Annotated in this window: 62 protein-coding genes, 1 CRISPR repeat array and 1 riboswitch (1 of these 64 only partly in view); of the genes, 27 read left to right on the top strand and 35 right to left on the bottom strand. The window is 44.8% G+C overall.

All coding sequences use genetic code 11. The annotated features are described in order from the left end of the window. The 3 genes in view from NDI42_RS03405 to cas5d are tightly spaced (at most 33 nt apart) and all read left to right on the top strand, a layout consistent with a single transcriptional unit that may run on beyond the window. On the top strand, window positions 1-600 hold the 3' portion of the coding sequence (locus NDI42_RS03405) for a hypothetical protein (protein ID WP_190451344.1). It extends 9 nt beyond the left edge of the window; the window shows 600 of its 609 coding nt (coding positions 10-609); the start codon falls outside the window, past its left edge; the stop codon is at window positions 598-600. Window positions 601-633: 33 nt separating this feature from the next. Beyond that, window positions 634-1674, top strand: coding sequence for a type I-D CRISPR-associated protein Cas7/Csc2 (gene cas7d, locus NDI42_RS03400; protein WP_190451342.1), 1041 nt, complete (start codon window positions 634-636; stop codon window positions 1672-1674). Window positions 1675-1679: 5 nt separating this feature from the next. Beyond that, window positions 1680-2399 carry a type I-D CRISPR-associated protein Cas5/Csc1 gene (cas5d, locus tag NDI42_RS03395; protein ID WP_190451340.1) on the top strand — a complete coding sequence of 240 codons (720 nt, stop codon included), beginning with the start codon at window positions 1680-1682 and terminating at the stop codon, window positions 2397-2399. On the opposite strand, the gene NDI42_RS03390 is transcribed toward cas5d, so the two are convergent. Further along, on the bottom strand, window positions 2400-2807 hold the full coding sequence (locus NDI42_RS03390; protein WP_190451337.1) for a hypothetical protein: 408 nt from the start codon (window positions 2805-2807) through the stop codon (window positions 2400-2402). It abuts the gene before it with no gap. 45 nt (window positions 2808-2852) lie between these two features. On the opposite strand from NDI42_RS03390, the gene cas6 reads away from it, so the two are divergent. From cas6 to cas2, 4 genes are all read left to right on the top strand, one after another. Continuing rightward, on the top strand, window positions 2853-3677 hold the full coding sequence (gene cas6 / locus NDI42_RS03385) for a CRISPR-associated endoribonuclease Cas6 (protein WP_190451336.1): 825 nt from the start codon (window positions 2853-2855) through the stop codon (window positions 3675-3677). A 13-nt stretch (window positions 3678-3690) separates the two neighbouring features. After that, window positions 3691-4284 carry a CRISPR-associated protein Cas4 gene (gene cas4 / locus NDI42_RS03380; protein ID WP_190418533.1) on the top strand — a complete coding sequence of 198 codons (594 nt, stop codon included), beginning with the start codon at window positions 3691-3693 and terminating at the stop codon, window positions 4282-4284. Window positions 4285-4298: 14 nt separating this feature from the next. Then, window positions 4299-5303: a type I-D CRISPR-associated endonuclease Cas1d gene (gene cas1d, locus NDI42_RS03375; protein ID WP_190418534.1), complete on the top strand. Its 1005-nt coding sequence runs from the start codon at window positions 4299-4301 to the stop codon at window positions 5301-5303. A 206-nt stretch (window positions 5304-5509) separates the two neighbouring features. Next, window positions 5510-5782, top strand: coding sequence for a CRISPR-associated endonuclease Cas2 (gene cas2, locus NDI42_RS03370; RefSeq protein WP_190418536.1), 273 nt, complete (start codon window positions 5510-5512; stop codon window positions 5780-5782). 259 nt (window positions 5783-6041) lie between these two features. Continuing rightward, window positions 6042-7726: direct repeats of the CRISPR family, unit length 37 nt; unit sequence GTCGGAAAACTCTATAATCCCTATCAGGGATTGAAAC. Between the two features lie 197 nt (window positions 7727-7923). On the opposite strand, the gene glmS is transcribed toward cas2, so the two are convergent. Then, window positions 7924-9822: a glutamine--fructose-6-phosphate transaminase (isomerizing) gene (gene glmS / locus NDI42_RS03365; RefSeq protein WP_190451333.1), complete on the bottom strand. Its 1899-nt coding sequence runs from the start codon at window positions 9820-9822 to the stop codon at window positions 7924-7926. 295 nt (window positions 9823-10117) lie between these two features. Beyond that, a complete protein-coding gene (psaC, locus tag NDI42_RS03360; RefSeq protein WP_190418540.1) occupies window positions 10118-10366 on the bottom strand; it encodes a photosystem I iron-sulfur center protein PsaC in 249 nt (82 codons plus the stop codon). 346 nt (window positions 10367-10712) lie between these two features. Between psaC and NDI42_RS03355 the strand changes: the two genes are divergently transcribed. From NDI42_RS03355 to NDI42_RS03345, 3 genes are all read left to right on the top strand, one after another. Further along, window positions 10713-10874, top strand: a complete 162-nt coding sequence (locus NDI42_RS03355) for a hypothetical protein (protein WP_190451332.1) — start codon at window positions 10713-10715, stop codon at window positions 10872-10874. A 26-nt stretch (window positions 10875-10900) separates the two neighbouring features. Continuing rightward, complete coding sequence (locus tag NDI42_RS03350; RefSeq protein WP_190451330.1) at window positions 10901-11401, top strand: Hsp20/alpha crystallin family protein; 501 nt, start codon at window positions 10901-10903, stop codon at window positions 11399-11401. 183 nt (window positions 11402-11584) lie between these two features. After that, on the top strand, window positions 11585-11842 hold the full coding sequence (locus NDI42_RS03345; protein ID WP_190451463.1) for a CRR7 family NDH-1 assembly protein: 258 nt from the start codon (window positions 11585-11587) through the stop codon (window positions 11840-11842). Window positions 11843-11864: 22 nt separating this feature from the next. On the opposite strand, the gene NDI42_RS03340 is transcribed toward NDI42_RS03345, so the two are convergent. Continuing rightward, window positions 11865-12416 (bottom strand): DUF2854 domain-containing protein, encoded by a 552-nt coding sequence (locus tag NDI42_RS03340; RefSeq protein ID WP_190451328.1) that lies wholly within the window; start codon window positions 12414-12416, stop codon window positions 11865-11867. Window positions 12417-12837: 421 nt separating this feature from the next. Between NDI42_RS03340 and NDI42_RS03335 the strand changes: the two genes are divergently transcribed. Both NDI42_RS03335 and NDI42_RS03330 read left to right on the top strand, forming a co-directional pair. Continuing rightward, window positions 12838-13098, top strand: a complete 261-nt coding sequence (locus NDI42_RS03335) for a hypothetical protein (RefSeq protein WP_190418550.1) — start codon at window positions 12838-12840, stop codon at window positions 13096-13098. Between the two features lie 45 nt (window positions 13099-13143). After that, window positions 13144-13320, top strand: a complete 177-nt coding sequence (locus tag NDI42_RS03330; RefSeq protein WP_190418552.1) for a hypothetical protein — start codon at window positions 13144-13146, stop codon at window positions 13318-13320. Window positions 13321-13385: 65 nt separating this feature from the next. Here the strand turns inward: NDI42_RS03330 and NDI42_RS03325 are convergent, their stop codons facing one another. The 5 genes from NDI42_RS03325 to NDI42_RS03305 form a co-directional block, all read right to left on the bottom strand. Further along, window positions 13386-13784: a response regulator gene (locus tag NDI42_RS03325; RefSeq protein ID WP_190451326.1), complete on the bottom strand. Its 399-nt coding sequence runs from the start codon at window positions 13782-13784 to the stop codon at window positions 13386-13388. 160 nt (window positions 13785-13944) lie between these two features. Then, window positions 13945-14094 carry a hypothetical protein gene (locus NDI42_RS03320; RefSeq protein ID WP_348231363.1) on the bottom strand — a complete coding sequence of 50 codons (150 nt, stop codon included), beginning with the start codon at window positions 14092-14094 and terminating at the stop codon, window positions 13945-13947. Window positions 14095-14343: 249 nt separating this feature from the next. After that, window positions 14344-14526, bottom strand: coding sequence for a hypothetical protein (locus tag NDI42_RS03315; RefSeq protein WP_190451324.1), 183 nt, complete (start codon window positions 14524-14526; stop codon window positions 14344-14346). A 153-nt stretch (window positions 14527-14679) separates the two neighbouring features. After that, window positions 14680-15192 (bottom strand): hypothetical protein, encoded by a 513-nt coding sequence (locus tag NDI42_RS03310; protein WP_190451321.1) that lies wholly within the window; start codon window positions 15190-15192, stop codon window positions 14680-14682. A gap of 118 nt (window positions 15193-15310) precedes the next feature. Beyond that, window positions 15311-18841 carry an nSTAND1 domain-containing NTPase gene (locus NDI42_RS03305; RefSeq protein ID WP_190451319.1) on the bottom strand — a complete coding sequence of 1177 codons (3531 nt, stop codon included), beginning with the start codon at window positions 18839-18841 and terminating at the stop codon, window positions 15311-15313. A 143-nt stretch (window positions 18842-18984) separates the two neighbouring features. On the opposite strand from NDI42_RS03305, the gene NDI42_RS03300 reads away from it, so the two are divergent. Further along, window positions 18985-19359, top strand: coding sequence for a CU044_2847 family protein (locus tag NDI42_RS03300; RefSeq protein WP_190451318.1), 375 nt, complete (start codon window positions 18985-18987; stop codon window positions 19357-19359). Between the two features lie 140 nt (window positions 19360-19499). Further along, window positions 19500-20954 carry a glycoside hydrolase family 13 protein gene (locus NDI42_RS03295; protein WP_190451316.1) on the top strand — a complete coding sequence of 485 codons (1455 nt, stop codon included), beginning with the start codon at window positions 19500-19502 and terminating at the stop codon, window positions 20952-20954. A gap of 280 nt (window positions 20955-21234) precedes the next feature. Here the strand turns inward: NDI42_RS03295 and NDI42_RS03290 are convergent, their stop codons facing one another. Then, the gene (locus NDI42_RS03290) at window positions 21235-22656 is read right to left on the bottom strand and encodes a DUF697 domain-containing protein (protein WP_190451458.1); all 1422 of its coding nucleotides are present in this window, start codon (window positions 22654-22656) and stop codon (window positions 21235-21237) included. 264 nt (window positions 22657-22920) lie between these two features. Between NDI42_RS03290 and NDI42_RS03285 the strand changes: the two genes are divergently transcribed. After that, window positions 22921-23184 (top strand): DUF3146 family protein, encoded by a 264-nt coding sequence (locus tag NDI42_RS03285; protein WP_190451314.1) that lies wholly within the window; start codon window positions 22921-22923, stop codon window positions 23182-23184. A 55-nt stretch (window positions 23185-23239) separates the two neighbouring features. Here NDI42_RS03285 and NDI42_RS03280 read toward each other — a convergent pair whose 3' ends face one another. The 3 genes from NDI42_RS03280 to ntcA form a co-directional block, all read right to left on the bottom strand. Continuing rightward, window positions 23240-23647 carry a pre-16S rRNA-processing nuclease YqgF gene (locus tag NDI42_RS03280; protein ID WP_190451312.1) on the bottom strand — a complete coding sequence of 136 codons (408 nt, stop codon included), beginning with the start codon at window positions 23645-23647 and terminating at the stop codon, window positions 23240-23242. A 40-nt stretch (window positions 23648-23687) separates the two neighbouring features. Further along, a complete protein-coding gene (locus tag NDI42_RS03275; protein ID WP_190451310.1) occupies window positions 23688-25298 on the bottom strand; it encodes a DUF3084 family protein in 1611 nt (536 codons plus the stop codon). Between the two features lie 108 nt (window positions 25299-25406). Next, on the bottom strand, window positions 25407-26078 hold the full coding sequence (gene ntcA / locus NDI42_RS03270; RefSeq protein ID WP_190418575.1) for a global nitrogen regulator NtcA: 672 nt from the start codon (window positions 26076-26078) through the stop codon (window positions 25407-25409). Window positions 26079-26417: 339 nt separating this feature from the next. Here ntcA and fabI point away from each other — a divergent pair, with 339 nt between their 5' ends. Together fabI and hisB are read left to right on the top strand one after the other, a co-directional pair. Further along, the gene (fabI, locus tag NDI42_RS03265; protein WP_190418578.1) at window positions 26418-27194 is read left to right on the top strand and encodes an enoyl-ACP reductase FabI; all 777 of its coding nucleotides are present in this window, start codon (window positions 26418-26420) and stop codon (window positions 27192-27194) included. A 102-nt stretch (window positions 27195-27296) separates the two neighbouring features. Beyond that, complete coding sequence (gene hisB / locus NDI42_RS03260) at window positions 27297-27938, top strand: imidazoleglycerol-phosphate dehydratase HisB (RefSeq protein WP_190451309.1); 642 nt, start codon at window positions 27297-27299, stop codon at window positions 27936-27938. An 87-nt stretch (window positions 27939-28025) separates the two neighbouring features. Here hisB and NDI42_RS03255 read toward each other — a convergent pair whose 3' ends face one another. The 3 genes from NDI42_RS03255 to NDI42_RS28875 form a co-directional block, all read right to left on the bottom strand. Further along, a complete protein-coding gene (locus NDI42_RS03255; protein ID WP_190451306.1) occupies window positions 28026-29135 on the bottom strand; it encodes a WG repeat-containing protein in 1110 nt (369 codons plus the stop codon). A gap of 195 nt (window positions 29136-29330) precedes the next feature. Next, window positions 29331-29744, bottom strand: a complete 414-nt coding sequence (locus tag NDI42_RS03250; protein ID WP_190444122.1) for a hypothetical protein — start codon at window positions 29742-29744, stop codon at window positions 29331-29333. A gap of 305 nt (window positions 29745-30049) precedes the next feature. Continuing rightward, a complete protein-coding gene (locus tag NDI42_RS28875; protein ID WP_199310950.1) occupies window positions 30050-30190 on the bottom strand; it encodes a hypothetical protein in 141 nt (46 codons plus the stop codon). A gap of 183 nt (window positions 30191-30373) precedes the next feature. Continuing rightward, window positions 30374-30457, top strand: a riboswitch (Fluoride riboswitch). A gap of 125 nt (window positions 30458-30582) precedes the next feature. Here NDI42_RS28875 and NDI42_RS03240 point away from each other — a divergent pair. The 3 genes from NDI42_RS03240 (at window position 30583) to mgtE (ending at window position 32963) form a co-directional block, all read left to right on the top strand. Then, window positions 30583-30705, top strand: a complete 123-nt coding sequence (locus NDI42_RS03240) for a hypothetical protein (protein WP_277876792.1) — start codon at window positions 30583-30585, stop codon at window positions 30703-30705. Window positions 30706-30914: 209 nt separating this feature from the next. Then, the gene (gene crcB, locus NDI42_RS03235) at window positions 30915-31373 is read left to right on the top strand and encodes a fluoride efflux transporter CrcB (protein WP_190451456.1); all 459 of its coding nucleotides are present in this window, start codon (window positions 30915-30917) and stop codon (window positions 31371-31373) included. A 198-nt stretch (window positions 31374-31571) separates the two neighbouring features. Further along, window positions 31572-32963 carry a magnesium transporter gene (mgtE, locus tag NDI42_RS03230; RefSeq protein WP_190451304.1) on the top strand — a complete coding sequence of 464 codons (1392 nt, stop codon included), beginning with the start codon at window positions 31572-31574 and terminating at the stop codon, window positions 32961-32963. A gap of 215 nt (window positions 32964-33178) precedes the next feature. Here the strand turns inward: mgtE and NDI42_RS03225 are convergent, their stop codons facing one another. The 12 genes from NDI42_RS03225 to NDI42_RS03170 form a co-directional block, all read right to left on the bottom strand. Next, window positions 33179-33433 carry a hypothetical protein gene (locus NDI42_RS03225; RefSeq protein ID WP_190451302.1) on the bottom strand — a complete coding sequence of 85 codons (255 nt, stop codon included), beginning with the start codon at window positions 33431-33433 and terminating at the stop codon, window positions 33179-33181. A 289-nt stretch (window positions 33434-33722) separates the two neighbouring features. Continuing rightward, on the bottom strand, window positions 33723-34898 hold the full coding sequence (locus NDI42_RS03220; RefSeq protein WP_190451300.1) for a M20 family metallopeptidase: 1176 nt from the start codon (window positions 34896-34898) through the stop codon (window positions 33723-33725). A gap of 539 nt (window positions 34899-35437) precedes the next feature. Further along, window positions 35438-36115, bottom strand: a complete 678-nt coding sequence (locus NDI42_RS03215) for a Uma2 family endonuclease (protein ID WP_190451298.1) — start codon at window positions 36113-36115, stop codon at window positions 35438-35440. Between the two features lie 153 nt (window positions 36116-36268). After that, on the bottom strand, window positions 36269-36934 hold the full coding sequence (locus NDI42_RS03210) for a hypothetical protein (RefSeq protein ID WP_190451296.1): 666 nt from the start codon (window positions 36932-36934) through the stop codon (window positions 36269-36271). Between the two features lie 86 nt (window positions 36935-37020). Continuing rightward, window positions 37021-38685, bottom strand: a complete 1665-nt coding sequence (locus NDI42_RS03205) for a serine/threonine protein kinase (protein ID WP_190451294.1) — start codon at window positions 38683-38685, stop codon at window positions 37021-37023. Window positions 38686-38875: 190 nt separating this feature from the next. Next, a complete protein-coding gene (locus tag NDI42_RS03200) occupies window positions 38876-39091 on the bottom strand; it encodes a hypothetical protein (RefSeq protein WP_190420176.1) in 216 nt (71 codons plus the stop codon). Between the two features lie 671 nt (window positions 39092-39762). Continuing rightward, entirely contained in the window at window positions 39763-39921 is a 159-nt protein-coding gene (locus tag NDI42_RS03195) for a hypothetical protein (RefSeq protein WP_190451292.1), read from the bottom strand. A 19-nt stretch (window positions 39922-39940) separates the two neighbouring features. After that, a complete protein-coding gene (locus NDI42_RS03190) occupies window positions 39941-40174 on the bottom strand; it encodes a hypothetical protein (protein WP_190451290.1) in 234 nt (77 codons plus the stop codon). Window positions 40175-40437: 263 nt separating this feature from the next. Further along, a complete protein-coding gene (locus tag NDI42_RS03185; RefSeq protein WP_190451289.1) occupies window positions 40438-41157 on the bottom strand; it encodes a Crp/Fnr family transcriptional regulator in 720 nt (239 codons plus the stop codon). Between the two features lie 487 nt (window positions 41158-41644). Next, window positions 41645-43255: a peptide ligase PGM1-related protein gene (locus NDI42_RS03180; RefSeq protein WP_348231362.1), complete on the bottom strand. Its 1611-nt coding sequence runs from the start codon at window positions 43253-43255 to the stop codon at window positions 41645-41647. A 375-nt stretch (window positions 43256-43630) separates the two neighbouring features. Further along, complete coding sequence (locus tag NDI42_RS03175; protein ID WP_190451286.1) at window positions 43631-44149, bottom strand: hypothetical protein; 519 nt, start codon at window positions 44147-44149, stop codon at window positions 43631-43633. A gap of 426 nt (window positions 44150-44575) precedes the next feature. After that, the gene (locus NDI42_RS03170; protein ID WP_190451284.1) at window positions 44576-45886 is read right to left on the bottom strand and encodes an aminopeptidase P N-terminal domain-containing protein; all 1311 of its coding nucleotides are present in this window, start codon (window positions 45884-45886) and stop codon (window positions 44576-44578) included. Between the two features lie 308 nt (window positions 45887-46194). Here NDI42_RS03170 and NDI42_RS03165 point away from each other — a divergent pair, with 308 nt between their 5' ends. Both NDI42_RS03165 and NDI42_RS03160 read left to right on the top strand, forming a co-directional pair. Next, window positions 46195-46737 (top strand): carboxymuconolactone decarboxylase family protein, encoded by a 543-nt coding sequence (locus tag NDI42_RS03165; RefSeq protein WP_190451282.1) that lies wholly within the window; start codon window positions 46195-46197, stop codon window positions 46735-46737. Window positions 46738-46766: 29 nt separating this feature from the next. Next, window positions 46767-48059 carry an adenylate/guanylate cyclase domain-containing protein gene (locus tag NDI42_RS03160; RefSeq protein WP_190451280.1) on the top strand — a complete coding sequence of 431 codons (1293 nt, stop codon included), beginning with the start codon at window positions 46767-46769 and terminating at the stop codon, window positions 48057-48059. A gap of 39 nt (window positions 48060-48098) precedes the next feature. Here NDI42_RS03160 and NDI42_RS03155 read toward each other — a convergent pair whose 3' ends face one another. The 7 genes from NDI42_RS03155 to NDI42_RS03125 all read right to left on the bottom strand — a co-directional run bounded on the left by NDI42_RS03155 (window position 48099) and on the right by NDI42_RS03125 (window position 53163). Further along, complete coding sequence (locus NDI42_RS03155) at window positions 48099-48875, bottom strand: MBL fold metallo-hydrolase (protein WP_190451277.1); 777 nt, start codon at window positions 48873-48875, stop codon at window positions 48099-48101. A gap of 82 nt (window positions 48876-48957) precedes the next feature. After that, window positions 48958-49545, bottom strand: a complete 588-nt coding sequence (locus NDI42_RS03150; protein ID WP_190451276.1) for an anthranilate synthase component II — start codon at window positions 49543-49545, stop codon at window positions 48958-48960. Between the two features lie 39 nt (window positions 49546-49584). After that, window positions 49585-50037 (bottom strand): diacylglycerol kinase family protein, encoded by a 453-nt coding sequence (locus NDI42_RS03145; protein ID WP_190451454.1) that lies wholly within the window; start codon window positions 50035-50037, stop codon window positions 49585-49587. A gap of 123 nt (window positions 50038-50160) precedes the next feature. Next, entirely contained in the window at window positions 50161-50709 is a 549-nt protein-coding gene (gene ybeY / locus NDI42_RS03140) for an rRNA maturation RNase YbeY (RefSeq protein WP_190451274.1), read from the bottom strand. A 17-nt stretch (window positions 50710-50726) separates the two neighbouring features. After that, window positions 50727-50939 carry a DUF3285 domain-containing protein gene (locus NDI42_RS03135; protein ID WP_190422872.1) on the bottom strand — a complete coding sequence of 71 codons (213 nt, stop codon included), beginning with the start codon at window positions 50937-50939 and terminating at the stop codon, window positions 50727-50729. Between the two features lie 228 nt (window positions 50940-51167). After that, window positions 51168-52278 (bottom strand): peptide chain release factor 2 gene (gene prfB, locus NDI42_RS03130; RefSeq protein ID WP_199301523.1). Its coding sequence is split into 2 segments (ribosomal slippage): window positions 51168-52202 and window positions 52204-52278, totalling 1110 coding nucleotides; the frame shifts between segments, so codons are not numbered across the junction. Between the two features lie 156 nt (window positions 52279-52434). Continuing rightward, window positions 52435-53163, bottom strand: a complete 729-nt coding sequence (locus NDI42_RS03125; protein WP_190451272.1) for a Bax inhibitor-1/YccA family protein — start codon at window positions 53161-53163, stop codon at window positions 52435-52437. Between the two features lie 402 nt (window positions 53164-53565). On the opposite strand from NDI42_RS03125, the gene NDI42_RS03120 reads away from it, so the two are divergent. The 5 genes from NDI42_RS03120 to NDI42_RS03100 form a co-directional block, all read left to right on the top strand. Then, window positions 53566-54351, top strand: coding sequence for an RNA polymerase sigma factor SigF (locus NDI42_RS03120; RefSeq protein WP_190451269.1), 786 nt, complete (start codon window positions 53566-53568; stop codon window positions 54349-54351). A gap of 380 nt (window positions 54352-54731) precedes the next feature. Continuing rightward, the gene (locus NDI42_RS03115) at window positions 54732-55241 is read left to right on the top strand and encodes a hypothetical protein (RefSeq protein ID WP_190451267.1); all 510 of its coding nucleotides are present in this window, start codon (window positions 54732-54734) and stop codon (window positions 55239-55241) included. Window positions 55242-55245: 4 nt separating this feature from the next. Beyond that, window positions 55246-55941, top strand: coding sequence for a hypothetical protein (locus NDI42_RS03110; protein WP_190451265.1), 696 nt, complete (start codon window positions 55246-55248; stop codon window positions 55939-55941). A 27-nt stretch (window positions 55942-55968) separates the two neighbouring features. Beyond that, entirely contained in the window at window positions 55969-56226 is a 258-nt protein-coding gene (locus NDI42_RS03105; protein WP_190451263.1) for a hypothetical protein, read from the top strand. Between the two features lie 53 nt (window positions 56227-56279). Beyond that, the coding region (locus NDI42_RS03100; RefSeq protein ID WP_190450560.1) for an IS1 family transposase at window positions 56280-56379 on the top strand (100 nt) is incomplete at its 3' end.

Below are 56379 nucleotides of genomic sequence, written 5' to 3'. Positions count from 1 at the left end.
TTAGCCCCAAATCAATCTTATACATTTAGTAAAATCTTTGAATTAAGGATTCTTGCCGATGATTTAGCCAATGAGTTTGGATATAGTTTGACTCGTAAACGCTTGGATTTGCCTCAATATCAGCATGAATTAGAAGATTTAGAGAACCTCAAAAACCGCATTGACGCAGTGCTTCCTTACGTTGATTTGTCCAGCGAAACCTCTCGACGTGAGGTTTTGATTTCACAGGTACTCTTGCAGTTAGTTCAATACACTAAAGCTCAATTGAGAATTGAGTATCCCATCAAAATTAATGAGCAATTGCAAGGTTACTTAGATTATCTTCTAAAAAGTAAAACGGAGTTGCTAGTAATTGAAGCAAAGCGCGAAGATTTAGACTACGGTTTTACACAACTTATAGCAGAAATGATTGCCCTCGATCAGTGGGATAAAACTCCTGAACAATCAGTTCTGCTCGGTGCGGTAACTACTGGGACTATTTGGCAATTCGGTCGTTTACACCGAGAAACAAAAGAAATCGAGCAGGGATTAAATCTTTATCGAGTTCCAGATGATTTAGATACACTAATGCGAATTCTTGTTCAGGTTCTTATTGCCTAGTTTTTCAACTACTCATCTTTAGGATAACTCATCATGTCTTTTCTCAAAACCGTTGATTCCAAGTTCTTCCACACTGAAATTCCCTACAAACCAATGGGGAAATATGCTCATTTCCTAACTGTGCGTATCACTGAATCCTATCCCCTCTTTCAAACTGATGGAGAATTGAACAAGGCACGGGTGAGAGCAGGAATTAAAGCAGAAAACCAAGCACCCATCAGTCGCCTCACAATGTTTAAGCGTAAGCAATCTACGCCAGAACGTTTAGTGGGACGAGAGTTATTACGAAACTATGGATTGATGACGGCTGAGGATTGCGAATATAACGTTAAGTTTGCGATGGATAATCCTGATTGTATTATTTACGGATTTGCAATCGGTGACTCTGGTTCTGAAAAGTCAAAAGTAGTAGTTGATACAGCATTTTCAATAACCGCTTTTGATGAATCTCACGAAACTTTTACCCTGAATGCTCCTTTTGAGAACGGTACGATGGCTTCTAAGGGCGAAGCTGGTTCTAAACCAGGAGAGGTGACTAGCCGCATCAATCAACAAGATCACATCAAGCCCCAGGTTTTCTTCCCCAGTATTGTGACTTTAAAAGATCCAACTGAAGCTGGTTTTTTGTACGTTCTCAACAACATTCTGAGAACTCGACACTATGGCGCTCAAACTACCCGTACAGGTAGAGTTCGCAATCAATTAATCGGTGTGGTATTTGCGGATGGCGAAATTATCAGTAACTTGCTGTGGACTCAAGCAATTTACGACAAACTGCAAGCCGATAATAAAATTAACTCCCGCGATCCACTGAATGAAGATGATGTGATTGCTGCTGCTACAAGTGCAATTGAAACCTTAATGTCTGAGGAATTTATTGTGCATACCGATTTCATTGGGACTCAGTTTACTGCTCTGTTAAATGAGGTGAAAACATTCACCGGGGGTGAAGCAGGCATTAAGGAGGTTTTGCAGAAAGCTGATGCGGAGGCTAAAGCCTATGCCAAAAAGCATATTAAACAGAAGCCTGAAGCTGATAAAGCAAAAGTAGGTAAAGCTGGTAAAGCGGGGTAATAGCAATGGCGATTATTTACCGCTGTCAATTAGAGTTGCACGATAGTATGTATTATGCGACTCGCGAGATAGGAAGACTCTATGAAACAGAGCCTGTAATTCATAATTATGCGCTTTGTTATGCGCTGGGGTTGGTGGATAGTGAAATCTATTCCACCACCGTTCCTGAAGAACACTCCTACCGCTATTTTTGCCCGGAACAAGTTCCGAAATATGAGGAGCATTTAACGCCGCTGAATCAACAAGGAATTTATGTAACGCCAGCGCGATCGCTATCTCACTCTTCTACTCTCAATACATGGAAGTATGCTAACAACAACTACCATGTAGAGATGGAAAAAACTCAGAAGAATATTCCTAGTTTTGGTAGAGCCAAAGAAATTGCCCCTGAAAGCCAATTTGAGTTTTTTATCATCTCTAGTAGTTCTCTCAAGCGACAGGACGGAAAATGGAAATTACCTAAGTGGATTCGCTTGGGTAAGTGGATGAGTAAGGCTGAGGTAAGCGTTCAGGAGTTCACAGATATTAAATTGAAAACCGGGGAATTCACTGTTGCTTACCCTCTCAATCCTTTGGATGTCATGTTTACTAATCAAGTAATTAGCTATGACGTGGTAAATATGCCTCCAGTTAGCTTAATTCAAAATGTACAAATACGAGGAGAATACTACCAATTTGATGACATCAAAATTCCAGCGCGGATGGAATATCGATTTAGTGGTTAATTACTGCCCAAAACCTTGACTCCGCTTTTTCTTCTTTCCTGTTAATTTAGCTGCTAATAATTCGGCGGCTATACCTTTCTTGTCCTGAATCATTAACATTTGGTTGCGCTGGCGCTGATAGGCTTCTACTTCGTCTTTTAGAGGATGATTGGGGTCAATTTTGAGATGAGTAATCGAGACTACATAGCGTTCCTTTTTCTCAGCTTCGTCTGCTAAGGCGCACGTAATCCCTCCCATATCGCCGGAATAATTAACCAACTCAACTGTAAATTTCTGATCGGGTGTAACCATTTCGCCTCGTTCTCTGAGTGTTTTTAGTAAAGGTTTCCTGGGCCGAACAATAATCGGTAAGCTTTCCTCTAGCTTCTTGGTTAACGCGATCGCTTCTTCATAATTATCAATCTGCATGACTGAAACTCCTAAGCCACACTTTTCTTAGTTTACCGAAAGTATATGCCTCACAGTTTAGTTCTTAATTTACTTCCTCTGTCGCCGATTTCTCCAAATTACTTGACAGGAAGACACTTACACGCTCTATTTCTCACGCTTGTTAGTTCTGTGGACTACGAACTGGGAGATTATCTCCATCAAGCTAGTGCAGACAAAGCTTTCACTCTTAGTCCCCTGCAAACACCCCGCAGACATCAACGACGGGATAATACCTTGCAATGGGAACACAAAACTGCAATATCTGCTGGTACGCCTTGTTGGTGGCGCGTTTCGCTACTTGATGATACTTTATTTGGCAAACTTACCCAACTTTGGCTGAATCTAAATCCTAATCATCCTTGGCATCTTGGCCCCGCTGATTTGCAGATTACAAGTATTCAGGGAACTACTCAATCTACTCAAGTTTGGGCGAATGCTAGTAGCTATGCTCAATTATACGAGAAAGCAAGTGAAAGCGATCGCGTCCTTTCTTTCTCTTTCTCTACGCCTACTGCTTTTCGTCAAGGACAATATGACACCACACTCCCTACCAGGGAATCTGTGTTTAATAGTCTCTTGTCTCGGTGGAATAAATACAGCGGAATCGAGATTACTGACCTTTCCCTTGAGTCAGTTTTTCCCAGTTTTGTTGATATTCATACGGAAATTTTAGCTGACTCTCGCAGTAAGTTTATCGGACTTGTGGGAGAAGTTAGCTATCGACTGATGGGAGAAGTTACTCCTTTGGCAATTAAACATTTTAATGTTTTGGCTGATTTTGCCCTTTATTGTGGGGTGGGAAGAAAGACCCCGATGGGTATGGGAATGATGCGACGATTACCTAAATAACTAATAACTGAAGATGAAAGATACTGAATATATCCCCATTGCTTCGCTTAACCAGTATAGCTATTGTCCTCATCGTTGTTGGCGAATGTTTTGTGCGGTGGAGTTTGTTGATAACCAATACACAATCGAAGGTACTAGCTTGCACGACCGCGTTCATAGTTTTTCAGTAGGAAATCGCGAAGATACTTGGCAAGTCCGAGCAATTTGGTTGAAGTCTGAGGAATACAAGTTGATTGGTAAATCTGACTTGGTTGAATTAGATTCAGGAGAATTGTATCCGGTTGAATACAAGCGGGGAAAAAAAGGTGAGTGGGACAACGATGAATTGCAAGTTGTAGCCCAAGCTTTGTGTCTGGAAGAGATGACGGGGAAAAAAGTGAGTTGTGGCTATGTTTATTATGCCCAATCTCATCAACGTCAGCTAGTAGAAATTACGCCAGAGTTAAAACAAAGCGCGATCGCTACCATCGAATCTGTACAAACCTTGCTACAAACTGGAATAATGCCAAAACCTTTGTACAGCAAACGTTGCAAAGGATGCAGTCTTTATTCGCAATGTTTACCGAAAGCGGCTGACAAAGTGGGGCGCTATCAAGAAGCTAGTTAATTTTGGAGAAAATAATGGGGACAGTTTACGTTACGCAGGATGATTCTTTTATCGGTAAAATCGATGAACGTCTGAAAGTTAAAGTTGAGAAAAATACTATTTTAGACGTGCCATTGATTAAAGTTGATGGCTTGGTGGTCATGGGACGAGCAACTGTCTCTCCTGATGCGATCGCGCAACTTATCGAACGCAAAATCCCTCTAACTTTTTTAACTATCAATGGTAAATATCTTGCCAGATTGGAGTCAGAAATGAGTAAAAATATCTTCGTTCGTTCTGCACAGTGGAAATCTGATGGAGAATCGCCAAAAGCAATTCACGTAGCTCAAGGTTTTGTCAGAGGTAAACTTAAAAATTACCGCACTGCTTTATTAGAAGCACAGCGGCGATATTCGGAACTAGATTTGGGTGCTAATATCGCTCAATTAAGGAATGCGATCGCATCCGTTGATAAAGCTACTTCAATTGATTCTATCAGAGGTCATGAAGGTGCTGGTAGTGCTGCTTATTTTGGGTGTTTTGATGGATTGATTCGCATTGACGATTTTAGCTTTGAAACCCGTAATCGTCGTCCCCCCACAGATCCGGTAAATTCGCTTTTGAGTTTGGGTTACTCTTTGTTACGTCACGATATCCAAGGCGCTTTAAATATTGTTGGCTTTGACCCTTATTTGGGATACTTGCATACAGAGCGTTATGGACGGCCATCTTTAGCTCTGGATTTAATGGAAGAGTTTCGACCTTTGATTGTAGATTCTGTGGTTTTGGGTGCAATCAATCTCCGGATACTAAAAATTTCAGATTTTGTGACGGAACCTGTTAGTAACGCCGTTTCTTTAACTAAGGAGGGATTACACACTTTTCTGCGTTTGTATCAAGAAAAGAAGCAAAAGAAGTTTACGCATCCGGTAATGCAAAAGCAATGTACCTATCAAGAATCAATGGAAATTCAAGCTCGTCTATTAGCAAAGTATCTCATGGGAGAGGTTGACAAATATACCCCGTTGATTTTGAAGTAAAAACGTCTAACGAGTAAACTCGCGGCTATGCAAACGAAGCCTTCTTTTGCATAGCCACAAGCTTCAGGTTGTGGGCGTATATTGGCAATGTAGAGGATGCTCCTAATGAGTCCGCGAATATAATTCCTGTGGTGTATTTGCGTACAAGATGCGAGAAATCGTGTCTCTACAAAAGTAAATTCAAAGTTGAAAATTACAAAATCAATATGTTTGTTGTAATTTCTTACGATATATCTGAGGACAGTCGGCGCACTAAGATTCATAAGATTCTCAAGTCTTATGGACAGTGGATGCAGTATTCTGTGTTTGAGTGCGACTTGACTACTACGCAGTATGCTAAATTGCGATCGCGTCTGGCGAAGATGATTAAGCCAGAGCAAGACAGCATTCGCTTTTATTTCCTCTGTGGTTGCTGTCAGCCGAAGATTGAGCGCATCGGTGGCGAAATTCCAATGGATACTACTGTGTTTTTTGCTTGATGCTTGCGTCAACCAGTAGGTGTTTTTTTGAGGGGTTCGATTTTTTTGGCTCAAACGTTTATCTCGTCTAGATTTGAATGCGATCGCTCCCTATCAGAGGTTGACGCAAGCAAGCCCTGTAACCGTTACTAGAAGCGGTTTTGAGGAAATTTTGAAAATTCAGCGTTTGACAAGCCGATCTCTGAAATGGTACATTGACTCTAGATTTACGCAAACCAACCTTGAAAACTACATATATCAAGGCTTTCATACCCCGGCGGTCGGAAAACTCTATAATCCCTATCAGGGATTGAAACGTTATGTAGGAAGTATTAGAACGGATGAGACTGGATTAGTCGGAAAACTCTATAATCCCTATCAGGGATTGAAACGCCATTTCTCGGAACTGAGCAGAATGCTTTGATAGTCGGAAAACTCTATAATCCCTATCAGGGATTGAAACGATAGAAGCAAATGCAGAACTTGATAGACTTAAGGTCGGAAAACTCTATAATCCCTATCAGGGATTGAAACTATTAAATATCGTGGGAATCATTAACACAGTTGCGTCGGAAAACTCTATAATCCCTATCAGGGATTGAAACCTATCTTCTTCCCTTCATACTATCATGCCACTACTGTCGGAAAACTCTATAATCCCTATCAGGGATTGAAACGTGAGCAGCAATCTTAGCGAGAACTGCGTCGCTGATGTGTCGGAAAACTCTATAATCCCTATCAGGGATTGAAACGCAGAGCTTCGCACCCAAGAAGAGATAGATGCAATAGTCGGAAAACTCTATAATCCCTATCAGGGATTGAAACGCCTCCAGTAATTCTGGGTCAATCAAATCAATTGGGTCGGAAAACTCTATAATCCCTATCAGGGATTGAAACGTATGCAAAACGCAAAAATTAATGTTGCCGATAATGTCGGAAAACTCTATAATCCCTATCAGGGATTGAAACTTTGGCCCACTGCCAGGCTTCCGACCCTGTCCACGTCGGAAAACTCTATAATCCCTATCAGGGATTGAAACCAGAAAGTCATATCGATATTTGATGCCAAATTTTGTCGGAAAACTCTATAATCCCTATCAGGGATTGAAACGCCAGTATGGTGTATTGGCAGGCTTAACTCAAGCCGTCGGAAAACTCTATAATCCCTATCAGGGATTGAAACCCAGCAGCAAGCCGCCGATAGCGCCCGCCAGCAGTCGGAAAACTCTATAATCCCTATCAGGGATTGAAACAAAGAACACATCCGCATGGTTGCTATGCTGCAAGTCGGAAAACTCTATAATCCCTATCAGGGATTGAAACACTCCCACCAGCAACGCCGAGGCGATTATTGCCGTCGGAAAACTCTATAATCCCTATCAGGGATTGAAACGCCAGCATATTGCCATCCTTAAACTCTCCAGCGAGTCGGAAAACTCTATAATCCCTATCAGGGATTGAAACGAGTGCGGAAAGTTGAATCGCATTCTGAGTTTCAGTGTCGGAAAACTCTATAATCCCTATCAGGGATTGAAACGATACCTGGCGCATCATTCCAAGATACGGGTCGGAGTCGGAAAACTCTATAATCCCTATCAGGGATTGAAACTATGGAAACTGCTAGAGCAAATAGCTTTGGATGTGTCGGAAAACTCTATAATCCCTATCAGGGATTGAAACAAACTCAATAGATGCTGTCACCTTGCCATCATCGGTCGGAAAACTCTATAATCCCTATCAGGGATTGAAACAAAAAGGTAAGTCCCTCAAGAATAATTCTTCTGTCGGAAAACTCTATAATCCTTATCAGGGATTGAAACATACAAGAAAAAAGATTTAGCTTTTCCCTTGAAAGTCGGAAAACTCTATAATCCCTATCAGGGATTGAAACATTAGCGAAACGCCAGATATTGACAAAGCTCATGACTGTCGGAAAACTCTATAATCCCTATCAGGGATTGAAACACGAGCAACTTAGCGATCGCTAAAATTGTGTAGCCGGAAAACTCTATAATAATTCCGGACTAGCCATTGAAACTTGATTTCAATTCACATCTTGGACTATTCTCAATAAGTTCCAAAGTCCGCCAGAGATTTTAAATAACTATCACCAAGTATTTTAAAAGGTGCGATCGCATTTTCAGCTAATCGCACCTTCTGGACTATTCCACTGTCACCGATTTTGCCAAATTCCTTGGCTGATCCACATCCAAACCGCGACGCGCTGCAATGTGATAAGCCAATAACTGCAACGGAATCACCGTCAAAATCGGCGAAAGCAACTCTTCCACAGCCGGAACAGGTAACAAATCGTCAAACGTTTCCGCCGCCTCCGGGTCATTCATCGGTGTCACACCAATCAAACGGGAATCCCGCGCCTTAGCTTCTTGGGCGTTTGAGAGAACCTTTTCGTACACATTACCCGGCATAGCGATCGCCACCACAGGAACTTTAGCATCCAACAGCGCAATCGGCCCGTGCTTCATCTCCCCAGCCGGATAACCTTCCGCGTGGATATAGCTAATTTCCTTCAGTTTCAGCGCCCCCTCCAAAGCAATTGGGAAATTAATCCCCCGTCCCAAAAAGATAAAATCCTTAGTTTCGGCAAAATCATGAGTCAGCTGCTCAATATACCGCTCCTGACTCTCTAAAATCAGCTCAATCTGCGCTGGTAACTGCCGCAAACCAACCAAAATCTCATCTAACCGAGTTGGCGTAATTGTCTGGCGGCGATAAGCTAAATCCAACGCCAGACAGTAAAACGCCATCAATTGAGACACAAAAGTTTTAGTCGCCGCCACCCCAATTTCCATCCCCGCATGGGTTTCGATAATTTGAGGCACCAAGTGACCTAAAGAACTTTCCGGACGGTTGCTAATCCCCAACAACCGCACCTGAAACTGGCTAGGCTTACCCTCGCGACGCTTTTTTTCCATCGCCAAAGCCGCCAACGTATCAGCCGTTTCCCCAGATTGGGTAACACCTATTGTTAGGGTATTGACAGTTAAAGGCGTTGGTGCATAGCGAAACTCAGAAGCATACTGCACCATAGTCGGAATCCCCGCCAGTTGTTCCAGCAGGTATTTCCCCACCAGCGCAGCGTGCCAACTGGTGCCACAGGCAAGAATTTGAACGTGTTCTAAGTCATCGTACAACGACGCAGGGATAGCCAAATTAATCGGCGACGTATCCTTATCTGGATGCCAATCAGCGTGCAGATAAGCCTCTAAACAAGCGCGTACCACCCCAGGTTGCTCGTAGATTTCCTTGAGCATGAAGTGCTTGAATCCCTGTTTTTCCACCTGCACGGGATTCCAGTTTAGAGTCCGGGGAGACTTTTTCAAGCGTTCGCCAGCAAAGTTGTAAACCTCAACTCCAAGTGGTGTCAGCCGCGCCAATTCCCCATTTTCCAGAGTTAGCACTGCACGAGTATGGGGAACCAATGCGGGTGTATCCGAAGCACAGAAAAATTCCCCTTGTCCGAAACCGATAGTTAAGGGAGCTTGTTGCCGTGCGACAATCAATTCATCCGGGTAGTCTGCCGATAAAACTGCGATCGCAAACGCTCCCTCCAGTTTATTAACAGCTTCTCTTACCGCCTCTAAGAAAAGAGTGGAGGAGTGGGTAAAGCCTGGTGTAGCGGAGTGGGATAAAAACTCAGCGATTAAGTGGGGAATCACCTCAGTATCAGTATCCGAACGAAACTTGTGTCCCCGCGCCTTCAGTTCCTCTCGCAAATCCCGATAATTTTCAATAATCCCGTTCTGCACCACCGCCACGCGCATCGCCGTATCCATATGAGGATGGGCGTTATATTCCTCAGGCTTACCATGAGTAGCCCAGCGAGTGTGTCCAATGCCAATATTCGCCGGGTTTACTTCCCGTTCTAGCTTCTCGCGCAAGTTGTAGAGTTTCCCCTTCGCCCGAACGCAGTGGATCTCACCTTCTGTCACTGTAGCGATTCCGGCAGAATCGTAGCCTCGATACTCCAATTTCTCCAACCCAGAGAGCAAAATTTCGGTAGCTGCTTGAGTGCCAATATAGCCGACGATTCCGCACATATATTACACCACTCCTGTTCTCACCTAATTTACAACGCTACTTGGCTATTCACCCAGCGTCAAGCCGCTTCAGGAGAGTCCTGGAAATGCCTACTGCAAGGCTTCGCCTCACTTAAGCACCCCTACGCCAACATTCAATTATGGCTTCTTTTGCGTTTTCACGCGAAGTAGAGCCTCGCTTATACTCATTCCCCACCAGAGACTGAGAATGGCTATGAATAAAAAAAAGAGAGAGCATAATTGCCCCCTCTGTACCTTGGAATTGGATGATAAAAAGTGTTTTCAAGCCAGCTTTTTAGTAGGCCAAGCCCATGCTGCGGGTGGTTTCAGCATTACTCAGGTAAACTCGGATGCTCAGAAAGTCTGTAGGACAGGCAGTTTCGCACCGCTTGCAACCTACACAGTCTTCTGTCCGAGGGGAGGAAGCAATCTGTTGAGCTTTGCAGCCATCCCAGGGAACCATTTCTAGGACATCCGTTGGGCAAGCGCGGACGCACTGGGTGCATCCAATGCAGGTGTCGTAGATTTTGACGCTATGAGACATTGAATAACGGCTCCTTTCCTAGTGTTCTCTAATGTCGAGGAGAAATCTTGGCTTAGTTTACCGCAGGCGCAGAGTCCCCTTCTGCAAAAGGCTACAGAACTTCAAACTCTGTAATAGATTGCCCCATGCGGCAACAATGCCCAGAAGCCTGGAAAATCCCCCTACATAAAGGCGGTTCCCCTCCCAGGCAAAGTATTATTGTCTGGAAAATTATAAAGAAGTGTAACTAAAGGCTCGCCTTTAGTCGCGATTCCACAATTGAGCTGGAAGACAAATTACATCTTGACGCTGACGCTGCACAACGTGACAGAAGCTCGCGAAGCACCGCCTTAGTTGTTTTTAGTTGATGCTCAGTGGTTATGTTCTGGAGAATGCGATCGCGATCGCCAATACGGAAAGATTCCCAAATTTATTTCGGTTTCCCTCACCGATTCAACCGCCCTGTTTTGGCATCATAAATTTGTGGGAACTAAAAGCTAATCCCATTGACAAAGTTCTTTCTTATTAGTCACTACAAATTGGAGGAACTATCCTATGGCTCTGATTCGTTGGCAACCATTTTCAGAAATTGAAACCCTGCGTCGTCAAATGGATCAAATGTTTGATGAAATTGCCGGAAGCGATCGCCAGTCTGGTAAAACCTGGCAACCTGCGATTGAACTGCAAGACACCGAAGACAATCTGATTTTGCGGGCAGAAATTCCAGGCGTAGAAGGCAAGGATCTGGATGTGCGCGTCACCCGCGAAGCGATCGCTATTCAAGGCGAACATCGCTTTGAGAAAAAGACCGAAGAAAAAGGCTTCTTCCGCTCCGAATTCCGCTATGGTAGTTTCCAGCGCGTGATTCCTCTGCCAGTGCCAATTCAGAACGATCAAGTCAAAGCCGACTTCAACAATGGCATCTTGACACTGACACTGCCCAAGGTAGCGGAAGCAAAGCGTACAGTCGTTAAACTCAACCTGGGTAATAACACCACCACAACTCCAGAATTAACCAGCCAGCCAGAGGCTGAAGGTGCGGCGGCGACCAACTAAGCTGTCCTAGCCCTAAATAACTAATAGCTTAATAAGCGTGAGTTAACCGCTGAGTTGTCTTAACCTCATTCCTAGACCGCTCAGCGGTTATTTTTTTGCTCCTTGACTCTGAAACCGCTATCAAAACCGCCAGTTTATGGCGATACACTTGAACAAGATGTCTCAAGTATAAAAAAACGCAAAATGCCTGACTCCATAATGTATCAAGAAGATGCCTTCGTCGTTCTAGAACCCAACCAACCAGAACAATTTCTCAGCGCCGCCGAACTATTAGAAAAACTCAAGGCAATTTTGGTAACTCGTCAGGATAACCTGCCGCGAGACTTGCAAAAATTTCCCTTAGTACAGGCTCAAGCTCAGTACCTAATGGACACATCTTGCGAATTAGATATGGAGCCAGGACAATTTTTACAGTGGTATGTAGTCCGCCTGGAAAAGTAAGCGACAAGTCTTAAACTTTCCCTTACACCTGCGGCGTAGCAATAAGCGCCACATCAACGCAGTTCTCGGCAGGTTGACTCAACTCAACCTGGATACCAGGGCCAAAAAAGCCCTTTATCTTCTCCCGCTTCTGTTGCCAAACCTCAAAAGGAATCAGCGGCGACTCAAATTCCAGCACTAAAGTATAAGCGCCATCAACCTCCTTTTCCTCTAATCCCTTCAGCACTGGTCTTTCCTCGTCTGTCGGACTCAACCCCAAGCTACTCAAAGAGCTATCCAAATGAGCATCTTGACCGTAGCGATAGCGAGTGACATCTTTGCGAATCTGGTTTTGAGTAACAGTTGCTTGCTGCTGGCGTAGTGCCATTACCTCTTTCGAGGTGGGTTTACTGAATGGTACAGGCTTAAGTTCTGCGGCTTTGAGCGCAAGACCTCCCAGCAGCACCGGAATACCATAGAAGAATCCCGCTAGATTCAATGTGGCGTTGCCCGTGGAGTAGGCATAAAATCCCACAATTGTCAAAACAAAACCCACACCTAAACCTAACGTTCCCAAAGAAGTTTGACGTAACATTTTTATTAGGATACCCGATTCACAATCTCTTCAGCTTTATTATCCTTGTCCAGGCGTAATATCTCGCTTGTGTGCGTAAGACTTTTATCAAATAATGGCGGTTTCAAAGAAAACCCGTATTATCAAATCAGGTTGTTGTCTGCTGCCGTCAATTCATAGTTGAGAGCATAGATTGACGCTCCCCTGGATTTACCCTGTGGGGATTCTTAAGAGCTAGGAAATCCTAACGCCTAACAGGTTAGGACAAAACTTGACACACCCCCTGGAAATCCAGCCTGTGCTTACTTTTAACTAAAATGTTAGCTGCACCGTTAAGGCCACCATTAACCAAGTGTCGTGTTTCCTCCCATGCTTAACAGACCTATGAACCAGCTTAAGCCTGTCTCCTACTCATAGGTATCTACCCTTCCCGCGAGGTTTTATGATTCAAGAAGATAATGAGCAAGCTACAAAAAAAAGTAGAGCCATCCTCGATCAGCTTAAAACCCTTAAGCAGGAGGACGAAACGCTTTATAACATACTGGCGGTAGATGTCTGGGCTTTAGCCAAAACGATGGATGAGTTTCAGCCTGGATTTTGGTCTGCTTTTATGAAAAATAGGGAAAAGGCGCTCAAGCGGTTTATTGCTGAGGTGATTAAAAATAAACCTGCCGATCCAAAGCGACCTCCCTTCCTTCGCTAGGATTATTGGGTAATGTTAAGTTAATGTTGAATTGTAATGCAGATAATGGACTCAGAAACTTTAAAACAATGGATTAGCCTGATTGAACTCAAGCGTGAGTCTCTGGTACGGCTTTTGGAAGAACCAAACCTGGGTACTCTCAGAATAGATGTTAATCAGGCGCTGGAAGAAATTGACGATTTAATTGACGAATTTAACCGTACCTTTCCTGAAGCAGGATAGGCCAATTAAAATTTGACGCCTTGCGGGGCTAATTCTAGCTGCAAGGTCGCCTACCTTCGCACCCCCTAGTGACTAACTGCCCGCTGCCCTAGCTGCTTGACTAAAGCAATCAGTTCTTGGGTAGCGGTATCTTTTTTGCAGAAAGCATCTATTCTGGCAGTTTGGCTCATTACTTCAATCTGCGGGTCTTCCACTGATGAATAAGCAATGATCTGTGCGTGCGGATCGATGTGTTTTATCTGTGTCGATGCGGATAGACCGTCTAACACGGGCATCTGTAAGTCGAGAATAATCACATCAGGATGGTAACGCTCGACCATTTCCACGGCTTCTTGACCGTTGCTTGCGAGTCCAACTAGCTCAATGTTCGCCTGACTTTGGAATGCTAGCTTGAGGCTAAAACGAGTAAGTTCATGGTCATCAACAACCAGGACACGCAGAAGGGGGTGCTGACAGGACAACATAAGGAACAACAATTGTATCTGACCGTTCTAGTGTAGGGGCAAAAGGTCTAAAAGTCCCTCTACCGTCCGAGCGAACTGCTGAAAGAAATACCCATTTTGTGTAGAAACAAGAAGCTGAAAAGCCCAAATATTAAATCTTTATAAAGAAGGAAAAGTTTTGTTATTTTAGGTATATAGAAATTAAGTAGCAAATCGGTTGAGGTTTGGCAAGTTGGATGCGATCGCGCCTTACTACCTCTGTTTTTCCTGCCTGCACTGCTGATAATAACCGAATACTTATCCTACTGTCAGTATCGGCTGTTACTACCACAAAAGGCGTATCCCTTTTGGCAATAATATATCTACCTTCTGTAAGAGAAGCCTTGCTGTATGCAAAGCGATCCCCGGAGTGGGTGTAGATTAGGCGAAGCAGTACAAAAACCCAACTCTAAACTAGGGTTAGAGTACAAAAACCTAACACCCAAAAGACTTTGTTGGGTTTTGCTTTTTCTCAGCTCAATTGAGAATCATTCTTAAATGATTGTTTGTGAGGGCAATATCTAATAATTTTTCGTTAAATTCAGTTACTAACAAGAATATCGCTCTCTTGCTTGTAGATATCAGATGGGGTCAAGAGTGCGATCGCGCTCTTGATTGGGTAGAGAGTGCGATCGCGCTCTTGATTGGGTAGAGAATGCGATCGCGCTCTTGATTGGGTAGAGAGTACAATCGCGCTCTTAATTGGGTTAGAGAGTGCGATCACTATATCTAAGCAATTTCCTGTCTTAATCCAATTACTAACAAAAATACTGCCCAGTCCTTACTGACTGCTGCACAGCTTGGTTAGCAAGTAAAGGCAGGAGAGGAGCGAGCAAGCTACGAAAATAATGGGTAAATCCGTTTTCGCAAAAATCCTTCATGCGAAAACGTCTCTACTCAATGCTTGTTTTAAACTTTCGTAAGAAGTCACGTCTATTACAGCATCCCTGAAAGTACAGAATGCACATGGATTAAGGCTTGAACATGTAAAAAAACTAGAAGAAATAGCCCTTAATGAGTTGGAAAATCTTTCAATCGTTTCTGCCATCAAAGCATTTTTAATTTCTTCCTTTACTGTTTCCTCTTTAAGATGTGTAAAATTAAGAATCTCTGGTTTCTCTAGGACTTCGCGACTCATAATCTCTCGAAAATTTTCATAGGTCTCCCCGCTTGAAGCATTCTTAAGCGCTCGAATGAAACTTGATTCACAATCTTTACTATCCACCTCATTTTTTTCAGGTAATTGATTTGTTAACTCGGAAACCTTTTTATAAATTTCCTCAAAAGAAGCCAAGACTTTTCGGGTTTTAACACCAATATCTTCATCTTCAAGATTATTGCTCGACAAAATTTCTTTTAAAATTCTCAAACTCAACTCTAAGCTATCCATTTCTTACGCCCTCGTTTCTCACACTTATCATTAACTATGATATATTAATCAACCCTACAATACAATACAATAATAATTCCTTTTAACTAAAAACACAACAATTTCCTCTCTAGCTTTGTTAGTTTTTACTACAAATATTTCGCTCTTCTTCATTTAATCTAGAGTTATTTCTCAGATAATTAGATAATAATTTACAGCTATAGTCAACTAAATTATTTATATGGCTAGGAGGATTTAAATCCATACTCCAAAGTCTCACACTTCTATCAGCACCAGCAGAAGCAATTATCTGATCAACAGGGCTAAAACTTACACTAAAAACAGAAGAACCGTGCCAAAAGGTTTTTAATAAATTACCTTCTTTGCTCCAGAGCCTTACAGTTCCGTCTTTGCTACCAGAAGCAATAATTTGACCATTAGGACTAAAACTAACGCTATAAACCATATCATTATGGTCTGTCAATACTCTTGGTTGTTGGTTGGACGATAAACTCCAAATCCTTATGGTTCTGTCTCTACTCCCAGAAACAATATTTTTATCATCAGGGCTGAACTTTACACTGAAAACTTCGTCTGTATGCCCTTTGAATGTTCTTAAAGGCTTATCATTATTAGATGCTAAACTCCAAATTTTTATAGTGCCATCTGCACTGGCAGAAGCGATTTGCTGACCATCAGAATTAAAACTCACACTGTTAACTTCAGCATTATGATGGAAAGTTTTTATTAGTGAATTATTTGATACTTGCCAAACTCTTACAGTATTATCAAAATTCGCAGAGGCAACCAGCTGACCATTAGGGCTAAACTTCACTCTTAAAGCAAGCTTTTTAGAAGAATTTATATCTTCCGGTGGTTTTAATTCTTTCTTTAAGCTACTATTAGCTATGTCCCTAATACTAATAATGCCATCTCCATCACTAGAAGCAATTATATAATTAGTAGGACTAAAATCAACCCCCCAAACAGCTTTTTTATGATTGAAAGATTTTGTATTTAAAGACTTACCTTCTTTGCTCCAGAGCTTTAAATATCCATCTTGGCTGACAGAAGCAATCAGGCTACCGTCTGGACTAAAGCTAACATCGTTCACCTCATCAACATGCCCTTCTAAGCGATTACGCTCACGGATGCTAGAGATTATGGGTTGTAAAAGATTGAGTGCATACGAGTGCTCCCCTCCGTTCGTTTTCAACTGATTCAGCACTTTCACACTTTCTATCCAAGCTTCAAGCTGTTTATTGGCAGCAAATAACTCTTGAGGCCTTGAAATCAAAGCTTCTAAAACAGCTTTTTCTCGTTGTTTTGCTTGTTGTTGAAGTCCAATAGATAAGGCGGCAACTACTGCCAGTCCAATTGTTGCTACAGACAGCCACCAATTTCTTTGCTTTTGAACCTTAGTTCTGGCTTCAGCCTCTCTAGCTTTTGCTGCTTCTTCTCTAGCTTCCGCCTCGGCTTTATCCTTTGCTATAAGAGATTTTTCTATATCAGCTAGAGCTAAAGCTTCAGCTGCCTTAGCTTTTTCTGCTTCAGCTAAGGCTAAAGCTTCGGCTTCACGTTTTGCTGCTTCTATTTTTTCTTGGAGTTCGCGATCACGCTTCTCCACACTCTTATGAAAAAACTCTGCTTCTAGGTAAGGGAGTTTAGTCCGAGTATTGTTCACCCACTCTTCAATTGCTGCCAGACGCGCACCTGCTAGTAGCGCATCATCAGATTTTTTAAACCATTCGTGCCATTCGCGGCAGTCTTCCTCTAGACTTTGCTTGAGGCGGATATTCTCGCGGTTGTCTTCAATCCAACTGCGAAGTAATTTCCACTCGGATAAAAGGGCTTCATGAGCAACTTCTATAGTATTTTCATCGGTGATAATTAGGCGTTGCTGTTGATCTGCTAGCAGTCTGACTACTTGTTGCAGTTGTTCAGGGGAATCTGCGAACCCGCTCAATTCTTCCCAAGTGGCACGGCGGCGCGTTACTTCGTTGCCGTCACCTAACTTAACCAATGTCATGAATAGGCGGCGCACAAAAGCTTGATTCTCTCGAATAAAACTCCGGTATAGAATAGTCGCTCGGTTATCCAACGCGCCTTTGACTCCGCCAATCTCCTCATAGTCTTTCCAAGCCAAAAGCGGTTGTCCAGAGGGGGAATCCTGTTCGCAAAATTTTCGCCACAACTCAGAAAGCGCGTATTGCAACAGGGGTAATGCTCCTGGTTGATTTTCCACATCTTCTGCAATTTGCGATACTAACCCAGGCTCAAACCCGACACCATGAAGCTCTGCGGGTTTTTCAATTGTCTCTTCTATTTCTTGGCGAGATAGAGGTTCAACGATATAAGTTGTCGGTTGAGTGCGATTGATTAAATTTGCTGCTTCTGGATAGGCAGCGCATCGGTCGAGGAAATCTCCCCGAATTGCGACAATCACCCTGGTGATCCGGTCGGAAGCCGTTGCTTCATCCGCCATCAACCGCATGAAAGTTTGTCGCTCTGCTTCGTCATTGCAGAGGGTAAATACCTCTTCAAATTGGTCTATAAAGAGGACAAACGGCTTATTTTCCTGATGTCGCCGCGCTAGGATTCCTGTCAGTTTTCCTAGAGGATGAGTGCCAGGAGTAAAAATCTCGATTTCCCACTGGCTGCTACCGGGGAGGTAATCGCTTTGGAGTTTCGGCAACAATCCCGCTTTCACTAGAGAAGACTTGCCACAACCCGATCGACCAATAACCGAGAGAAATCTAGCATTATTGAGTCTGTCTACCAGTGCGCGGATAGCTAGTTCGCGCCCGAAAAAATATTTTTCTTTCCCTAGCTCAAAAGCTTGCAGTCCCTGATATGGATTTTCTCGGTTGAAAGTAAAAGTAGCGGATGGAGTGTTTTCATTTAGCGGATAATTCACTACCGTAATTGACTTACCCCAACCCATGCGGATCGGTTCCTGCCTTTTACCTTTGAGTTGTCTGCTGATGTGATCGAATAAGCGATCGCCACTGACACTTCCATCTTTTCCCGCATTCTCTAACGCCAACCCGTCGAGAACTGCTCCGGTAAAGACATCATGCTTTTCATCGTGCATCGCCCACGCTTGCTCGAAGGTTCTACAGGCGGTAATGACGTAATAATCTTTTTGGGAGCTAAAAGCAGTAAGCGTTTGTTCTACTAGCTGGCGTTCCAGAAAATAACCCCCATGACAGCAATCTAGAAGCAAAACTAAACTACTCAGTTCGGCAGCCCGAATCAGCTCGTTGAGACTATCTAAGGCAATTCCATGTTGTTGCCCGACAATACGCTTCCCATCCGTCTCCAACACGCAATCCGAAGTTGCTAAATACCCTTTGGTTCGCCCCAAATTGTCTGATACTGTAATCCCGTGTCCGCTGAAGTAGATGAGCGCATCGCTTCTATATGCCTGCTCCAGTAGAAACGTTCTTAAAGCTTGCCCCAATTCGTTGCCAGTTACCGCCTTTGTCCCGATTTCATAGTCATTATTCTGTTGATTCCAACGCTCAGGCAATCGTTTAACCATCTGGAAGTCGCCGTATTGCTTGAGTATCTGTACTACAGCCTCAGCATCGGTTACTGTCTTGGGAAGGCGTAATAAGTTTGAGCTTTGATATTCGGAAATTCCAATAACAAGGGCGTATCGAGCCATTTAGCAACCTGGTTTCAAAATATGGAATTAGTTGACAGGCACCCTTAAGAACGATGTTAATTGAGACACTAGGATAGCTTAACAAGAGCAGAAATGGCTCTAACTTTACAAAAAACACACGAAAACACACGAAGAGGTACCTCATGTCAGAAGTGCAACGTCTGCTTATAGAAGAGGATGGTCAAAACTATGAAATCTACGTCGAGTCGAAGTCAAGTCCGATGATGTCCCCTTCAGCCGCGTCGGATGACTACGATCCCAATCAATCGATGGGCTTTCGGGAAGATGCTGTGGTGAAGATGCAGCAAGCGCGTCAGATGATTCGCGGCTATGCTATGTATGCCCTGAGTGCGTTTAAAGATTTTGGTGCTGCTGAAATTGAGGAGGTAACGCTGAAATTTGGCATTAAGATGGGCGGTTCAGCTGGCATTCCTTACATTACTGAAGGTAAGGCTGAGAGCAATTTAGAAATTGAGGTGAAGTGCAAGTTTCCCGATAAATCAAAACCAGGTTTATAGTCGGAGAAAAATGTAGTGTCCTAAAGCACAAAAACTTAAAGCAGAAAAATATGCTAAATAATTTGTTACTTTCACCCAGAGGATAGAACCAGAAAGCTGCCTGCATCTGTACCCTGTTGGTTGTGGAGAGGGAGTTATTTATGCAGATACAGACGCCGGATTGGGTTAAGCACGCGGTTTTTTATCAGATTTTTCCGGATCGCTTTGCTAAAACTAAGCATCCTCACAAGCGGCTTTTGAAGGATACCCGGTGGGAAGATTGGCACGAGGTGCCGACGCTTCAAGGGTATAAGGGCGGGGATTTGTGGGGCGTGATGGAACAGCTGGATTACTTGCAGGATTTGGGGATTAATGCAGTTTATTTTACCCCCATTTTTCAATCGGCTAGTAATCACCGCTATCACACTCACGACTATTATCAGGTCGATCCGATGTTGGGGGGGAATGGCGCTTTTCGGGAGTTGCTGGAAGCTGCCCACGAACGCAATATTAAAGTTGTGCTGGATGGGGTGTTTAATCACTCTAGTCGCGGATTTTTCTTTTTCCACGATGTTCTGGAAAATGGCCCCCATTCGCCTTGGGTGGATTGGTTCAAGATTGAAGGCTGGCCTTTATCGGCGTATGACGGCAATTTTCCGGCGAATTATGAGGGTTGGGATGGAAATCGGGCGCTGCCAGTATTCAACCATGAAAATCCTGAAGTGCGGGAATATATTATGGAGATTGCCGAATATTGGATTAAATTCGGCATTGATGGCTGGCGCTTGGATGTGCCGTTTGAGATTAAGGCTCAAGGATTTTGGCAGGAATTTCGCGATCGCGTGAAAGCCCTCAACCCAGAAGCTTATATCGTGGGGGAAGTCTGGGGAGATTCTCGCGAGTGGCTGGATGGGACTCAGTTTGACGGGGTGATGAACTATCTCTTTGCTGCGCCGACTATTGCTTTTGCCGCAGGCGATCGCGTAGACATTGAACAAGTGAAAGATCGTTCCTACCATCCCTACCCGCCCCTCTTTGCACAAGAGTATGCCGAAAAAATCCAGCAATTGTTGGATTTTTACCCCTGGGATATTCAACTGACTCAGTTGAATTTGCTAGCTAGTCACGATACTGCACGGCTGCTTTCCATTGCTGGCGGCGACAAGGAGAGTGTTCAACTAGCAACATTGCTGCTATTGACTTATCCCGGTGCGCCCAGCATCTACTATGGCGATGAAGTGGGATTACCAGGAAAACTCGATCCGGACTCGCGCCGAGGGTTCCCAATGGAAGCCCACTGGGAGCGTGATGTTTTAGATTATCACAAGCAATTAATCGCCCTGCGTCACCAATACCCTGCCTTGCGTACAGGTGATTACAAAGTTCTGTTTGCAGAAGGGACAGTTTATGTCTTTGTTCGGACTTTGGGAGATGAGGAGATAATTGTTGCTGTTAACGTTGGTACTGCACCCGCAGAACACGTAAGGGTTGAGGCGGCATTAAAATCCAAACCTAGTAAGTTATTGTATGGCACAGCTGAGGTGTCTTGGAGCGTTGAGGGAGAATCCAAACTACAGTTGAATTTGCCGTCGCGTAGTGGCTGCATACTTGGTTGAGGAGGAAGCGATCGCTTTCTAACCTAACCCCCTAACTCCCTCTTTGTGAACGAAGAGCAGGGTGTCATACAACCCTTAGAAAATCTCGAAAATTGCGATATTTGGTAGGGCATGGCATTGCCATGCCCTACCGCCAACCAAAATCAACATTACACTGTCAAAGCGTTTAATTATAAGTATATTTGAGCGAAGCGGAGCTATCGATCAGTTGCTTTGATCGATGGATTAAAAGTTGAATTAGATGAGCTTTAAATAATAAAAGAAAGACAAGCGATCGCGTTCAACTAAATAACTTGGCGCTCAACTCATGCTTAATCCGATTCAAAATTGAAGTTTCATCCAGGGAAGTGAGAATGCGAGTCACAACGGCTTTCGGGCCATCTGGCCCCCAGGAAGCACCATTGAGGAGGTAAGTTTTAGTAACTTGTCCGATGCCATAACAAGAGACACCAGCGACACCAGCTTGAGTTAACGCCACTGAGAGATAGGGAGCTAAAGATGCGCCTCCGGTCATAGGTGCAGAGATACCCAACAAACTTTTGAGTGAACTGAGTCCGAGGTTGGCCAGCAATTCGCTGGCACTAATCCCGCCCATAGTCAGGGCAATTTTTTGCAGCAATCCCACAGCACCAGTTTGAGTCATGGGAATACCGTAGAGTTTGGATAGAGTGAGAATCATTGCCACATCAATGATTGCACCAGAGAGGAGGTCAACTACCGTTAGTGGGTTGAGAGCGATCGCTATTGCCTTCGCCATCACCGATTTCCAGATAATCTGATTGGCACAATCATCTCGAATTTGCATCTTACGCTGCACCAGCTGCTCATTCACATCATCGGCATACAACATAGTATTAAGAGCTACCAGCGATTTACCTTCCCGGTGCAAAATTTCGAGGATTTTCAGCTTCAAATCCATAACTTGTGGCGTTCCCGGCTGTCGCTGCACGGTTCTAGTTCCGTCAGGACGGCGCACAGCTTGCGCCACCAGAGGCGACGCCGCCACCATGACAATTTCATCCGGTGATAGCAATTCTCGCACCCGCTCATCCCGAATTTTGTGGTAAATTGCTATCCGGTCGGCATCCGGATACTGGTCAATTTTGTTAAAAACCAGCAACATCGGTTTACCAACTTCCCGCAGTTGCGACAGCGCCTCAAATTCCACCTTAGTCATGTCGCCGGAAATGATAAATAGCAGCAAATCTGCCTGTCGGGCAACTTGTCGCGCTAAGGTTTCGCGGGTTTCTCCGTCTACTTCGTCAATCCCCGGAGTGTCAATCAGCTGAATCTGGGAATTGCCCAGACTTGGCAGCGTAACTCGCAAAACTTCGGCATTACTTTGTGCTTCAGGCTCATTTTCCAGTTGCCAGCTAGCATCTTGATGGGTGCGGGTGACACCATGAAGCGGCCCGGTTTCAAACACGTTCTTACCCAATAAAGCATTGAGTACGGAAGATTTGCCCCTTCCCACCATGCCAAAGGCGGCAATTTGGACGAGTGACCGATCTAACTTGTCCAGCATCGTTGCCAAGTCCTCAATTTCGGACTCCAGTCCTGCCCGTTCTTGGGGAGTAAGATCCAAATTGCCTACCAAGTCTCGCAGGGCGTTTTGCGCCTTTTTGTAGTTCAGTTCTGCCTGGATATCATCAAAGCTGAAAATGGCGCTGTCTAATTCTTGATCCAAAGCGCTGTAGTTCAATTGTGGTGAAGGTGACTGGTTGGAATTTGGGGTTGCGTCAGATGTTGAACGAGTCAAAATTGCACCTACTGTCTTGCCTGGAGTTACTCTTCTTTCATCCTAGTCACTGCCCGTCGAGTCTGGCACTTTCCATGTCTAGGGGCGTATTTGCTTTTGAGTTTTGGCAAATGCAAGTCAGCTGTGAGAATGATGTTATCTACACGTGCGTAGCCATAAGTTTAGTATTGTTGCTGAAATTTTGGCATTTGAATCAGCTGAGCGATTGTGAGTTCTAAACGTTTACCTCAAACCACTGCCTACGTCCGAATTACCCAATTGTCCTGGCAACAGGGCTTTCTGAAAGGGGAAGTTACAGCGGCGGAGTATGAGTGGCAGTTCCATTGGTGTTTCCGACAAGGGGAGTTGTCGGTCTCACCTTCTTTGGGACGCGCCTTGATTCTGGAACCCTTGGGGCGGTTTTTAGAGCAGAAGGATTATCAGTTGGAGCCTGGGGGAGACTATGCCTTTACTATCAGGGCAGAACTTTAGTCAGTTGTCCGTTGTCCGTTGATGATTACCAATTCCCCATTCCCAGCCGTAGTGCTTAGTTGTTAGTTGTTTGTGTCTTTAGGTATCTTTCGATGAGGAGGATGGCGACAATATCATCAATTGGTCGGGGTGGTTCGCGCAATCCTTTGGGGATGAGGCTAGAAAGACCTTTTGGGGGATACATTTCCCAGTAGCGATCGCGTGCTTCTAGAGTGCTGTAGCGCTCATCTACCATGACTATCGGCAACGATGCGGGTAATTCTGTCTGAAGTTTCTTTTTCCAGGTTTTGGCTGTAGTTTGATCGCCCATTACCAGAGTAGCGATCGCGAATTGTTCGCACAAGTTTTTAATGATTGCGATCGCTTCTGGTGCTGGCACCACCTGATGATAATGCAGTGTCAGGTCAAGTCCCATCACGGCTACACCACACTTATCGCGCCCCGGATCGAAACCTAAAATCATTTTAATTGGGAATTGGGGATTGGGGATTGGGAATTGGGGATTACATACTAAAAACTACCTCTCCATTCCGCACGACTACTAAATTCAGTTTCAGCGGCCCTACGAGGTATGTATCTTCTGCCACTACCGCCTTGATATCGATAGGCTGCTTGAACTTTTTCAGCTTTTCAATAAAGCGAATCAGGCTGGTAATTCGACCGTCGCCTACCTGAATTGTATCGTTCAAAATTCCAGCTCGATTGGCCCGGAACTGAGATGCTCCCAGGAGCAAATCGATCCGTTGCCGGATTTGTTGGTCATTCATAGTTGAAGGGTCGGCAGATGTTGCTGCGATGATATCACCATCACTAAACACGATTTTATTCACTGTCGCGTCTGCAAAGACTTGTACGTCCTTTTCCCCTTGGACGTAGTTGCCAGCTGAGAAAATTCGCACCAGGTAGGGACGACCATCTTTAATTTGGTTAAGCAATTGGTCTACCTGCGCTTGGGTAATTTGCACTACGCGCTCATTCACCATCTTGTTGTTATTGTTGTTACCAGGTCGCGTAGCTTTCATTGCTGTGCGATTTGCTTCTCGTAAAAGCTGATCTATAACCTGACGCGCGGCGGCGGGATCGACAATGCGGAAGACACCAAAAGCCAGAACTTGACCGCGTTGGAGAGCGACGTTACCTTGACGCAACGCTTGATAGGATTGGTAATACTGTTCCAGGTCTGCTACTTCCTGCTCTAGGGCAGCTTGTTGTTTCTCTATTTCCTTGAGGCGAGTTTCGCGCTGGGTAATTACTTGGTCTCGTGCGGAAATTTCCTCATCAAGTTGGGCGAGGGCTGTGTCTCGCTTGGCGATTTCTTTATCGCGTTGGGCAATGCTGTTTCTCAGGTTGGAAATTTTTTGATCAAGTTCCGCCAAGGCTTGGTCGCGACTACCAATTTCTCGGTCGCGTTCTGTGATCGCTTGGTCAAGCTTGGCGATTTCGCGATCGCGTTGAGTAACTTGGCCCTTGAGTTGGGTAATTTGAGCCTTTACGCGATCGCGCTCCTTGATTAGTTCCTGACGTTCCCCTTGGAGTTGTTGAATTTCAGAACGTAGATTTACCGCTTGCCCAGAAACATTTTCCAGCTGTTGCTGGGTTTTCTCAAAGCTAGCCGCAACGCTTTTAAGTTCGCGCTCTGTCTTGCTCAGTTGTGCCTCTGTCTGGGCTTGTCTGGCTAGTGATGCCGCCAGAGACTTATTAATGGCATCCAGACGCTTCTGGGCGGCTTGCTGCTCGGTGCGGGCTAGTGAGAGTTCGTTTTCAGTTTGTTGTTTCTGGGCTGCAACTTTGGAGAGTTCACTTTCAGTTTGTTGTTTCTGGGCTACAGTTTGCTCAAGTTCCCGACGAGCGGTTCTGAGTTTTCGCTGAATTTCATCAACTTGAAACACGCCTGTGCGTAACGGCTTGCTGGTGGCAAATAGGATCGTCAGGGTTGAGGCGGAAATCATCAAACCTGTAAGAATTGTAACTAAGACCGCAGTTTTCTTGGGACGCAGATTGAAAAGACTCAGCCGCGCTTTTCCCACGCGAGTGCCAATGCGATCGCCCAAGGTGGCGATCGCACCACCCAATACCAAAATCGATAAAATTAAGACCAGCGCACTGGTGGTCATTTTCCAGCTTTAGCTATCACCTCTCAAGCTTAAGCATAAAGGCTTTTTTATGATAGACGCTGGTACTTCAACTATTGATTAACAAAAGCTGACAGTGCAAAAGATGTTTTAGGTGAACTGCTGGCTCAAAGCTACCGGGTTATGAACGGTAATTTTTTTCTTATTGATAGAAATCATTTTCTCGGAGCGTAAATCTCCCAGTAACCGGGTGACTGTCACTCTTGTGGAACCAATTGCTTCTGCGATCGCTTGGTGAGAAAGTTTCAGATCAACTGTAATTCCATTGGGGCCTGGAACGCCAAAATCGCGACAGAGAATCAACAAAAAACTCACCAATCGCGATCCCATATCCCGGTGCGCCAAAGTCTCAATCATCATCTCTGTTTGCAAGATCCGCGATGAAAGCCCTCGCAGCATCAACATCGACAATTCTGGATTATCCTTGAGCGCTTGCTCCACCTGTTCAATTGGTGCTGAAAGCAACTCCACAGGCGTAAATGCTACTGCGTGATAAAATCTGTCTGACCGATTCCCGGTAATCAACGACAGTACGCCAAAGACGCTGTTTTCTCGCAGCAGCGCTACTGTAATTTCTTCCCCAGCTTCGTACACGCGAGACAGCTTCACAGCTCCTTTGAGCAAAAAATATACCCGTTCAGCCGGGTCTCCGGGGAAAAAGATAGTTTTGCCCCGATCAAAGGTTTCCACCACTGGCGGAAACGCCCCACCTCCGATTTGACGGAACACAGCTGCTAACGGTCTATCTTGCGTCACTACCACTTCCTTTATCCTTATTGCTGCCCTAGAAACTCTTCTGGGAATTACAACCGACTGTGAGAAATTTCTGACTTTAGACACTGATAAACTGACTCTTAGGCAGTTTTTTGTGCTGCTTGATACATAATTTTAAAGTTGTTTTATCCTCCAAGTTTTTCCAATTGCCTCAACCCCACGGCGCAAATCAGACTGTTAAGGAAAATGTCTATATCTTGACAATACCTGTTTGATAAGCTGGGATGCAGTTTGAGTCATGTTGGGTAAGCTTCGATCCCGACGCAAGCTATCTTAATTACCGCCCTAAATCGGATATTCTCTAATATTGCCTTCAAAATTGACATCATGCTAGATTTATCAGGAAAAAATGCCCTAGTTACTGGCATTGCCAACAACCGCTCAATCGCTTGGGGTATTGCCCAGCAGTTACACAAAGCTGGTGCAAATTTGGGAGTCACTTATCTACCAGACGACCGAGGACGCTTTGAGAAGAAAGTCGCCGAATTGGTAGAACCTCTCAACCCCAGCTTGTTTTTACCTTGCGATGTTCAGAATGATGACCAAATTCGTTCTACATTTGATGCCATCCGCGATAAGTGGGGCAGGCTAGATATTTTAATCCATTGTCTTGCTTTTGCCAACAAGGACGATTTATCAGGTGATTTTAGCAACACCACCCGCGCTGGCTTCACTCAAGCTTTGGAAATTAGCACCTACTCGTTAGTTCAACTGGCTGGGGCGGCGAAACCGCTGATGACAGAAGGCGGCAGTATTGTCACCCTAACTTATTTGGGCGGCGTTAAGGTGATCCCCAATTACAATGTCATGGGCATTGCTAAGTCTGGCTTGGAAATGAGCGTGCGTTATCTAGCCTCGGAGATGGGGCCTGCTAATATTCGCGTGAATGCAATCTCAGCTGGGCCGATCCGCACTTTAGCATCATCGGCGGTGGGTGGCATTCTGGATATGATCCATCATGTTGAGGAAGTAGCACCACTGCGGCGAACTGTGACTCAGACAGAAGTGGGAAATGCTGCTAGTTTCTTGTGCAGCGACTTGGCAAGTGGGATTACGGGTCAGGTGCTGTATGTAGATGCTGGGTACGAGATTATGGGAATGTGATGTAGGGATTGGGGACTGGGGAAAGAATCTAACTTACCCCATTCCCTAGCTCGATAGCATAGAATAATAAACTTACTTGTTTCTTGTTAGTGAGCATCTGCTATGCAGACAAGCGATCGCGTTTCCACCACTCCGCACCTTGAACAATTTTTATCACCTCGCACGGCTACGGTTGCACGTAAGACCGGCGAAACTGATGTCTTGGTGACAGTAAACTTAGACGGGAATGGGACTTGCAACGCCAATACGGGCATTCCCTTTTTGGATCATATGCTACATCAAATTGCCTCTCACGGGCTGATTGATTTGGATGTAGCCGCGAAAGGGGATTTAGAAATTGATGACCACCACACCAACGAAGATGTGGGGATTACGTTGGGGATGGCGTTCGGGAAAGCACTAAGCGATCGCAAGGGAATTGTTCGCTTTGGTAATTTCCTCGCCCCCTTAGATGAAGCTTTGGTGCAGGTGGTGTTAGACTTTTCTGGTCGTCCTCACCTCAGCTATGGCTTACAAATTCCCACCCAGCGAGTCGGGACTTATGACACTCAACTGGTGCGAGAATTTTTTGTAGCGGTGGTGAATCATAGTCAGATGACGCTGCACATCCGACAGTTGGATGGGATTAATTCGCACCACATTATCGAAGCGACCTTTAAGGCGTTTGCGCGTAGTCTTCGTATGGCTATGGAAATCGATCCCCGTCGTGCTGGTACGATTCCCAGTTCCAAAGGGGTTTTGTAGGTTTTCAGGGGATAGTTCAGTTCGAGAGGATTAACTTAGGTTGCGATCGCTAAGCAACAGCGAACTTTCTCCTGCATCTACTGGGTATTACTTGAGGGGATTGGCAATATAGCCATACTTGTTGCCAATTTTTACTTTCGCTAACCCTTCAGAAAAAGGCAAAGCGCTATCAAATTGCGGCTGGATGACAAACTTTCCAGTTTTATCAACATAGCCCCACTTGCTGCCCCTTTTTACAGATACCAGCCCTTCAGAAAAGTCATAAGTGTTATTAAATTGCGGTGCAATCACGATGTTTCCCGCCTTGTCGATATAGCCAATCTGATCTGCGATCGCTATCCCCGCTAGTCCTGTGTAAATGCTACCAGCCCAATGAAATTGGGGCGCAATCACGAAGTCTCCCGTCTTATCGATATAGCCCCATTTTTTGTCAATTGATATCGCCGCTAACCCTTCGGAAAAAGGTTTAGCTTCATCAAATTCTGCTGGAATTACGACCTTCCCTTGCTGATCAATATAGCCCCACTTTTCGCCAATTTTAAAAAGTGCTAGTTTTTCGGAAAAAGATTCAGCCGAATCAAATTTCAGTGGGATTACGAACTTGCCACTCTTGTTGATATAGCCGTACTTGCTGCCTATTTCTACCGCCGCCAGTCCTTGGGAAAATGACTTAGCTTCATCAAATTGCGGTGGAATTACGACCTTCCCCGTCTTGTCGATATAGCCATACTTACCGCCTGTCTTTACTGCTGCCAGTCCTTGGGAAAACAACTTAGCTTCATCAAATTGCGGCTGGATTACGAAGTTGCCACCTTTGTCAATGTATCCCCATTTTCTGCCCATTCTTGCTGCTGCAAGCCCTTGCGAAAATGACTCAGCCAGGTCATATTGCGGTTGGATTACGAAGTTGCCACTTTTATCAATATATCCCCATTTGCCGTTTATTTTTACCGCTCCCAGCCCTTGTGAAAATTCATTGGCTGCATCAAATTTTAGCGATATGGCTATTGGTGAATTAATTATCCGTTCTATAGTTGCTCCAGACTCGTTCTGACCGATACGATAACCTAAAATAGATTCACAGCCAGAAATTTGAGTTACCGCTAATCCCAACACAAAGAGGAGAGTAGGCTGAAGCAATTTGTTTTTATAATTGCGAATTGGCTGGTAGCGAAAAGCAAAAGTGATAACGACCATCGGGCTTTAAAGGTACGCCAAATTATTCACCTCAATTTTCACATACTCCGTAGATGCGATCGCACGTAAGTTATAAATTTTAGCTCAAAAGCATATTGGCGGGTAAGAAAAATCCGCACATCAAAAACCAGTTTTCTAGAGAGAAAACTGGTTTTTCAGCATAAAATCTGGGCGCACGTAATGCGCCTAGATTTTTTATAATTTGTCAGAAGGTGTGCGAGGAGCAGTCAGCACATCCCAAGCTGCTTTGGCGGCTTCGGCTAAGCGATCGCCCAACGTTGACACTTCCTTAACAATAGATTCCCAGTTCTTTTCTGTATCCATCTGGATGAGTTTAAACGAGTAAGCAATTCTGTCTGGATCAAACAGCTTATCGTGTTCAATTTTCTCCCGTGCTTGACGCACCGCAGTTAGATAAGTATCGCGGGTGAACTCAGTAGCATTTTTGGTTTCTACCTGCGCCCGTTTTTTAATCGCATCAATTAGTGCCTTTGTTTCATTCTTGACCTCATCGGATTCATGAGGCATATTCTCATTTACGAGGTCTTCCGTTTCTTGACTAATTGATACGATGGCGGTTTCTGTAGTATTTGGTGTTTCGGTATTCATGGATATTTCTCCTTTGATACTTTTAACTTTTGGTTGAGAATAAGAACGAATATCGTGCTTCATTCTTTATCCTCCCTTTAGCATCAAACACCTAACAAAGGGCATTTCTTGCTCCAGCTTAAGCAACGCTTGAATTCTTGCATCTGTCGAAGGGTGGGTGGAAAACAAATTACCCAAGAACTCGCCAGAAAAGGCATTGACAATTAAGAGGGGTTTAAACGGCGCTTACCATTCTGTACAGACTAGGCGCTTGACTAGCAGTAATTGGTTGGGCATTATAAGCTGCTAAGGGAATCTGGTTTGAGTCATACCAACCTCCCAGAGTGGTCACACCAACTAAACCAACCCCCATCAATGCACGTCCAGCCACCAATTAGCCAGTAGCTGACCGTAATTAAGAGGGTGCTTAAGAGAGTCAATAAGGCAACGGTCTGGATTTGATTCATCCGCTTGCCTCCTTTGAAGGCACTTGCTCAGATCAATCTCTATCTAAGCAATAACATTGTTGTAGTATGTTTGGCTTCAGTCTATCGGTGTAATCGCAGAGGCTTTGTTAGGAAAAGGCGACAACGAAGGTACGGGTTAACCAAGCTGACCGGAAAGGATGCTATCTTTAGACTTAACAATTTTTTTTCTAAGGCGATGGGGTTCGCCAAAACCGCCTTCTGGTCATTGAGTTTTTTGACTAGAAAGCTGATGACCCATACTTCCCTGGTTTGCTGTGGGAAAGTATGGCTATGTAGCTAATTAGCGACTCCTGACTCCTAGCCAACCAATATCTACAACAAATTGGTTTAGGAGTTGCGTAGTGTTATAAAGTGCAATTTGGATTTTCTGGATGGGCTTTTTTGTCGGTCAAATTGCCCGTCGGTTAGGTGCAGTGCTGTTGAAAGTAGTTTTAGTAGTCATCATTAGCTACTCTGCCGCTCGTTTAATTTTATTATCAATTTATTACCGCTAGTGGCTTAGTTCTAGAAGAAATTGTTCGAGTCGCACCAGAGATATGAGGTTACAGGAATTGTTATGGAAAACGAGGGAATCAGCCTTGGGAACAGGTATTATATCGGTTAATTTCGGGGTGATAGCACCAAAATGAACCATTAAAACACTTCTAAGTTCTCTTAAAAATAGGCAATTTTATAGATGGGTTTGAAAAATTTAATTAATCAAATGCAACAGTTGACTGTAGCACCTAACTGGGTGCTAGAGGTACTGCAACAGCCAACTGTTCGCAATCCAATGGCAGTTAGTTTGGGAGCGATCGCGGGTGCATTGAGCCGTTATTACTTGAGTCTTTGGTTGGCTGGGACTATGGGAGGAGGTTTTCCCTATGCCACTATGTTTATCAACCTCACGGGCTGTTTGGCGATGGGTTTCTTCTTCACTCTGGCTATAGAGATACCCAGCATTCCGCCAGAAGTCCGCTTATTGGTAGCAGTGGGATTTTTAGGTTCGTACACTACCTTCTCAACTTATGAGTTAGACACTTTCTTACTGTTACGGAATGCCCACAGTAACAACTTCGCCCTTGGCAATCTTTCAGTTGCTGCTTTTTACTGGGCAGGTAGTGCTATCCTGGGCATAATCAGCATTCAGCTAGGCACCATTCTGTCCCGGTGGGGCAAATAAAGCAGCTACTTGCTGACCGCTCAAAAATTTTTGTGCGATCGCTCAGCAGGCTTACTGGTAAAATTTTCCTTGGTCATGCAACGTCTGCTTTATTCCCATATTGCTATGGGAGACACAGAAACTCACATAACCTCTTGTTGCCTAACGTCATAGACTAAATGCAGCAACCAACTTAGGACTGTAGAAAGAGGGTCTATCTTGACTGACAGCAATATTCCCCTCCAGACGATCTCACGTAGTGAACTCCGACAGCTCGTCCGAATGCAGCTTCAAGCGCTACTTGAAGCTGGCGACCTTCAAGCCGCAAAAGCAATACTCGTCCCGGTGCAGCCTGCGGACATTGCTGAAGCCATTGAAGGGTTGCCGGAAGCGATGCAAGCTATAGCTTTCCGGCTACTTTCCAAAGATGAGGCTATCGAAGTTTATGAATATCTCGACTCCAGCATCCAGCAGACGCTAATCGATGAATTAAAGCGGCAGGATGTTCTCGATATTGTCGATAGGATGTCGCCGGATGACCGGGCGCGGCTATTTGACGAATTGCCAGCTACAGTTGTGCGTCGTCTGTTGGAACAACTTAGCCCCACCGAACGCCAAGCCACAGCCCAGCTTTTGGGGTATACGGCTGGAACTGCTGGGCGGTTGATGACACCAGAATATATTTCTTTGAAAGAAAGTTTTACCGTCGCGCAAACGCTGGATAGGATTCGCAATTTAGCGAATGTCACTGAAACGATTTATTACCTTTATGTCACGGATGCGGCGCGACGGCTGACGGGAATTTTATCATTGCGCGATTTGGTGACTACCCAGCCAACTCAAACGGTTGGGGAAATTATGACCCGCGATGTGATTTTCGTTCATACAGATACTGACCAGGAAGAAGTGGCGCGGTTGATTGGGCGCTATGACTTTCTGGCGGTGCCTGTGGTAGACAAGGAACAGCGTTTGGTGGGTATTGTCACTGTTGATGACGTAATTGATATTTTGGAGCAGGAAACGACGGAGGATATCTACAAGCTGGGTGGTGTACAGTCGGGGGGCGACAATTATTTCCAGACGGATTTATTGACAGTGGCTCGCAAGCGCGTTGTCTGGCTGTTTGTGTTACTGGTGACGAATACTGTCACGGGTACAATTATCAAGTCAGAAGAAGACCTTCTGCAAAAAGTGGTGGCGCTGGCGGCGTTTATTCCGTTGCTGACTGGTACTGGAGGCAATGTGGGGGCGCAGTCTTCAACTGTGGTGATTAGGGGAATGAATACAGACGAGATTCGCTCTATGGGGCCGCTACAGGTGATTGGGCGAGAAGCGATCGCAGGCGCAATGCTGGGAGTGATGTTAGGGTCTTTAGCAACGGTATGGGCTTACTGGCTGCTGCAAGGGAATTTGGCAGTGGCGATCGCTGTGGGGATCAGCTTAGTAGCTATCTCTATTTTAGCGTCTGTTGCTGGTTCCGGTCTGCCGTTCGTCTTTCGTCGCGTTGGTTTAGACCCGGCTTTGATGTCAGCGCCGTTTATCACTACTGCTGTTGATGTCTTAGGCGTACTAATTTACTTTAATTTGGCACGGCTAATTTTGCGATTTTAAGTATACGAGTCAGAATGTAGCCTACCAAAAAGTTTATTTTAAGTCGGAGGGGGAAAGCGATCGCGCACCAAGGATCATATAGCAGTCCTTGCAGGAGTTATGAAATATTTTTTCGTTCGGATCTCGCCTGCGACAGGTTAGAAAATCCTGTCCTACATACAAATGAAAAAAGGCAAAACGTGAACAATTATTTTTGCCTTTTTACTTTTTGCTTTTTAAAGTTGTGTTGGAGTATCAGGAGCAACTATTTCTCCTTCCATATTGATTAACGCATCTTGATCGGTAATTAAGTCGCTTAACTCATTAAAAGTGACACCCATATCCTCACAAGCTTGTTTTAGTTCTTGCTTAAAGGTGCGTAGATTGCCGCCATATCCACATAGTTCGGCAGCAGTTTCAGCTCCCTGCTTTGCATTTGCTCTAGCACAATCAACTAGCTCTAAACCTTTAAGTGGTGTGGGTGATGCCATGATAGTTTTTATTTTTAAGTTAATTACACAATAGTTAAATATTCCCAGATGCTAATCCTTCTGGAGTTAGAAAATTAAGATGTTTTGGTAGCAATAACAAATGAAAATATTTTTTCTACTTATGAGAACGCCCAGCCCCGTATCACCTGTGCTATGCACTCAAGAGTATAGCAATTCAAGGGTTGAGTGCGATACATCTGTAGGGACATGGCAATGCGATGTCCCTATCAACGTAGACCGGATCTTAGAACCGCGATATATTCCATCCAACTGAGAAAAGATATATTTTCTAGTTTTGCCAGTATTGGCAGATAGCATAAGCTAGGGTGACAACACCAGTCACGATTGCAGATTCATTTACCTCAAACTGGGGATGGTGCAGTGGGTAGTTTTTCTTGTCTGCGTATCCAACTCCGAGACGGAACATGGTACCAGGAACGTGTTGCAGATACATAGAAAAGTCTTCAGCGCCGAGGGAGGGTTCGAGTAAAATTTGGACGCGATCGCATCCCCAAGCTTCTTTCGCCGCCGACTCCACCAACTGCGTCAGGGTTGAGTCGTTTTGCACCGAAGGTACTCCCCGATGATAATTAACTTGATAGCCAGCACCGTAGGTTTTGCAGATATTGGCGACAATTTCCTCTATCCATTGAGGTAAATTGGCGTGAGTTTCTGGATGAAGCGATCGCACTGTTCCCACTAATCGCACATAATCTGCAATCACATTCGGCGCACGTCCGCCCTCAATTTTACCGACCGTCAGCACCACCGGGCGCAACGGGTTTTGCGTGCGACTAATTGCTTGTTGCAAAGTTGTGATTACCTGCGCCGCAATCCAAATTGCATCAATTGCCTCATGGGGACGCGCCCCGTGTCCCGACTCTCCGGTAATAATAATTTCCAGGTCATCGGCTGCTGCCGTCAAAGCACCGTAGCGAATCCCGATCGAGCCGGCTGGAATAGATGGAAAGACGTGTAGGCTCATAATAGCGCTCACCTTATCCATCGCGCCATCTGCAACCATCCACGCCGCACCTTGGGCAATTTCCTCGGCTGGCTGAAACAAGAAACGCAGATTCCCAGGAAAAACTTCTCCCAGTTGGGATAACACCATCGCCGTACCTAAGCCTACTGTAGTATGGACATCGTGACCGCAGGCGTGCATAATTCCCGGCAGGCGCGAGGCATAATCTAAACCAGTGCGTTCTACAATTGGCAAGGCATCCATATCAGTGCGAACTGCCAGCAGGCGATCATCGATATTTTGTCCTTTTAATTCGCCAATTACGCCAGTTCTACCGATTGATTCTTGCACGTGCAGCCCGCAGGATGACAATACGCCAGCAACGTAGGCAGCAGTTTGGTATTCCTGTCCGCTTAGTTCCGGGTGCGAGTGAATGTGTCGCCGGATTTCGATGAGGCGAGGCGCTAGTTTTTCGGTTATCTCTTTGATACGGTTTAGCATAAAGTTATGTTAACTCGCACTACAGGCATAGTTCATCCCTTTTCCAATTTTTCCGGGATGTTACATGCAACATCCCATAAAATTAGCTGTAACCATGAGGGTTTTTTACACCAACCCGGTTTTTAAGGAAACTTGGTTTCTTTCTAGATATTCAGTTTATTTACGCTTACTTAAGCAGTGCAGATAAATCAAACGAAAAACCAAGTTATTTTTAACTTTATTTTAACTGTAATAACCCTGATTTTATGCCAACTTAGTTGTGATGATTTTAATCGCATTATATATTTATTGCTAACAATCAGGCTTTCCTATGGCACAGCAACAGGTTAGGAAAACATCCTCATCTCAAGTAACTAGAATATTAAGGTGAAGTGATTATATCGGCTAAACGCAGACGAAAAACCAATATTGCAATAAGGGTAAAAAAGGTGAAGATGCCGCTTGCATAGCTCGTGCGATCGCTATATGTTTACTATAGGCTGGCGCGATCGCGCAAATTGCAGCTTAGTTCAAATTACCAGAATCTCCCATAGCTTAATTTAAACTACAGAATCGGGATCTACGCCCATAGCACGAAGTTGTTCTGCAAGACGTTGGGCGCGTTGTTCTGCAACTTGGGCGCGTTCTTCTGGTGTTAGGAATCTTTGCCCAAGCTCATCGTACCAGTACAACCACTCCCGCGTTATTCCTAGATAAGTTCCGCGTTCTGCACCAATACTTAAACCAACTTCAGGTAGCCAAACAGGATTACCCGGTTGCAAAACGTATTCGCCATCAACTAAACGATGAACTTCTAGGTGCGGCTTGCGGCGACGTTGAGGATTGTAAATTACGTAGTATAAAACACCCAAATCTGCGTATTCTTGCTTTTTCTTGGTATATTCGCCGCGATAAGTCTGAGAGACAACTTCTAGTATCATAATCGGGACGCGCTCTTCTTCCCAAATTGCATAACTTAAGCGCAATCCTTCATCAAAAATTCGCTCAACTCCTAAGCTGAGAAATCCATCTGGTACAATTGCAGGCTGATCGGGATCGTAGTAAATCCCCATGTCAACGCCAAAGAACCAATCCATGCGATCTGGCCAAGCCATAGCTAATATGGCTTTCAGCAAACCGGGAATTAAATCTTGCAGTTCATTATCCACGGGTGTCTCGTCAGAGTCGAGTAGTTCTTCGGAGGAAGGAAAATATTTTGGTGATTTGTACTCTAACATGACGGATCTCCCCTGGACTACTAACTCTATGATACGTAGGTGGAGATAAATATTATAATTTGTAGGTTGGTTTGAGCAACCTCACCCAACTTTTCTGTTGTGTGAGGTTCCAAGGGTTAAACCTACGCAGATTGATATTTTTTTTATATCTTTTTAGTCGCAGACTACAAAAGTTTTTTTGCCATCTACGAAGTAAAGTGCCTCAGAACAGTAACCTAGAGAACTTATATCTAACTGTTTGGGTGGTGCATCTGTTTGGCTTCCTTTCCACAGTTCAATCGCTGGTTTCTCTATATAGGTTTTTTGTTCTGGAGAACCTGGTTTCAAAGGGCTATAATCACGGGCTGCTAAACCTTTTTCCCCTGCTGGTTTGAAATCCATTGAGGTATAAATTACACCTGCTTCTGGTTTGGTGATGCGCTTGTAATCTTTGACGAAATCTCGCTGAAATTTCCCATCACCTTGATTCAGCGACATTTGAAACCGGAAATCACCGAGTTCTTCACTCACTAACAACATGGCGTAGTCTTTTAAACCATCTTGATTAAAATCAGCCGAGAAAATGCTGCAAGTAAATTTTTGTTTTGAATTTCCACTAGCTTGAAACTGGCGTATTGCGGGAATAAAATCAGCTTCTTGTGCAAGACGAAATTCCCCAAGAGATGCTTTGACAGGTTGCGGTACTTCTCCTTGACACTGCACATCTGGTAACTCAGCAGTTGGAGAATTTGCGATCGCGGATTGGTTAGACTGCGGTGTAGAGGTACAAGCAGCTAAGCTGAGAGCCAATAGCGCTATTAGGGAAAGTTTATTTATCATAAGTTGACAATAAAATTTGTGTACTTAAGTACAGATCCCCCAATGCGATCGCGTGTTCCGGAAATTTACGCAGACATAGCACCGCATCATCGCCAGCCCAACCAACGCAGAAAAGGTACAACGATGTAGTAACTCACGCCCAACCAGAAGGCAGTAGTGACACCCAAAATCCCAAAAAAGCCAAGGGTGACTAAAGGAGCGGATGCGGTAGGGATGAAGGTATAAGCTTGTAAAGCAGTCAAGACTCCAGCTGTGCCAGCTGCGGCAATAACAGCGTGAACCAGTTGATGGCTAGGCAAACCTAAGCCAAGGGTTAAGGGGCCGACTGCAAATCCAATCAACGTTACTAAGCGCAGCACCGATCCATAAGGCATCACATGGCAAATCAGCCACCCTAAGCCGTAGCCGAAAACGCCCATCAGCCCAGCCACTAAACGCCGCTTGCGCTGTCCAAAGCCTCCCGCTTCGGTAAGACCCCAAGCTGTCCCCCAGCCAGCAGCAGCAAACAGCAGAACCGCTTGCCCTACGTGGGGGGGAATATAGGGAAAAATCGGGGGTAATTGGGCGAGAATAGCAGCGAAATTCGCACCCAACGGCAATACATAAGCCAAGAAAAAGCCAGTTGCGGCAAACACACCAGCGCCAATACCGCCGACAATCATTTCCCAAAGCGTATCTAAACAAGCTTGTAAGGTTTTGGCGATCGCGCGAACAACGAAAAGAGTAATTTGACCTACAGCTGTCAGGATAGATGCGATCGCTATCGCCACCAGCTTCAGACTTGTGCGGGCAAAGGAAGCGATCGCCCCGGAAAAAGACTGCGGTACGTTACTGGGTATCGTCTTCATTGAAGAAACCCCAGTCAAACGCTGCTGAATCTGGGCCGCACTTGCTGGTCGCTGGCGCACATCGTCTTTTACCATGTCATCCAGCAAGTCAGCCAAATCAGGGCTAATCGGGGCGCAATGTCGCCACCTCAACTCACCACTCGCTGTATCTTCCAAATCCGGCGGATATTGCCCACTCAGTAAGTGAATCATCGTCTTACCCAGTGCGTAAAAATCTGCCGCAGGCCCCACCCCACTCCCCATAATCTGTTCTGGCGGACTGTAACCGGGAGAAATCAACCGCGTCGAACTAGCAACAGAACCCAGCTGCACTGTGCCAATTTGTTTCGCACCCCCAAAATCAATCGCCACCAGCTGCCCAGTTTCTTGACGCAGCATCAAGTTAGAAGGCTTGATATCGCGGTGAATAATATTGCGGCGATGCAATTCCTCTAAAATCTCTAAAGCTTGGTTGAGCCAATTGCGTACCAGCGATTCTGGACACCCTTGGGGATACCGATCCAGAATATCCTGCAAGGTTTGACCGTTGATTTTTTCCATCACCAGACAAGGTAGCTGGCGCTTGCCTAAGTCCACCACAAAATAGCTATCTGGCTCCACTCTGGGAACGCCCGGATGATTTAGACTTGCTAAGACTGCCGCTTCTTGCTCAAACAGTTCCAGCGCCTTCGGTAAAGATTCCAGCAAAACCTTCAGCACTCGTTCTCTTGACAGGTGCAAATCCCAGATTGTGTAAATCGCGGCGAATCCCCCAACTCCGAGAGGCTGGATGGGAACATAACGATGCAACAGTTGTAACGGTGCGCCGCAACTGTTGCAAAATTTGTTTCCCCAAACCTGGGGATAAGGACGCGGACAATCTGGATTTATGCAGTGAATCGCACTCTGTACAGACTGGGTCACAACCACACGAAGACACAGGGCTACACTCGATTCTATCCGACCGCAAGATACGAATCAGGAAACGTTCTCCGACGAGCAGACAGAATCTACAGGCGTTGAGCGTGGCCCGGGTTCATCATGGATCAATACAGAAAATTAAATTGTACATATACATAGCTTGTCAAACGCCTCTTACGTTTGTGCCAAATACTCACTTAATGGAAAGATTGTTAGCTTCCTGCCATTGAGTCCATGCTGAATGCAAGTCCTCTTCTATAAAACCCTTTTTCCCTGGGTTTAAAGCTTCCGATAAAAGCACTTTCAGTGTTGGCGAATAAACTCCGTTAACCATTTCATGCCCGTAACCAATCACTTTGCCAATATGCCCAGTTTTTTGATTCACAACATCAGTACCAATATCGAACATAACTGCCTTCCTTCTTTGAGATTTATGCCCCTAAGTTAGCGATTATCTTCAATATTGACTTCCGTCAAAAGAACGAGCCATTTCAGCCATATAACAATTATATTAATAAGTTACTTGAGATTTAAAATATAAAGGAAACATATTAGTTATATAAGATTTGCTTTCTCTTGATTATTCTGGAGATAAATTTTCAAGCAACCTACAAGAGCTGCTGCTTGTTTAATTCGGTTGTGGTAAAATCTCCTCTAAGGAAGATATATTTGTATAACCAAATACCGTCCGATAAAGAATGATTGTAGGAAAAGATTGATAAGAAAACAAAACTCAAAAAAGGCTTTTGAGCTTTCGCTATGGAAGCCGGAAACCAGGCTAGTAGTTAGCGTAAGCTGAGTTGTGAGAACCTCACCTAACAAAACATAAGCCTTTGTTGGCTACGAAAGCCTGAGCCTAAGAGGATTTCTGAAAAGTAATAATCGAGACGCTTCTAGGGTGGAGCTCCCCCTAAATCCCCCTTTTTAAGGGGGACTAAGACTTGATTTTCCCCCCTTTTTTCTAGCGCAGCGGCGCGTTAGCGCGGGGGCTGGGGGGATCAAAACTTTTGACACTTCCCAGACATCCTGTAACATAAAATTGTTTTTTACAGCGCCTGATATTAAAAACTTTGAATTAACCTAGCTGAGGGAAGGAACTTGATTTAGGTTATTAAGAATTTCTCCAACTAATTGCCTTTGTTTTGGAGAGAGTTTTTGCCAACCCTGCCCCCAGAGGTCTATCATTTTTTTGTTAATATCATCATCGTATTTAGCAGCTAGGCGTGTGGAATTATTCATAGTTAACCTCCTGTTACCTTTAACCGGAACATTGGGTAGCGCTCTGACGCGGTTGTATTGAGGGTTGTATTGAGTAAAAATAGCTGGCATAGGTCAATCGATTTTGGATTTGGGATTGACTTTGCCGATGTTTTTGACGGGAGCGCAACGCTTCTGGAGATTTTAAATTGAAGGTTTGTTCTGCCCTTTCTGAGTCAGGCTTGTACTGTTGGCAAAGGAAAGTGCGTAGCGCATAGATGTAAGTGACCTCCATCCTGGCATCGGCTCTCGCCCAAAATCCAAAATTGCTACTGAGAACTTCCAATCTGGAAATATTAAGAATAAACGCGATCGCTATCGCAATTCTGTACGCTTCCCGACATAAAAGCCAAATTAAAAAGAGGTCATCAACTTCCCTAACGGCTATTGTTAGCCTCGATTTCCGAGCCTGTAATATTAAGAATAAATGCGATCGCTATCGGAGTTCTGTACGCTCTCAGACAAAAAACCCAAATTACAAAGAGGTCGTCAGCAAATCTAATCGCTCCCTTTACCTAGCAACCGATCGTACTCGTTTTTAATCACCCCATAACACTCGCAAGCGGTTGCTTCCAAACTCTCCCGATCGAGGATGGTAATCTTACCACGGCTGTAGCGGATCATTCCCGCTTGGCTTAGGGTGCCAGCAGCCACCGTGACACCGGAGCGGCGTGCGCCTAACATATGAGAGAGAAATTCCTGAGTCAACGGTAGCACGTCTGATTCCATGCGATCTTGGACGTTGAGCAGCCAACGGGCAAGCCGCTCCTCTATCGTATGCAGGCGATTGCAGGCAGTAGATTGGCAGGTGTGAGTAAATAGCGCTTGCGTATAGCGCAGCAGCAAGCTGTGAAGTGTATCACCCCGGTTGAACTCGGTTTTCAGATGCTCGGCTTTCATCCGCATGGCAGTGCCTGAGATTTGCACCATCGCTTCGTTGATCGTGGTCTTACCTCCCCAGCATACGGGAAGACCAATCATGCCTTCTTTGCCCACCAGACCTACTTCGACTATCGTGCCGTTTTCCATGAAGGTGATCAAAGAACACAATCCCTGATTGAAAAAATAGACGTGTTCAATCAATTCGCCAGCGTTGTAGAGAACTTGCTCCCGTGATAGCGAGACGAGTTCTAGGTGAGGAATAAGGCGCTGGTACTCGGTTTCTGGTAGGGCGGCAAGTAGTTGATTTTTTATTGGAATATCGGATTGAGATGACATTAGGAGGCTCCGTATGTAGTCGCGTGTTTAGAACAAAACAACTAACGGCACAAGGAGAGCAATTAATAACCCGATCCGAATGTCAAAAGCGTAGTCTCTAAAAATGAAGTTGCACACTCTTTAGTTATAGCAGCGTATGCAGTGTGAGCAGCGATCGCTTAGAGGATGTGTGAATTATCTATATGACGCTGAAATCTTAGAGATCCCGTCTAGCCCCCCTTAAAAAAGGGGGAAGATTTCCCCCTTTTTTAAGGGTGATTTAGGGGGATCTCTAAGAGGATGTCTGAGAAGTGTCAAAAGTTAGTTTGATCCCCCCAGCCCCCCTTGAAAAGGGGGGACAATCAAGTCTTAGTCCCCCTTTTTAAGGGGGATGCAAGGGGGATCTCCACCCTCTAAGCGTCTCGATTATGACTTTTCAGACATCCTCTAACCTATAGCGTTTGAAAAGTGCTTTTTCAAACATCCTCTTATTTTCATTACCCCAGTTTTAGCCGTTCCCTCTCCAAGTAATCGGGGGAATCGGATAAAATGACGAGTTGAAATAATTAGGGCGAATTTTAGTTTCTTCGTCCAGCACTTTTTCTACCTTGTTGTAAATTTCTTCTGCCTGTTGCATGGAATCGCCAATACTGGTTAATCCCAGCTTGCCGAATTCGGAAAGACAACCCATGAGATGGAAAACGGTGCCTGTTTCAGTACCAGTATCAAAATGCAATTTGTGATGGGCAATGATATCCATTAAGTCGTTTGGCAGCAGTCCTCGGTAACGGTCTTTTTGCAGATTGTCGGTGGCGATGTAGTATTTTGGACGACCTTGTTTGCTGTAAAATAAACCAGTCGAGAGGTCGTAGCGACCGTTTGTTAACAGCTTGAGGGTCATAAAAGGATGGGTAGTGCCGCCTTTTCGCAGGTTAATTTCTATTGCTTGCAGCTCCCATTGTCCCTCTTCTGCGTCAGGGTGGCGAACGGCGACAAAATCAACGCCGAAGCGTTCTAAGGCTCCTTTTTCTGCTAGTTTCTTGCCTACTTTTAATCCCAATTCTTGCAAGCGTAATCGATAAGTTTCATCGGCTGGGAAGCGACAACCAAGGTAAATTTGACCGTCAGGGCCTCCTAAAATTTGGTCGTGAGTTGAGAGAATTTCTACTTTTCCATCGGGTGTGATGCGACCTTGAACGCTGGGACTCCGCTTAATGTCTCCTTCGATGAAAGCTTCTACAATTGCTCCTAATTCTGGGATGCGACCAGAAAAATTTTCCCAGGTTTCAGCTTTGGCTTGAAAGCCGAGAAATGGCAAGCGATCGCTTATTGCCTCCATTCGTTCTTGATGGGAAGCTTTCTGGGGTGCTAGTTCCTGAATCGGTCTTAAGTCCAGAATTGCATTTGCTTCGCCGGAAATTCCTTCATTGAGTTTGACAACCATTCGCTGTAAAGTCGGCTGTCGTTCCCATAAATCGACTGCTGCTTGTGTCAGTTCTTGAGCATTCCAGACGCTACTGCTACCATCGGGATGAGGAACCCCACTCTCTGCAAATATTTGCCGAGAGCCACTTTTAGTTCCCCAATCCTGCAAATCCGGATCGCAAGCATACAAAGGTACGCCCAGTGCTAGAGACAGTTCCCTTTCCCAAGGGCTACTGTTGTAACAAATCATATAAGACTTTTCTAGCTGCAAGGCTTGCCGAATTCGCTCCATTAAGCGGGGACGCTCTAAAATTTTTTGAGTTAGAGGTTTAAGGGAGGAGTCGTAAGCGGAAAGTAGCAGCAAGCGATCGCGTGCGTGAGAAAACGGAATTCCCGGTAGCAGTTGTAAATAGTAATCAATTACGCTGGGATGCAACGGCTGGGAGGTAACGTAAATTAGCCTGGTTCGGGGGTTATGCAGGCGAATTAACGAAAATAAAAGTCGCTCCTCGTAGTGATGAGATCCTTCAATTTTCAGCAGTTCTCGCTGATCGATACTCAAAGAAGGAATCACCACAATATCAGCATCGCTGTTGTCAAAAAGTTCGGTAGTATGCCAAACTTCGCGCAGCTGGTTTTGAAGATGTCGGAATTGCTCCGCCAGATCGGCGGTAGTCACATTTTGTGTTACCAAAGTATTTGCCTTGCTCCCATCGCGCCCCATAATTGCGATTTTACCTAGATAACAGGCAAAATATCGGTTTTACGACATAAAACTGTAAGTCGGTTTTTCCAAAAAAGCAACCCCTAACTCGACGAGGTGCGTTAGGGGTTGCTTTCCATCGGTTCACCATCATCAAAAATCAAGTCAGCGGGAGGTGTGGGGGTTCCCACTAATTTTCAACCGCTGCGTAGGATCTTGTCTGGTTTGCTGTTGTTTTTGACATCATCGCACTCCCTACTAAGTTTTCTTTTGACTATAGATTTAACGTTTTTAAACTAAAGCTGGAATTTGTAATTGTTCTGAACTCAAAATAGTGATGTATAAAAATATGCCTAAAGCTTCTACCTACCTAATCAATAGAATGGCAATAAACCTTGTTAACGCATCTTTGACCGTAAACCAATCTTTGTCCTTTACCAGTAGATTACCATCTTTCCCCTTTTCATTCCTTAAGATTGTTTGCGCGATCGCATCCATTTTATCTTCTGATATCTCTGCTGTGCCAACTTGATTGCGTAAATCATAGGCGCAACTATTACGTAACTCCTGCTGTATATTTTCCAGTTCTTGACAATACTCTTTTGTTTTCTGTATTTCCAAATTCAGCTCTTGTTTTAGATCCTCCACTTCTTGCGTTAGACTCTTCACCTGTTCCCCTGATATCTCCAAGTCTTCTTCAAGTGCTGAAAATTCTGCCATCTCAACACTGCTTTCTTCACTAAAGCAATCCTCATTGCTTTTTCGAGCGTTTTTAACTAATAAATCAATCGTTTCACTAGGGTTGTCTTGCTGGTTAAGCCAGTGTATAGTTTCTGGCAAAAGTTTAAGCAATTTTGTGTAAATCCTGGTAGAATAATTAGGCATATATTTAAACTCTTTGATTACATAAAAATCTTTATGTACTGTTATTTATTACTAGCTTTACCACTTAATAATTATAAATTCCTCCCCTAGATAGAAGAAGATATTATGAACGGGTTGCGCCAATCGTAATACAATTTATTTTACTTCTTTAGATATAAATATCCTTAAATGGAAGATATCTTTAGAGAATTTAAAAAGCTTGCATTATTTTCCAAATTACATCTACAAGCGAGTTATTGCCAAAATACTTGGCCGGCTGGGAATCCATTTTCCAGATGTAGGAACGAGATCGCCCTTGTCTCTACATACATTAAAATGTATGTAGAGACAAGGGCGATCTCGTCTGTTTGTTTGTCGATTAAAAAAGAACTGAAATCCTTTACCAGCCCTATGAAAGAGGACTCTTAAGGAGAAACGGAATTATCTTCACGCTTCTAATTCCTCCACCAATTTAGGCACTGCTTGTGTCAAAACCTCATGTCCTGACTCAGTGACTAAAATATCATCCTCAATTCGGATGCCAATACCGCGCCACCTGTCATCTATGGCTGGCTGTCCTTCGACAGGTTGCACATCAAGTCCAATATAAAGTCCCGGTTCAACCGTCAGCACATGACCGGGTTGCAAACTTTGCCAGACTTCCTCGCCGTGCTTGTAAACACCTGCATCGTGGACATCTAACCCCAGCCAGTGTCCGGTACGGTGCATATAAAAAGGTTTATATTTCTCTTCTTTGATGATTTCTTCAATATCACCCGCCAGAAGTCCCAAATCCATCAAACCTTCTACCAGCACCCGCACTGCTGTATCGTGAAATAAATTATAAGGATTGCCTGGTTGAACTTGCGCGATCGCTTGTAATTGCGCTTCTAATACAATCTCGTAAAGTATCTTTTGTTCTGCCGTAAATTTGCCCCCAACCGGGAAAGTGCGCGTGATATCCCCGTTGTAATATTTGTAACAACAACCTGCATCAATCAGCAGCAAATCATTATCCTGCATCTGCCGATCGTTCTCAATGTAGTGCAGCACGCAGGCATTAGCACCAGAGGCAACAATTGAGGGATAAGCTGGCCCCATCCCACCCCGCTTTCTGAAGATATGTTCTATTTCCGCCTGAATTTCGTACTCGTAACACCCTGGTTGCGCGAACTCGCGCGCGTGGTTATGTGCTTCTACTGAGATGTCAGCCGCTCGACGTAACAATTCTAACTCAGCGGGACTTTTCACCAGCCGCATCGCATGAAGGACGGGGTTTGTGTCTTCAATGGCAATTGGCCCCGTACCGCGTTTGGGATAACCCGCCATTAAACGCTGCCAGTGTTTGATAATCGTATCGTTGAAAGCGCGATCGCGTCCCAAATGATAATAAATCCGATCGGCTTTTTCTAAATACTGGGGCAGCTTCTCATCAAGTTCCGCAATCGGGTAAGCTTCATCCGCCCCATAAAATTCTTTTGCTGCATCCACACCAACCCGATATCCCGTCCAAACTTCCTTCTCCCGTTCCTTCGGCTGCACAAAGAGAATAAACTTGTGTTCAGCGTGGTGTGGTGCTAAAACTGCCACCGCCTCCGGTTCATTAAACCCCGTCAAGTAAAAAAAATCACTATCCTGCCGAAAAGTGTACTCGACATCGTTGTGCATAACAGCTACTGGCGCACTACGGAATATGCCCGTTCCGTTGCCAATTTTTGCCATCAACTGCTGGCGGCGATCGCGGTATTCTGCTTGCATAACCTTAATTCTATTAGTTTTAGGAATTATATCTTTTTATTTTATCGGTTCATTCCTTATCTAATCTTTAAATGCAGTAATCTATGTCCACAAAAATTAGCTAATAATTAATAATACAGAGCATTGTCTTATCAATCCTGTTATCCTTTGAGGACAACAGAGTGCTATTTGCGGGTGCAACTACTAATAAGCCGAATTCTCCTGTCCGGGCTTTGTAAGACCCGAAAACTGGAGATCAGGGTAATCAAATAAAGATTTTACACACTTGTATCATTTTACACCTGCATAAACAAACACAAGAGGCACCAATGGCTCACTTTTCTATCAAGGAACCAGATGAAGTAACCGATTTAAAAGTTAAGGAAGTTTACGACGAAATTTTAACAGAATTAGGGTTTGGCATCGTTCCCAACATTTTCAAATCGATGGCTATCAATCCCGACTTATTAGAAGCCAACTGGAAAAAGTTTCGCGCCACTATTCTCAAGGGAGACGTACCCCGTACCCTCAAAGAAATGATTGGGGTCGCCATCTCCCAAGCCAATAATAGTCCCTATGCCTTAAACGTTCATCTGCATGGATTATCAGCCCTGGGGATGAGTGAAGAAGTCCTCAAGACGTTAGTTTCAGACTTTGCGGCTTGTCCGCTACCAGCCCGTGAAAAAGCCGTAATCACCTTTGGCTTAAAAGCCGCCACCCAACCGCACGATTTAACTGATGCAGATTACCAGCAGTTGCGTTCGTTGGGGTTAGACGAGTCAGAAATTTTCGAGATTATTGGCACAGCTGACTTATTCACCAGCATAAACCGCTATACGGACGCGATCGCCCTGGAAATCGACTCATTATAAATATACAATCACCCTATCCTCCCAACTCCATGAATGGCAATGGGCTGGAAAAGCAAGAACGCGAACCACTGCTGCTGATAGCCCGCCGTCTACTGGCTGAAACTCAAGCGCTATCGACCCGCATCGCCGCCGTGAATGAAATTGCCACAGCGATCAATCGTTCCCTTAATCTAGATGAGATTTTGCGAGTCGTAGGCAAACAAGCCAAATGGTTGCTAGATTTTGAGCATTGTAGCGTTTACATTTGTCATAGCAATTCTTGTCGGCTAGTGACATTGTTTGGTTCTCCTGTGGAATTGGACGCGGCTAGGGTTATAGAGGATAGTCCTCTGGGGCGTGTCATGAAAACGGGTCAACCGCAACTAATTAAAGAAGGTTCAATGGCAGCTTTTTTAGCACCCTACGCCTCCCAGCTGATTATCCCATTGGTAAGCGATCGCTCTTTAGTAATGGGTACAATCAACTTTGCCACCACTTTACCGAAAGCTTACACGCTGGAAGATGTGCGGATCGGCTATTTACTAGCTTTACAAATATCAGCAGCAATTCGCAACGCCAACTGTTTTGAAGAGTTAAATCAGCTAAATGCTCAACTAGAGGCAGAAAAACGCAAATCTGACCAACTACTATTAAACATCCTGCCAGCAGGTGTTGCTGATGAACTGAAAAGCACAGGTAGAGTAAAACCTGTTTATTATGAATCCGCCTCAGTTCTATTTACCGACTTCAAGAACTTCACTAACTTAGCCGAACAACTGCCACCCCAAGAGTTAGTAGATGAACTAGATTATTGCTTTTCTGCTTTCGATATGGTAACTGAAGCACAGAATCTAGAAAAATTAAAAACAATTGGTGACAGTTATATGTGTGTTGGCGGAATCCCCACTCCCAACCGCACCCATGCGATTGATGCCGCCCTATCCGCCTTACAAATTCGAGAATTTATGCAATGGCGGCGACAAGAAAAAATTCAAAACAATCATCCCTACTGGGAAATTCGCATCGGCATTCACTCAGGCCCGTTATTAGCAGGTGCAATCGGACACAAGAAGTTTGCTTATGATGTTTGGGGAGATACTGTTAATATTGCATCCAGAATGGAATCATCTGGTGTTCCCGGAGGCATTAATATTTCGGAAACAACTTTTCAGTTAATCAAAGATTTTTTTGAATGCGAATATCGGGGTAAAATCGATGCAAAAAATAAAGGTGACATCGATATGTATCTTGTCACCCGTATCAAAGAAAATTTATCGTTAGATCCCAGGGGTTTGTTACCCAATGAGAAATTTAATCAACTTTATTCAGTCATTAACGAGTAGTTCTCGTTCCCAGGCTGAGGCGGGGAACGAGGATGTAATTTAAAATTTATAACTCATCAATGCGATCGCGCTCCCATTACTCGGCAAATCTCCTGGCTTAACCGTCAGCGTGTCACCAACACGACGTATCGGCATCCCATCCATCAACGCCAAAAACTCATCCACAGCCACAATATCGCACTTAGCAGGATCGGCAGCTTGCGTCCGGTAATGCGTCGGAATCACCAACTTCGGATTGAGAACTTGTATCGCCTGTTTTGCTTCCGTTGGCGTGTAAGCTTTCGCGCCTCCCCCCACTGGAACCAGCACTACATCAGGACGACCCATCAGAATTTTCTGCTCAATCTCAATCGGTGCCGCTGCACCCCCCAAATGCAGAACATTAATTCCCCCTTGCGTCCAACGCCAAGCCACATTCGTCCCAAAACGTCGTCCGCCCTCGCGGTCTTTGCTAATGCTAATCCCTTGAAGTTTTAAATTATCAACTTGATAAGCTCCCGGTTCGTAGATTAATTTCGGATTCCCCGGTAGCCCTTCCACCCCGCCTTCATCAAGCAATAGACTGCTGACTAACACCAAATCTGCCGCCACCTTAGATGAACGATAGCCAGATGTGCAGCCCAAATTCTGAAAGGGATTCACCAGAACTCGTTTGCCGCCCCCAGTGAACAAAAAGCTGGTATGCCCCAGCCACTTAATAGAAAGTGAATCACCAGATGTCTGCGCCTGATAACTTTCAAATCCAGAAGCCAAGCCTGTTCCTAAAGCTGCAAGCAAGCCCGCCCCAGCATACTGGATCAACTGTCGCCGTTTCATCAAGATTTAGTCCTCAGTCATTAGTTCTTTACTAATAGCTAATAGCAATACTAATCAACAATTAGCTATTAGCTATTAGCTTCTAAAGTGATTCCAGAAAGTTTCGCAACAACTGTTTTCCTGAAGTCGTCAAAATACTCTCTGGATGAAATTGGACGCCCTGAATATGCGGATAGTTCCGATGCCGAACGCCCATGATTGTGCCATCCTCCACCCAAGCCGTAATTTCTAGGACATCTGGGCAGGTTTGGCGGTCAATCACCAAACTATGATACCGGGTAGCGGTAAAAGGATTGTCTAATCCTTTAAACACGCCCGTATCTGTGTGATGGATGGGAGAAGTTTTTCCGTGCATCAACATTGGCGCAGAAACCACCTCGCCACCGAAAACCTGACCAATACCTTGATGGCCCAGGCAAACGCCTAAAATTGGCACAGTGGAGCCTAGTTCTTGAATTAGTTGTTGGGAAACTCCAGCATCTTCCGGACGGCCTGGCCCCGGAGAAATCACGATTCCATCTGGCTTAGCAAGGCGGATTTGCTCCAGAGAGATTTGGTCATTTCTATATACCTTAATCTCAGACGCTACAGGCAGTTGTGCGCCCAGCTCTCCCAGGTACTGCACTAGGTTATAGGTGAAACTGTCGTAGTTATCAATAACGATAATCAAACTTTATCACTCCTTCTTGGCTCAATCCTCAGCACTTTTTTAGCGCAGCGCCGACTGAATCAAAGCTACAAGTGGGGGTAGCATTAGCGAAGTGGCTACCAACACTGACACCAGCGCCGAAATCAGAACAGCACCAGCGGCACAGTCTTTGGCAATTTTGGCAAGTTCATGATAGGACTGCTTAACCGTTAAGTCAACGACCGACTCAATCGCGGTATTTAATAATTCCATTGCCAGCACCAGCCCAATTGTCAAGCCAATCACCGCCATTTCCACAGGTTGGAGATGCAAAAAGACACATATAGCCATCGCTCCTGTGCCTATGACTACATGGATGCGAAAATTGCGCTGGGTAACAAAGGCATATCGGAGTCCAGCCCAAGCATATTTAAAACTAATCAGTAAGTTGGGAGCAATTCGCCAAGATAAATCCCGGTTTGGTTTCACCACATCAGAGCAGTTAATCGAAGGTGTTGAAAGTTCTTGAGGCATGGCAGCGTTTTTTTCTTGCCTAAAGGAAATTAACCATTGATCCAGCTTCATAACCGGGAAACTCCAATCCGGGATACGAACAATTGCATCAACCTAGAATATTACAACTTGCGGCTGTTGGATCTAATTCAGCTGGATATCAAGACCAATAATCTGAAGTAAAGTTTCCTGCTGATTTAACATTTCACTTAAGCTATCTTCATCGGGATGATCCCAGCCGAGAAGATGTAGCAAGCCGTGAGCAGCTAACCAAGCTAGCTCGGTTTTTAATGGATGTCCTTGTTGTTGAGCCTGGCGAATTGCCGTATCCACAGAGATCGCGATATCCCCCAGATACAAAGGCGTATCCTCCATTAATTCGACTGGTTGAGGACAGTCTACCTCTAAGGAGGCAAAAGCCAGCACATCTGTCGGTTTATTTTGCTGACGGTACTGAGAATTAAGCGCCTGCATTTCCTCATCGTCGGTGAGGCGCAGACTCAGTTCGTAAGCATCCCCTGGTGGAATATCCGGGTGCAGACTTTCCATCCAGCGATAAAACCAGATTTCCCAAGTTTCCGGGGCGATTCCCTCCGGGGTAGCTTCGCTTGCGGCGCTATTAAATGAGTTGTCAACAGCAGCAGATGCACTGGAAGAGAAAAAACAATCTTGTACGCTGACTTCAACTTGCACTTTTGTCTAACTTGTCGTTAACGAGTAATGTAGGACAAACCAATCAGAACAGCTAACAAACCAACGGTTGTCAGTGCGAAGTGTTGCAAAGAAGTACCCCGCTTTCGCACCATGTTTCGCATTGCCAGCTTAACGTAGCTGGGTTTAGCTTCGGTCGAAGCTGCTGGCGATTCTGGCAAGTTTTCTGAATTTTGTGGTGCCACTGGGGACGGTGAGGATGGGTTGCTCATGAGAAGCGTTTACTTAAGGTCAAAGAGTGAGAAACCATTGTTTCCCTAAATGTAACAGTTTGTTTCTCTATTCAGGGCATTATCTAGCTATCTTCCAGAGTAAGCCTGGGAATGCCGAAGTGAGGCAGTTACCTTTCACGATCAACTGGGGAGGCAGAACGTCTATTGTGAGCGTTCCCAGGCTGATCCTGGGAACGAGAAGCCTACACCTACAATTGATTGCCTTTTTTAAGCCAGTTGATTTTCTTGGCGCAGATAAGCTTCAATGAACGGGTCAATTTCGCCGTTCATCACATCAGCGATCGCAGTCGTTTCCACACCCGTCCGCAGATCCTTTACCATCTGGTACGGATGGAAGACGTAGTTACGAATTTGGTTGCCCCAAGCTGCCTCCACCATATCGCCGCGAATGTCGGCAATTTCCTTGGCGCGTTGCTCTTGGGCAACAATCAGTAACTTAGCCTTGAGGATGGCAAGACCTTTTTCTTTGTTTTGCAGCTGACTTCGCTCCTGGGTACAGCGCACGGCAATCCCAGTGGGAATGTGAACGATCCGCACCGCCGTTTCCACTTTGTTGACATTTTGCCCACCTTTGCCACCAGCTCTGGTAGTAGTGATTTCCAAATCCTTGTCTGGAATGTCCAAAGTGACCGATTTATCCAGAGTTGGCATCACTTCCACTCCAGCGAAGCTAGTTTGCCGCTTGTCGTTGGCGTTGAAAGGCGATATCCGCACCAGTCGGTGAGTTCCTTTCTCTGCCTTTAGGTAGCCATAAGCATAACGCCCGTCAATTTCCAAAGTGGCAGATTTTATCCCGGCTTCATCTCCCTCCGATATTTCCGCTAAGGTGACTTTGTAGCCGCGATCTTCTGCCCAACGGGTGTACATCCGCAGCAACATTTCCGCCCAGTCTTGAGCGTCTGTACCGCCTGCACCAGCGTTAATACTTAGCACTGCTCCGCTTTGGTCGTATGTACCAGAAAGCAGCTGTTGCAACTCCCAGCGGTCGAGTTCCTGATTGAGCTTGGTAACGTTAGTTTCCGCTTCCGCCAGGAGTGCGGTGTCAGTTTCTAACTCCAGCAGTTCTACGACAGCCTTAGCATCTTCCAGATTGTTTTTCCAATCCTCAAATTGCTGTAAGTGGGATTTCAGGTCATTGAGTTCTTGGAGAGTTTTCTGTGCAGCAGTTTGGTCATCCCAAAATTCCGGTTGAGCTGCCAATTGCTCCAAGTCTTGAATTTTAGCAGTCAATGCAGGAACGTCAAAGATAGTCCTGAGTTTTACCCAGGCGATCGCACAACGTTTCGACTTCTCGTTTAATGTCTAGTAGTTCAATCATTGTTTCGAGCTTTTTCCGATGAGCGCTTGGTAGTAAAGTTGCACTCTTTTCGATCTTAGCTGGAGTCTTTACTTTCTATGTATAAGAAAAAACCGTAGCTTTTGATATTTAAGCCACGGTTTCAAGCTTATTTTAGTTCGTGTAACCTTTTGCTTATTAATCGCGGCTATTGAGCGCGATCATCAAGCGCAAAATGAAAATGAACAGGTTGATGTACGTTAAATACATCGACAAAGCGGCAGGTAGATACTCATCGTTGCGGTAGGTGCGCGGCAGGATGTAGAAATCCACCACAGCAGCACCTGCAAACAAAAACACGCCAATGCCAGAAATGGCAATTTCTAGCCAGGTGGGTGTATAGACACCAAAGAAGGACAACAGCAGCTGACCCACTAGCACAACAATTAGGGCGATGATGCCTAGCTGTACAGTTTTAGTCAAAGCCATGCCGTCTTGGTCAGACAGGTTAGAACCAATCTGCCGTGCTGCAATAAAGGTAATGCCGCAACCGAGGGCTGCAAAACCAATTCCTTGCAAACCGACTCCAGATGTCCTCAACGCGATGAACAACAACCCACTCAGGGTATAGCCAGACAGCAGGCTGTAGGTAGCCAAAAGCGGCAGAGCAACGCTCTTGTTACCTTTTGCGGCAACGTTTTGGGCAACGAAGAAGAGAGCAAATTCTGCAATCAGCGCCACCCAGAAGGTTGGCATGAATATCTCTGGATTGGAACGGAGAACGCCAAGACCCCCGTAGCTGCCAAGTGCGGTTAAAACAAGTCCAGCGCCTACGTAAGGTAGGGCATTGGCAATCACATTGGGGCCAACGAGCGCGTGATCTTTAGCCTCACGTATCGCTTGACGGAAGTTGCTGGTGTTACTCATGGGACTTCCTCAGAACTAAACCAATAATTTACAAAAAAGGATTACCTTCCAATTCAATTGTGGCGTAGACCTTAAGTCTTCTGCTACTGGGTTCCCACTCAAGGATCTCGCGGCTTGTTTTAAAAGCTTAATTTCATGTCCATCCCTCATAGGGAATTAGATTGCTGCCTCGCTGAGACTGTACACAAATTCAGCCATAGACAGCTCTATAGACAAGCTCCGGCCGAACTAAGGCGCAATTTACGTATATATGCTGACATTTGGGAGGAAGTCCTCTGTGAATTCCGTAATCCAACGATGGTGCGTAGCTCCCCGTCTAAAGAAAATAAGTTCAGGTGAAACGAAAAAGATTTAGCGATCGCCCAATTTCCTAAACGGGCTGGTATTACAGAGGCTTTGACAATGGCGACTCAACCTTCTTGCAGCTCCGATTCGATGGAACTTTTAATTAAATACTCTAGAAATCCATCCGTTGAAGTTCGCAATCGACTGGTGGAGTTAAATATGGGACTGGTGAGGAAAATTGCTCACCGAGTCAGCTATCAGTGTTCTGAACCTTATGAAGATTTGGAACAACTCGGCTATCTCGGTTTGATGCGGGCGATTGAGAGATTCAACCCTCATCAAGGTTATGCTTTTAGTTCCTTTGCGGTTCCTTATATTCGCGGTGAGATGCTGCATTTTTTGCGCGACAGGGGCGGCGTGATGAAAATGCCTCGTCGCTGGCAGGATCTCCAGCAAGAAGGGCAAAAAGCGCGTAAAGATTTGGCACAAACTTTAGGGCGTTCGCCAAAAGAAGCTGAAATTGCCGAAGCACTCAAAGTATCCCTGGACGAGTGGAATGAAAGTAAGGTGGCGACTCAAAACTGCCGACCACTAAGTTTAGATACTATCGTTTATCAGCAGTTTGATTTTCAGATTACGTTGGGAGAAACGCTGCCTGACGCTCGCTATCAAAGCTTGCAACATCAAGAAGAAGAACGGCAAGAGCTGGAAGGCGCGATGAGCCATCTGGATAACAAAACTAAGGCGGCTATTGATTTAGTTTTAGTCCGCGATCTTCCCCGCAAAGAAGCGGCTAAACGCATCGGTGTCAGTCCGATGACGGTGACGCGACATCTACAAAGGGGCGTGGAGCATTTGGTATCTGTATTGCAATCTCAAACGCCAGAACGTTTGGCTAGTTAGAGGTAAAAAGCAATAGGTGGTGTAAATTGCCTTTTTTAGAGTAGTCGCCAGTTAAATATTTGTAGAGAGTTTTTAGGGTGGCATACACCCTATTTTTTTTGTTTGCTTTTATACAAATTTTTTTGCCTAACGCCTGAAGACACGGCTACACAAACAAAGCCTATTTAAGCAGGCTTGAAGAGGGCGATCGGATTGTAGTTTTATCCGGTATTTGCACGGTAGCGATCACATATAAAATTTTACATAATATAATCAAAGACTTTTGAGTTTGGGCTTCCTAAACTAGGAAGCTCATCAACAAGCCCATTCAAGTTATGAGAGGTTAAATGAATCTGCGTAGGTTTATATCCGGTCTAATTGTAGCAACACTCCTAGTTTCTATGGCAAGTGACGCACAGGCTCAAAATCGTCGCTCCTCCGGAGTTGCTTCTTTGGGTGAGATGGGGTGTCGCAGGATAGGAGGGATGGGAGGATACAATCCTGTAAATGAGGATGTTTCTATAGGACGTGAGATATTTAGAGCTGTTGCGTATCTGGGAAATTCAGACTTCGGTCAAAACGCCTGGGGAATTTATAAAGATCGTCCTACTGAAGTTGCTTGTAGGCTAGCAGCAGTGAACGCACGTCCCCAATTTAAAACCTTAACCCTGTCGTTTGGATTCTCTCAAACTTCTGATTTACTTGATGGTTCTGTAATTGTTCGGCTTTCAGTGTACAAAGATGGGAATTTTTACGGAGAGCAAACTATTAGTAAGGGAGATAAAATTCGTTGGCCCATAGATGTTACCAATACCCGTACTCTAGCGCTGGAAACTCAATGTGTTAGAGCCAAACAAGGTCGGAACTCTTGCCCCAATATTTGGTTGATTGAGGATATTTTAAGGAAATAAATCAATGAATCGCAGAAAATTTATCCAGTATGGTACGTTGGGGAGTGCTTCATTCGCTGTTAACTTGGGTTTACAGAATCCTCAGCAGGCAGATGCCTTTTTGTTTTTCCTGCTGGGGGGCGCAGTCATGGAGGCTGCTTTTGGGGGTTTGCTCCAAGGCGCATTTGCCTTAGCTCGTCGCGCTTGGGGACGGCGCACTCAGGAATGGTATGACCGGCGGCTAGAAGCTCAATTGGCTCAAAGTCAATTTCTCGGTAACAGTTTTACCAATGTTGCTGTAGCAGAAGTAAATAGTCCTCAGTATTCTATTGTGTTGGCTGCTCAACGTCGCGAGCAACTGGGTGACAATGTTGCTTTCAGTTTTCCCCAAATGCGAGACAGCGAACCTAGTGTCGCATCATTTGCTGGGCCTGCTTCTCTTGGTATGGCTATTGCAGCCGAGTACCTTCAAAAGAATCAAAGAATGAGTCCCCAAGAGGTGCAAGCAGCAATTTTGCCAAGATATCAAGACTATAACGATTTTACTTCTTGGTCAAAGCCCACAAGCTATACAGCTTATTCCAACATTGCTTCACAAGATGGCGTTTTAATTGAATATCGCGTTGTCAAACCAGGGAAGGGAGGTCACGGCATTATTGACGTTACAGTGAATGCCAATCGTCGGATTGAAATTCCATCCATTCAAGTGAAATACGCATAGTTATTGGAAGTTTTGGTGTTAAATATTATGTCTAAACGCTGGTTATCTCCATCAATTGCCTTGCTAGTTTTACTCTCATTGTTGGGCGAGTCTAGCTATGCTTACACACAGCAGATAGTTACTTCACCTACGCCGTTAAGCTCAGAAGTAGCTCGAATACCTGTCAGAATTTTTCAACGTGTACGTAATAGAATTTTGGGTACAGGTTGGCTGGGACGAATGAACCGTAGCCGTGTCAAAGAATGGGTGAATGGTGGGGAAAGAGGTCTGGGTAGTCCTGCATAGTAATGCTAATGAACTATAATTTTAATTATTCAACCTACCGTAATTTTTAGCTTATGCAATGCCCCAAGTGCGACTCTCAATACGTTGTAAAAAATGGTCATACTCACACTGGTAAACAAAATTTTAAATGTCGAGATTGTGGCAGACAATTTG

The organism is Funiculus sociatus GB2-C1, from assembly GCF_039962115.1.
GTDB lineage: Bacteria > Cyanobacteriota > Cyanobacteriia > Cyanobacteriales > FACHB-T130 > Funiculus > Funiculus sociatus.
Note: the sequence above shows the minus strand (reverse complement) of the source record. Positions and strands in the feature narration are given on the sequence as shown.

Coding starts and splice junctions, on each gene's coding strand:
- cas7d (WP_190451342.1), top strand. CDS start 634: ATGTCTTTTCTCAAAACCGTTGATTCCAAGTTCTTCCACACTGAAATT.
- cas5d (WP_190451340.1), top strand. CDS start 1,680: ATGGCGATTATTTACCGCTGTCAATTAGAGTTGCACGATAGTATGTAT.
- NDI42_RS03390 (WP_190451337.1), bottom strand. CDS start 2,807: ATGCAGATTGATAATTATGAAGAAGCGATCGCGTTAACCAAGAAGCTA.
- cas6 (WP_190451336.1), top strand. CDS start 2,853: ATGCCTCACAGTTTAGTTCTTAATTTACTTCCTCTGTCGCCGATTTCT.
- cas4 (WP_190418533.1), top strand. CDS start 3,691: ATGAAAGATACTGAATATATCCCCATTGCTTCGCTTAACCAGTATAGC.
- cas1d (WP_190418534.1), top strand. CDS start 4,299: ATGGGGACAGTTTACGTTACGCAGGATGATTCTTTTATCGGTAAAATC.
- cas2 (WP_190418536.1), top strand. CDS start 5,510: ATGTTTGTTGTAATTTCTTACGATATATCTGAGGACAGTCGGCGCACT.
- glmS (WP_190451333.1), bottom strand. CDS start 9,822: ATGTGCGGAATCGTCGGCTATATTGGCACTCAAGCAGCTACCGAAATT.
- psaC (WP_190418540.1), bottom strand. CDS start 10,366: ATGTCTCATAGCGTCAAAATCTACGACACCTGCATTGGATGCACCCAG.
- NDI42_RS03355 (WP_190451332.1), top strand. CDS start 10,713: ATGCTCAGTGGTTATGTTCTGGAGAATGCGATCGCGATCGCCAATACG.
- NDI42_RS03350 (WP_190451330.1), top strand. CDS start 10,901: ATGGCTCTGATTCGTTGGCAACCATTTTCAGAAATTGAAACCCTGCGT.
- NDI42_RS03345 (WP_190451463.1), top strand. CDS start 11,585: ATGCCTGACTCCATAATGTATCAAGAAGATGCCTTCGTCGTTCTAGAA.
- NDI42_RS03340 (WP_190451328.1), bottom strand. CDS start 12,416: ATGTTACGTCAAACTTCTTTGGGAACGTTAGGTTTAGGTGTGGGTTTT.
- NDI42_RS03335 (WP_190418550.1), top strand. CDS start 12,838: ATGATTCAAGAAGATAATGAGCAAGCTACAAAAAAAAGTAGAGCCATC.
- NDI42_RS03330 (WP_190418552.1), top strand. CDS start 13,144: ATGGACTCAGAAACTTTAAAACAATGGATTAGCCTGATTGAACTCAAG.
- NDI42_RS03325 (WP_190451326.1), bottom strand. CDS start 13,784: ATGTTGTCCTGTCAGCACCCCCTTCTGCGTGTCCTGGTTGTTGATGAC.
- NDI42_RS03310 (WP_190451321.1), bottom strand. CDS start 15,192: ATGGATAGCTTAGAGTTGAGTTTGAGAATTTTAAAAGAAATTTTGTCG.
- NDI42_RS03305 (WP_190451319.1), bottom strand. CDS start 18,841: ATGGCTCGATACGCCCTTGTTATTGGAATTTCCGAATATCAAAGCTCA.
- NDI42_RS03300 (WP_190451318.1), top strand. CDS start 18,985: ATGTCAGAAGTGCAACGTCTGCTTATAGAAGAGGATGGTCAAAACTAT.
- NDI42_RS03295 (WP_190451316.1), top strand. CDS start 19,500: ATGCAGATACAGACGCCGGATTGGGTTAAGCACGCGGTTTTTTATCAG.
- NDI42_RS03280 (WP_190451312.1), bottom strand. CDS start 23,647: ATGATTTTAGGTTTCGATCCGGGGCGCGATAAGTGTGGTGTAGCCGTG.
- NDI42_RS03275 (WP_190451310.1), bottom strand. CDS start 25,298: ATGACCACCAGTGCGCTGGTCTTAATTTTATCGATTTTGGTATTGGGT.
- fabI (WP_190418578.1), top strand. CDS start 26,418: ATGCTAGATTTATCAGGAAAAAATGCCCTAGTTACTGGCATTGCCAAC.
- hisB (WP_190451309.1), top strand. CDS start 27,297: ATGCAGACAAGCGATCGCGTTTCCACCACTCCGCACCTTGAACAATTT.
- NDI42_RS03255 (WP_190451306.1), bottom strand. CDS start 29,135: ATGGTCGTTATCACTTTTGCTTTTCGCTACCAGCCAATTCGCAATTAT.
- NDI42_RS03250 (WP_190444122.1), bottom strand. CDS start 29,744: ATGAATACCGAAACACCAAATACTACAGAAACCGCCATCGTATCAATT.
- NDI42_RS28875 (WP_199310950.1), bottom strand. CDS start 30,190: ATGAATCAAATCCAGACCGTTGCCTTATTGACTCTCTTAAGCACCCTC.
- NDI42_RS03240 (WP_277876792.1), top strand. CDS start 30,583: ATGGGCTTTTTTGTCGGTCAAATTGCCCGTCGGTTAGGTGCAGTGCTG.
- crcB (WP_190451456.1), top strand. CDS start 30,915: ATGCAACAGTTGACTGTAGCACCTAACTGGGTGCTAGAGGTACTGCAA.
- NDI42_RS03225 (WP_190451302.1), bottom strand. CDS start 33,433: ATGGCATCACCCACACCACTTAAAGGTTTAGAGCTAGTTGATTGTGCT.
- NDI42_RS03220 (WP_190451300.1), bottom strand. CDS start 34,898: ATGCTAAACCGTATCAAAGAGATAACCGAAAAACTAGCGCCTCGCCTC.
- NDI42_RS03215 (WP_190451298.1), bottom strand. CDS start 36,115: ATGTTAGAGTACAAATCACCAAAATATTTTCCTTCCTCCGAAGAACTA.
- NDI42_RS03210 (WP_190451296.1), bottom strand. CDS start 36,934: ATGATAAATAAACTTTCCCTAATAGCGCTATTGGCTCTCAGCTTAGCT.
- NDI42_RS03200 (WP_190420176.1), bottom strand. CDS start 39,091: ATGTTCGATATTGGTACTGATGTTGTGAATCAAAAAACTGGGCATATT.
- NDI42_RS03195 (WP_190451292.1), bottom strand. CDS start 39,921: ATGAATAATTCCACACGCCTAGCTGCTAAATACGATGATGATATTAAC.
- NDI42_RS03190 (WP_190451290.1), bottom strand. CDS start 40,174: ATGGAGGTCACTTACATCTATGCGCTACGCACTTTCCTTTGCCAACAG.
- NDI42_RS03185 (WP_190451289.1), bottom strand. CDS start 41,157: ATGTCATCTCAATCCGATATTCCAATAAAAAATCAACTACTTGCCGCC.
- NDI42_RS03175 (WP_190451286.1), bottom strand. CDS start 44,149: ATGCCTAATTATTCTACCAGGATTTACACAAAATTGCTTAAACTTTTG.
- NDI42_RS03170 (WP_190451284.1), bottom strand. CDS start 45,886: ATGCAAGCAGAATACCGCGATCGCCGCCAGCAGTTGATGGCAAAAATT.
- NDI42_RS03165 (WP_190451282.1), top strand. CDS start 46,195: ATGGCTCACTTTTCTATCAAGGAACCAGATGAAGTAACCGATTTAAAA.
- NDI42_RS03160 (WP_190451280.1), top strand. CDS start 46,767: ATGAATGGCAATGGGCTGGAAAAGCAAGAACGCGAACCACTGCTGCTG.
- NDI42_RS03155 (WP_190451277.1), bottom strand. CDS start 48,875: ATGAAACGGCGACAGTTGATCCAGTATGCTGGGGCGGGCTTGCTTGCA.
- NDI42_RS03145 (WP_190451454.1), bottom strand. CDS start 50,037: ATGCCTCAAGAACTTTCAACACCTTCGATTAACTGCTCTGATGTGGTG.
- NDI42_RS03135 (WP_190422872.1), bottom strand. CDS start 50,939: ATGAGCAACCCATCCTCACCGTCCCCAGTGGCACCACAAAATTCAGAA.
- NDI42_RS03125 (WP_190451272.1), bottom strand. CDS start 53,163: ATGAGTAACACCAGCAACTTCCGTCAAGCGATACGTGAGGCTAAAGAT.
- NDI42_RS03120 (WP_190451269.1), top strand. CDS start 53,566: ATGGCGACTCAACCTTCTTGCAGCTCCGATTCGATGGAACTTTTAATT.
- NDI42_RS03115 (WP_190451267.1), top strand. CDS start 54,732: ATGGCAAGTGACGCACAGGCTCAAAATCGTCGCTCCTCCGGAGTTGCT.
- NDI42_RS03110 (WP_190451265.1), top strand. CDS start 55,246: ATGAATCGCAGAAAATTTATCCAGTATGGTACGTTGGGGAGTGCTTCA.
- NDI42_RS03105 (WP_190451263.1), top strand. CDS start 55,969: ATGTCTAAACGCTGGTTATCTCCATCAATTGCCTTGCTAGTTTTACTC.